Below are 57671 nucleotides of genomic sequence, written 5' to 3'. Positions count from 1 at the left end.
CCTGCGAGCTTCGCGTAGAAGCGCTGCCTCGCGTTGATGCGGATGAAGTTGAGGTCATACGGTCCCGCTTCGCCGAATACCGACTCGACCTGCTTGCCCTCATGTTTGCGCAAAAGGCCGTGATCGACAAAGACACAGGTGAGCTGCTTGCCGATCGCCTTTGCGAGGAGGACGGCAGCAACGGCCGAGTCGACACCGCCAGACAGCGCGCAGAGCGCCTTTCCCTTTCCTATCTTTTTCCGAAGTTCCTTGACGGACTTCTCGACAAACGAGCCCATCTGCCAGTCGCCCGTACAGCCGCAGACGTCATAAACGAAGTTATGCAGCATTTCCTTTCCTTGGACCGTGTGCATGACCTCCGGGTGGAACTGCGTCGCGTAGAGGGCTTTTCCTGCCTGTTCCATCGCAGCGACGGGACAAGCGGACGTCCTTGCCGTGACCTTAAAGCCGCGCGGTGCCTGCGCGATGAGATCGGTATGGCTCATCCAGCAGATCGTCTTCGCAGCGATGCCCGTAAAGAGTTTCGAACCCGCATCCGTGATCTCGACCTCCGTCTTGCCATACTCGCTCTTGTCGGCACGGACGACCGAGCCGCCTAAGAGGTGCGCCATGAGCTGCGAGCCGTAGCAGATGCCGAGCACGGGGATGCCGAGCGAAAAGAGCGCCGCATCGCACGTCACGGCATCGTCCGCGCAGACGCTGCCAGGGCCGCCCGTCAAAATGATGCCCTTCGGCGCCATCTTCCGAATCTCCTCCAGAGAGAACGTATGCGGGCGCACTTCGCAAAACACATGATTCTCCCGCACGCGGCGCGCGATGAGCTGGTTGTACTGTCCGCCGAAGTCCAGTACGAGAATTACTTCATTGGCTGGCTTTTTCAAAGTCGTTCCTCCCTAATCCGATAAATCCGTCATGGAACCAATCGCGCAATCGCTTCGATTCTATCTTGATTATAGCATACCAACCGATAGAAAAAAAGAAGGGATTGCCCCTTCCCGCTCTATACAAGAGCCGCAAAATCCCGTAGAATGGAATCGCAGGAATAGGATTCCATACGGAGGTTCAGCCGATATGCAGAAAAAAGTTTATGCCGTACGCCGCGGACGCACGACGGGCATCTTCACGGCTTGGGCGGCGTGCAGGAAGCAGGTAGACGGCTTCGCAGGCGCGCAGTACAAGGGGTTCACGGACATCGCCGATGCGCTGAAATGGCTCAGCGGCACGAATGAAGCGCCGCAGGCGCTGCCCGCACGATCTGCCGCTGCGCCGCGCGCGCGGCGCACCTTTTCTGCTGCCCCCGCCGCGCGCGCGGCGCGGGACTCCGCGCAGGACTATGTCATGTACACCGACGGCTCGTGCCTGCGCAATCCCGATGGTCCCGGCGGCTGGGCGTGTGTCATACGCGAAAATGCGACGGGGAAGGTCACGCAGCTGTCGGAGGGCGCGCCGCACACGACGAACAACCGCATGGAGCTTTCCGCCGCAATCGCCGCGCTCGCCTTTCCCGCTGCGCCTGCCAAGATCGCACTCTACACCGACAGCCAGTACCTGAAGAACGGCATCACGAAGTGGATGGCGAACTGGAAGTGGCGTGGATGGAAAAAGGCGGACGGCACGCCCGTGCTCAATCGAGATCTTTGGGCGCAGCTCGACGCGCTCTGCGCGCGCCACAACGTCACGTTCCACTGGGTCAAAGGGCACGTCGGCATCACGCTCAACGAGCGCTGTGACACGCTCGCGCGCACGGCGGCGGAGGCATACCTCTAAGCGAAACCGACAGTGCGATCGCCTTTTACACGCGATCCCCCTCCCATCGGCGAAAGAGGTCGTGCGCGATGCCGAGCTGATCGGCGATCTTGCCGACGAGCATGTCGACGAGATCGCCGATCGCCTGCGGGCGATGGTAGAAGCCGGGGCAGGCGGGCATGACCGTCGCGCCCGTCTGCGCGAGCTTCAGAAGATTTTCGAGGTGAATGGCGTGCATCGGCGTCTCGCGCGGCACGAGGATGAGCTTGCGCCCCTCCTTGAGCGCGACGTCCGCCGCACGCGTCAAAAGGCTTCCCGTCACGCCGCTCGCAAGGCTTCCGGCCGTATGCATGGAGCATGGCAGAACGATCACCGCGCCCGCGCGAAACGAGCCGCTCGCAATCGCCGCGCCGATATCGGCATCATCGTAAAGCACATCGACGCGCCGCGCGAAGTCCGCGCGCGTGACGCCGCATTCGTACGAGAGCACCTGCCAGCCGCTCTCGGTCACGACGGCGTGCACCGCATGCCCTGCGCCGCGCAGGACTTCGATGAGGCGAAGCGCGTAGCAGCTCCCGCTCGCCCCCGTGATTCCCACAACAAAATTCATAGGCTTCTCCTAAAAACAAAAACGTCCCGTCGTCCGCCAAAACGGACAGCGAGACGTTTCTCTTACCGAATGGTCTCGACCCCGCCCATATACGGAATGAGCGCCTTCGGCACGCGGACGCTTCCGTCTGCCTGCTGATAGTTTTCGAGGATCGCCGCAACGGTACGCCCGACGGCAAGGCCCGATCCGTTGAGCGTGTGCACGAACTCCGGCTTTGCCTTCGGCTCGCGGCGGAACTTGATGTTCGCGCGACGCGCCTGATAGTCGAGACAGTTCGAGCACGAGGATATCTCGCGGTACTTGTTCTGCGCGGGGAACCAGACCTCGATGTCGTACGTCTTCGCCGAGGTAAAGCTCATATCGCCCGTGCAGAGCTGGACGACGTGGTACGGGAGTTCCAGGATGCGGAGCACATCCTCCGCTGCATCGACCATGCTCTCAAGCTCGTCCCAGCTCGTCTCCGGCTTGACAAATTTGATGAGCTCGACCTTGTTGAACTGGTGCTGCCGGATGAGTCCGCGCGTGTCGCGCCCGGCACTGCCTGCCTCGGCGCGGAAGCACGCCGTGTAGCAGCTGTAATACTCGGGAAGCTGCCCTGCGGAGAGGATCTCGTCGCGGTGGTAGTTTGTCGTCGGCACTTCCGCCGTCGGCACGAGGTAGTAGTCGAGCCCTTCGAGCTTGAACATATCCTCGGCGAACTTCGGGAGCTGTCCCGTGCCGACCATGCTCGCCTCGTTCGCGATGTACGGCGCGAGCATTTCCGTGTAGCCGTGCTTTTCCGCGTGGAGATCCATCATGAAGTTGATGCAGGCGCGCTCGAGGCGCGCGCCGAGTCCCTTGTAGAAGGTGAAGCGCGCACCCGTGACCTTTGCCGCGCGGTCGGCATCGAGGATGTCGAGATCGGTGCCGATGTCCCAGTGCGCCTTTGGCGTAAAGCCGAGCTTCGTCGGCTCGCCCCACTTCCGGACTTCGGGGTTCTCCGTGTCGTCCTTGCCGATGGGGACGTCCGCTTTCGGCATGTTCGGAATGTGCAGGAGGATATCGCGCAGTCTATGCTCGACGTCCCTGAGCTCTGCGTCTAGCGCTGAAATCTTCTCGCCGACGGCACGCATCCCAAGGATCTTCGCCTCGGCGTCTTCCTTATTCTTCTTCATGGCGCTGATCTCTTTCGAGACGGCGTTGCGCTCACTCTTGAGTCCCTCAACTTCCTGCAGGAGGCCGCGGCGTTTCTTGTCAAGCCCCTCAAAGGCGTCGAGATTCAGCGGATTGCAGCGATTCTTGAGCATCTGACGAACCTCGTCCAAATGCTCGCGTACGAATTTCATGTCCAGCACTTTTGTCACACTCCATGTTTTACGAATCCATACATTCTAAAACCGTATTATATCAGCTTTCCAAGCTCGTTACAAACGCGGATTTTCCCCCTAGATGCGCACCTCGAAATGGCCGGGCTCTTCCTTCTTTTTCCGCTCGATCGGCTTCGCGATCTTGGACGCGAGCGGCATGGGCGGCGCGTTTTTTTCTTCCGCATGAAGCGGCGCGGCGCGCACCGTCTGTTTCGGCTTTGCGGCGGATCCGGACTGCTCTGCGTAAGCGCGAACACTCGCGCGCGGGCGCGGCGCCGGCACAGCGAGCTGCGCGAGCACTTCGTCTGGCCTCATGCCCATGTACTGCGTAAGGCTTTCTTCCTCCTTTTTCGAAAACGCGGCCTCTTCCCGCACAGGACGCGCCTCCTCTCTCCCCCGGCTGCGCCGATCCCATTTGTCCTGGAAATCCGCAAGCCCAAAGGCGCTTCTCTTCTTGCGCCGAAGCGCCTTTTGCATAAAGAATGCGCCTGCGACGAGCAAGAGTGCGGCTGCCGCGCCCCAAAAGAACGAGCCATGCGCGAACCAATTGCCTGCGGGCGGCGCGGGATTTGCCGCCGACTGTGCCTGCGCATTCTGCTGCTCCTTGTCGCCCTGTCCAAGGAGCGCAGCCGTATTCGGATCAAGCGAGCGGGTGCCGTCCTGCGTCGCCTTCCCATCCTGCGTTCCCTGCGCATTTTGGGCATTCTGCGCATTTGCCGTTCCCTGCTTCGCATCCCCGCCCTTATCGACCATCGTCCGCGTCGTCTTCGATAGGGGTCCGTCTCCTTGTGCGACGGCATTGCGGGCAGCCTGCTCCTGCTGCGCTTCGAGCGGCTGATTCGATACGTTCTGCGGCTGCGTATCCGCATGCGCCGAGCCGCCTCCGCCGAGCGTGACGGACGGTACGGTCGGTGGCGTCGGCGGCGTCGGCGGCGTCGGTGGCGTAGCTGCCATACGGCTTTCCCTCCCTGTTTCCCAAGTCATTTCCCAATGTATAAAGGAAGCGCTCCCCCTGTGCGATTCCCATTGCGCGCGAAACGCAGAACGTACAAAAGGGATTGTCCGACTCCTGCGGCAATCCCTTTTTCGTCTGCATGCATCAGTAGCGCGGGTGCTTTTTGACGTAATCGACGGGACGGCTCCAATCGACCTGCACCTGCGTCGCGCCCCAAAGGCGCGTGAGCGCGGTCTTCAGGCTCTCCTCGTCGGCGAGCGGATCAACCTCTTCGTGCGTAAAGTCCATGAGCGTCTCATGCGGCACGTTGATCACATGCGTCTTTCCGAGATAGTCCTCGACGCACTTCTTTCCCTTCTCATTCGCAAGGTGAACCTCTGCCCGCTTCGCCTCTGCATCGTAGTCAATCCAGCCGAGATCCCGCCCATAGCTGATTGCCACGCTATACGTTGCTGCCATGTATCTTTCCCCTTTTCGGATTTTCCCCGATCCTTTTCATTATATTCCCGATCCTTTTCATTATACTGGATATTTGACCTTTCGACAACCTGCCAAAAGGTGCCTTTTGTCAAGTCTTGCAAGGCTAAAAATTTTATGATATGATACGAGCAAAGCAGGGCAAGCCTGGGATGTGCGTGGGATCTATTGGTGTCTAACCTACATTTATCATAGGGAATCCGATTTGATTTTGGCAGATGTGCGCCTCGGCGATCGCAGAAACCAAACTTAGGGTACCCACCTGCTGTTAGCAGGTTTAGGCATTTAGAGCGAACGGCATTTTGGACCCCTACTTTGAAGGGAGGATGCTGCCTAGGCGGTATTCTCCCTTCCGTGGCTTAGCAGCTTAGATAAAAGGCGCGGCTTTCGCGCCCTGCATCACCGCGCGAAGAGTGCCCGAAGCTCTTCCTCGGTAAGTTTGGAAAGGAAGTTCTCTCCCGGCCGGATCATCTGGTCGATGAGGGACTTCTTTTTTTCCTGCAATTTGTATATCTTTTCTTCGACGGTGTCCTTCATGAGGAGCTTGACAACCTGTACGTTGTTCTTCTGCCCGAGGCGGTAGGCACGGTCAGTCGCCTGGTCCTCGACAGCGGGGTTCCACCACGGGTCGAAGTGAATGACCATGTCCGCCCCCGTAAGGTTGAGCCCCGTGCCCCCCGCCTTCAGCGAGATCAAAAAAACGGGCGTCGTGCCTTGGTTGAACGCCTTGACGAGCCGAACGCGCTCAAGCGCCTGCGTCGATCCGTCTAGGTAGAGGAACGCGATGCCCGTCTTCCTGAGGCGCGCGGCGATGTGCGAAAGCATCGTCGTGAACTGCGAGAAGATGAGCATGCGATGCCCGCTCTGCATCGCGTCGCTGACGACTTCTTCGAGCATGTCGAGCTTCCCAGATCCGCCCTCGTATTCCTCCAGGAAGAGCGCGGGGTCGCAGGCGATCTGGCGCAGGCGCGTGAGGATCGCGAGGATCTTGATGCGGCTCTCGCCGAAACCGTTCGCGGCGAGCTCTTTCGCAAATTCCTTCTGGCTCTTCAAGAACCACGCCTGATAGATCTTTTCCTGCTTCGGCGTCATCGTGCCGACGAGCTTGCGTTCGACCTTGTCCGGCAGCTCCTTCAGCACATCCTTCTTCATGCGGCGCAGGATAAACGGCATGACGCGTCGCTGCAGGGCGTGCATTGCCTTCTTGTCGTCGGCGCGGACGATCGGCGTCTCAAAGCGCTGCTTGAATTTTGCATGGCCGAAGAGATAGCCCGGCATGAGAAAATCGAAAATCGACCATAGCTCCGTCAGCGTATTCTCGATCGGCGTGCCCGTCAGCGCGAAGCAGCCCGCCATGTGCAGCCGTTTTACGGCGCGTGCGCTCTGCGTTGCGGGATTCTTGATATGCTGTGCCTCGTCGAGAAAGACGTATCGGAACTTCCGTTTCTCGTAGGCGGTGATATCGCGTTTCAGCGTGTTGTACGTCGTCACGAGAAGATCGCACGGCGAATCTTCCGCAAGGATTGCCTCACGCTCGCCTTTCGTCCCTGTCACGGCGCGCGCCGTGAGCTCAGGCGTGAATTTCTCGACTTCATCAATCCAGTTGTAGAGGAGCGAGGTCGGCGCAACGACGAGCGAGGGCGACGCGCCCGCCTCCTTTTGGGCAAGCAGGAATGCGATGACCTGCAGGGTCTTTCCGAGTCCCATGTCGTCGGCGAGAATGCCGCCGAGATGGTGCGCCGCGAGCGTCGTCATCCAGTTGAAGCCCGTGACCTGATAGTCGCGCAGGACGTGCTGCAGCGACTCCGGCACGGGGATATCGGCATCCTGTGGACTGCGGATATCGCGCACGATGCGGCGGAATTCCTTGCTGCGCGCGAGCTGCAATTCGTCGTCGCGCGCGAGTGAGTCGAGGTAGAGCGCATTGGCGAGCGGCATTTCAACGGTGCCGCCGCCCTTGGCCTTTCCGTTTTTGAGTCCCGTATCTTCGACGAGATCGGCGATTGTCGCGAGCTGCTGGTCGCCGAGCGTGATGAAGCTCTTGTCCTTCATGCGATGGTAGCGCCTTTTCTGCCGATATGAGTCGAGAATGGCGATGAGCTCCTGAAAGTCCATGCCCTTCACATCGAACGTGACTTCGAGGAGATCCATGTCGTTGATGCTGACACCCGCCGTGACGTTCGGCATCGGGCGCACGGGACGCCTCTCGAAGGAGTCTGCGTAGAATACCTCGACCCAATCGGGCATGGCAGGCAGCGCTTCCGTCAGAAAGTCGTAACTCTTCTCCTCGTCGGGCTGAACGAGCCGGTCACGCTCCTGCTCAAAACCATAGGCGAGGAACTGCGCGAGAAATCCCTTCTCCTGCCGCTCATTGCGGATGAGCATGCGGCCGCCTTCCACAGCAGGCGCCTTGGCTGCAAGCGGGTTGAATCGCGTCTCCCCGTAGGAAAAAACGGGACGCACGGCGATGCCGTCCTTCTCATAGTCGATGTAGAGCTCAGCAGCGAGCGGCATGAGCAAATACTGCGTGAGGAACGCGTCCGCAACCTCGACGTCGGCGATCTGCTCGATGCGCGGCATCGCCTCGGCGAAGAAACGTGCGAGGTCGCTTTTCCCGAGGCGGACGAACGAGGCGCGCGCAAATGCGCGCCAAAGCGGGACAAACGCCTTCGCAAAGTGTGCGTCCACGCGATAGAGGCGGTCGGTCTGATAGATGAGCCGTCCATCCTCCGTGAGCGGCATCATATCGTCTGCCTCCATCGCGACCGTTCCGCCGCCCTTGTACTCGCGAACGGACACGCGGATCGAGGGGTGCCCTTCCTCCACCTGCACGCAGATCGCCTCGCTGTCATTGACGAAGAGATCGAACGCCATGCCGCCCATGATTTCGAGGAATCGATCCAGCCCCTGCGGCGATAGGCGCAAGCGCTTGCCATCGAGGAATGTCTTCTGATACGGCACGTAGTAGTAGCGCGTCTCATTCTGGAACGTGTGCAGGAGCTTCTCGTCACGCGCCGCCTGCTCCAGAAGCTGCCACAACCCTTCAGAGACAGCATCTGCCCAGCGGATGCTCGCCGTCTCAATCATGCCGCTCTTGCCGAGCTGCCAAGGCGTTCCGGCGTGCACGGCGGAGACGAAATCGGCGACGCTGCGCACGACGTAAAGTTTTTCCATGCCGACGCGAAATTCGAGCCACGATAGGATCGAGCCGTCATGGAGGCTCTGCGAAAAGAGACGCGGCACGAGATAGACGGGATCCTGGCGCACGAAAACGCGGACGGGATCGTCCGCGCCGAAGAGCCGCAGGAGCTGCCTGCCGCCCTCATTCGTCCGCGCAGCCTGCGTTTTGCCCTTTCCCTTTTCCGACGCATCGAGCTTCTCCAAGCTCCACGAGCGATCCGCTGCAGCCTGCTGGTGCGCCTGCACGGCCTTGAGGACGGCGACGACGTGCTTGCAGGCGCCGAGGTAGCGTTCCGCCGCAGGGCAGGTGCAGTGATAGGACTCGACAGCGTTTCCCGTCTTGGAAAGGCGCACGTGTACGCGGTACATCCCCGTGCCGCTCGACGATTCGATGAGGGAATCGTACGCCCTTCCCGCATCATCGCAGGGCATGATTTCCTCGACCATTCCACGTTCGAATCCCTTGACGCCGCGATCGTACGATACATCCGTCGTAATCGATTGAATCTGAATGTCCTTGAGCAAAATACACCCTCCCCGTGGTTGAACCCGCGCACGTGCCTATGATACAATGAACCGGATGAAGAAGTTCCGATACAGCTTATCTTTTTATCATACCATATCCTGCCGCACACGGAAAGGAAATGCATGAACCGTTATGACAAACTTCCCAAAGGTGCGCGTGTCCTCATCGTCCGCCTCAGTGCGATCGGCGACGTGCTTCATGTGACGGCTGTCGCGCACAATCTGAAGCAGCAGCGTCCCGACTGCCATATCACATGGCTCGCAAGTCCGCCCGCGAGCACCCTGCTCACGCAAAATGACGACGTCGACCGGCTGCTCGTATGGGATCGCCGCCCATTCGATACAGCCGTATCAAACGGGCGTATTCCCGCTGCGCTCCGCATGCTTCGCGAGGCTGCGCATCTCCTGCGTGCCGAGCCGTTCGACGTCGCGCTCGACCTGCAAGGGCTATTCCTCACCGGCATCCTGACGCGCATGAGCCGTGCGCCTCGCCGCATCGGCATCCGTGAGCGCCACGAGGGAAACCCGCTCTTCATGACGGAAATGGCCCCCGATATCGAGGACGTGCACAAGGTGCGGCGCTACATGACGTCGCTCGCGCCGCTCGGTCTCGAATTCCTCCGCTTCACGCCCGGTCCTATCCTGCGCGCAGGCGAATCCGACGTCCCCTTCGCACGCGCATTCTACGCCGCGCACGGCATTGAGATGGGACGGCGCCTCCATCCCGTCGTCCTCGTCGCCGTGCGCACGACGTGGGCGGACAAACAGTGGAGCACAGCAAAGTTCGCTGCAGCGCTCGCCCCGCTTCCGCGTCGCATCCAGCTCGTCTTTATCGGGTCGAAAGGCGATGCGCCTTACATTGAAGAAGTGCGCCGCTCGCTGGATGGGCGAACGACGCACACCATCGCGGGCGAAACCGATCTCCTCCAGCTCGCCGCCCTCATGCGCTGCGCCGACCTCCTGCTGACGTGTGACACGGGGCCGCTCTACCTCGCCGAGGCCGTCCATCTCACGACGCTTTCGCTTTGGGGGCCGACGCTTCCGGCCATCTACGGGCCGCTGACAAGCGGGCATCACTTCATCCTGTCGCCGCACATCTGCCGCGCCTGCTGCCGGACGCGATGCCGGCATAAGACGAACGCCTGCATGGAAGCGATCCAGCCCGCCGTCGTCACGGAAAAGCTGCTCGCGATCTTAGCGGAAAAAGAAGCGGCCGCCGAAGGCAGCCGCTGAACCATTTTCAGGATCGCCTGCGATCAGGAGATTCCCGCTGCCTCGCGCATGGCTTTCGCATTTTCGAGTGCGCTTTTTTCGCCATCGAATGCGCGCATCGCCTTTGCCTGCTGCGCCTTGTCGCAGGCGAGCACGAGCTCGACGCGTTCGCCGAGGAGCCGCTTCGCTTGGCGAAGCACAAGGTGGAAGTCGCGGCTCCACGCAAGCAGCACGTAACGCTCCGCGAGGTCGCTGTGCGCCGCGCCGACGATCTCGCCGACGGACGGGCATGCCTCTTCACTGCCGCTGACGATGACGTTAACCCCGTCGTCCTGCAGTTCGCGTGCCTGCACGCGGTTCTCTGCGATGGCGAGCAGCGCGACCTTCATGAGTGCGCCGTGCGCACCGAGCACATGGCTCTCACTCATATTCGTCACGCGTACCTCGTGCAGAGGTCCCCAGCCGATCGCCTGATCGACGACCCTGCCCGGATGATCGGTGTGAAGGTGGACGAGGACGTCCTTGCCATGCGGCTCGACGAGGGCAAACGTCGAATTCTCCTCAAGCTGCTTCTTGAATGCCTCCATGTCGATTTTCGGATTGCGGATCGAAAGGCGCACGCAGTACGGGCGCACAAGATCCTCGCGCGGATCCTGCATCCCCTTCTGTCCGGAAACGAGTCCGAGCGAAAGGCTGATCGCCGGTGATACGAAGTTGCCGTCCAGCCCTTTAAGGCAGCCCGCAAAGAACGTGAACATGATGCGTGCGCCCGCATCCTCGCGGTCGACAAACTTCATCGAGTTCTCACCTGCCTGCAGCGCGGCGCCGAGGATTTCTGTGATCGGCAAGTCGGCGCGGACAGCGTGGTACGCGCCCTTCGCAACGGACTTTGCGATCGTGATGATCGGGCGCTCGGGCTCTTCGGGCACGATGCGCTGCGCGTAGAGGATGCCGTACTGAAACGCCTTGCCGAACTCCGAGCTCGTCGCCGTGTACTTGCCCGTAAGCCCCTTCGCAATGCCGCGGAAGAGTTGGGCGAGTACGACGCCGGCGGCGCCGCGTGCGCCGAAGACGGCAGCCGTCGCCATGCGCTGCGCGTAGCCGCCGATGCCCGCATCGCGCGCGTCCTCAAGTGCGAGCACCGCCGCCCCCATCGTCCGGAGGATATGCGTGCCCGAGGCGTGCCCTGCCCCCTTCATTTGATTGATGTGCTCGTACTCCAGCAAGAACTCGCTGTACGCGCCGCTCACCATTCGCTTGAAATCACTTCCCGTGATCACTTCTCGATTCCCTGCCATATCTTACACCTCAATTCCCGCATCACGCACTGCGCGGCCAAACGCCGTGCCGCACCCGATGGAATTTTTCATTTGTTTTCATTTGCAAACAGGATTCCTTTCTACTATTCGCGAAATAGACAAAAATAACCTTTTTAAATTCCCATGAAATTTCTATTCCCTATGAAAATTCAAAAAAGGAGTTTTCCATGCCTACTGTCAAGAAAGTTGCCATAAAGACCGCAGAACGGGCGGAAACGCCAAGCGCGCCGCAGCACGCCGCAAAGGATTCCGCCCAAGCGGATGCCAGATCTGCCGCAAAGCGCGTCGCCAAGCGAACGGCCCAAGCGAAAAAACCACCCGCCTCAAAGCGCGTCTCGCGGATAAAGCCAGAACCGATCGCGCCGAAGGAAGACCGCACGCGCATCTTTGCGCTCGACATCGGCACGCGCAGCGTCATCGGCATCGTCGCCGAGCAGGATGACCGCGGCACGATGCACATCATCGCGACGGAACGCCTCGAACACAAGACGCGCGCCATGCTCGACGGACAGATCCACGACGTCCTGCAGGTCGCCTCGATCATCCGCGACGTCAAGGCAGCGCTCGAAGAGAAGACGGGCCCACTTCACAACGCTGCCGTCGCTGCCGCAGGCCGCGCGCTCTACACGATGACGGCAGAGGCGGAGCTCGACGTGAACGGGCTTATCACCGCCGAGCAGCAGCGCGCGCTCGACTTCGCGGGCGTGCAGGCAGCACAGGCGAAGCTTGCGACGAGCAACACCGTCGAAGATCCGACGCGCTACTACTGCGTCGGCTACAGCACGATCCGCTACCTGCTCGACGACATCCAGCTCAAGTCGCTCATCGGGCAGCGCGGCAAGAAGGCGAAGTCCGTTGTCATCGCCACATTCCTGCCGCGCCAGGTCATCGACTCCATGCAGAGCGCGCTCCACCAGTGCGCGCTCGAAATGCGCGCGCTGACACTCGAGCCGATCGCCGCGATAAATGTGCTCATCCCGCCGACGATGCGCCACCTGAACCTTGTGCTCGTCGATATCGGCGCGGGCACGTCCGACGTCGCGATCACAAAGAACGGCTCCGTCATCGCCTACGGCATGGTGCCGCTCGCGGGCGACGAGATCACGGAAGCGATCTCCCAGCGCTTCCTGCTCGACTTCAACATCGCCGAGCAGATCAAGCGCAGGGCGTCAAACGGCGAGACGTCGAAGTTTACCGACATCCTCGGACAGACCTTTGAAATGACGGCAAAAGAGATCATCGAACCCGTCCTGCCGAACATTGAAAACCTCGCGAGCGCAATCTCGAAGACGATCTTAGAGCTCAATACAGACGTCCCGCAGGCAATCATGCTCGTCGGCGGCGGTGCGCTGACGCCGCATCTGCAGGAGCTCGTCGCCGAAACGATCGGCATGGCGCCTGGACGCGTCGCCGTACGCCATCCCGATGCTGTCGACGGCATCGCCGACATCCCCGACGAGCTCCACTTCCCGGACGCCGTCACGCCGCTCGGCATCCTGAAGATCGCCTCGCTCAACACGCTGCATTTCCTCTCTGTCTACGTCAATGACGAGGAATACAGCCTCTTCAACTTCCGTGAGCTCACCGTCAGCGATGCGCTCCTCAACGCGGGCATCAACCTCCGCAAGTACAACGGACGCCCCGGTCTCGGCCTCATGGTCAGCATCGGCAGCGAGACAAAGACGTTCCCGGGCACGCTCGGCACATTCGCGAAGATCCTTCTGAACGACGAAGAAGCCGATCTCGACACCGTCATTCGCGACGGCAGCCGCATCACCGTCATCCCCGGCGAAAACGGCACGACGCCGACGGTAAAGCTCGGCGATCTCGTGACGACGGGCGAGGAATTCATCCTCTACGTCAACGGGCGCGAGAAGCACATCCGCCAAAAGGTCACGGTAAACGGCGAAGAGGCGGACGCCGAACGCGTGCTAAAGGACGGCGATCACATCGAGAGCCGCGCGTTCAGCAGCATCGGCGAGGCATTGCTCGCCGCCGGCTACCCACCGACAGGGCGCAAGATCCACTACAAGCTGAACGGCGAGGAAACCGTCTACGCCTGCACACCCGAGATCCTCTTGGACGATGAGCCCGTCACACTCTCCATGCCCGTCCACGAGGGGGATCACATCGAGTACATCGCCGACGACTCGCCGAAACTCAGCGATATCCTGCATCTCGACGAGCTCGACACATCGCTTGTCATCTACTACGAGGGCGCGGAGGTGCGGATCCCCTCCGCGACGGTCTCGCTCACCGTCAACGGCAGGAACGCGAGTCCCGGCACGCTCGTCGACGACGGATTCGACATCACCTACAAGAGATCCGTGCACAGGACGACCAGCGTCAGCGATGCGCTGCTCGCCGTCGGATTCCAGCCGCCTGCCGCGACGAGCCACGTGAGCTTCGCGATCCTCGTCAACGGCGCGCCTGCCGACTTCACCGATCCCGTCAAGAACGGCGACACGCTCGAAGTCCAGCTCACCGACCTCTCCGCCTCCGCAGCGCCCGCTGCTGCGCCTGATGCCGATGCTGCCGCAGCAGGCATCGGCACGACAGGAATCGGCTCAGATGGAACCAGCATGCCGCAGGCGCCCACCGCACCGCGTACTTCCGCGCAGACGGCAAGCGGGCAGCGCGTTCCGACGCTCTCTGCGATCAATGCCGGCATGGGACTCGGCAACCGTCCGATCCAGCAGCGCCTCCCCAACCATAATATCCCCGGCATGCCGCCACCGCCCACGGGGAATGCGGCACCCGCACCCCAGGCTCAGGCCATGCAGCCTGCGCCCGCCCCCGCAGGCGCGCCTTTTCCTCCTACTGCGCCTATCCCGCAGGATACGCGCCCCGTGGCGCCCGCACCGGCAAAGCCCGTACGCCGCTCGATTTCCGACTTCATCCGTCGCGATTGACGGGAAACGGCCTGCAAGCGGAAAAAAGGCTTGCACGCACGCAAAAAAACTGATACTATATCCTAGTATGTCGGAAGACGAACATCCAAGTGAATCATCCATCAGCATCAACCGACCCTGCATGGATCTCACAAAACGCAAGATACGTGAATCTCGGAGGTGAAACCCATGGCAGTACCAAAGCGCAAAACCTCGAAGGCACGCCGCGACCGGCGTCGCGCGAACTGGAAGCTCGAAGCCCCCGGCTTCGTCTCCTGCCCGCAGTGCCACGAGCCGAAAATGCCGCACCACGTTTGTCCGGAATGCGGTTACTACAACGGCAAGGAAGTCGTCGCCGCAGCGGAGTAATCCCGCATAAAAAGGCGGCTGCATGAGAGCATCTCGCGCAGCCGCCTTTTTTATGCCTTGATTCCCTGCATGGATGATCCGCATTTATTCCATTTGCGAGCGGATGCTGTCCGTCGCATAGACCTCGCCCCTCTCATCGACAAAGAGTCCCTCGGTGCCCGTCTCGCCTGCGAGGAAATCCATGCCGCGCACGTATCCCATGATGAAAAGCGCTGTCGCCAATAAGTCGGAGCGAAGCCCCGCGTCCGGCTCGCCGCCATCGACGCGGACGGCGACGCCCGTCACGCCGCTTCGCGCGGGCGCACACGTCGCCGGATCCATGATATGGTGATAGCGCACGCCGTCCTGCTCGAAGAATCGCTCGTAGTCGCCCGACGAGGAGAGCGCCGCATCCTTTAGCGGCACGGCAGCGAGCATCGCCTTTGCATCTGCGCCGCGCGGATCGCGTATCCCCACGCGAAACGGCGTGCCATCTGGCTTTTCCCCGACGGCGTAAATCGAACTCGTGCCGAGGTTGATGAGCCCGCTCTTCACACGATGCGCTTCATAGATCTTTCGCACCGCGTCTGCCGCGTAGCCTTTCGCGATGCCGCCGAGATCAATCTTCATGCCTGCCTCCAAGAGCCTGGCAGAGCCGTCCTCCCGTAGCTCGAGCTTCTGCCAGCCCGTATGTGCGCGCGCCTCGATCCGTTCCGCCTCCGCCGGCACGTGCTCGCCCTTCCGCCCGATCGCCCACAGCGCCGTCGCTGCCCCTGTCGTCACATCCCACGCGCCGCCCGTCTTTTTGGAATACGCCTGCGATACGACGAGGATATGATAGACATCCGGCGACAGTTTCACCCACTCGCCCGTGCCTGCTGCAGCGGCAAGGCGCGCCGCATCGCTGTCCTCGCCTTCGCCCGCGACGCGGTCGATTTCATGCAGGCGGGCGAGCCCTTCCGCAACGGCTTCCTCCGCCTCCTCGCCCGTCGCCGAGAGCTGCACGACCGTATCCATGAGGATTTCACTCTTTTCCACGTGTTTTTCCTGCCCGCAGCCGGAAAGCATGAGGGCAAGCAAGAATGCCATTCCGAAATACAGCCCTTTCATCCGCATCTCCATTCTCCTCATAAAAGTCTCGAAATCCCGCAATCCCGGCAGAAAAAGATCCCTCTCACAAAACGAGAAGGATTCTTTCACCCGCTTGCAGAATAATTGAAGAATAGTTGAATCGTTGCTTCGAAGCGTTTCATCATGAGCCCAAAGGATCTGTCATGTTCCATAAACTCCATAAGCACCGCGAAAAACTCGCCTACGCACTCATTGCCGTTGCCGTCCTTCTCTTCCTTCGCGCGATCTTCCGCGCACACGCCATGCCGCTCGCAGAAGTTCTCTTGGACGCCTCCGTCGCGTCGTCTCTGCTCGCGCGCAACGTGCCGCGCGTCATCGACCTGCCGATGCAGTATGCCTACCCCGTACGCTGCATCGAACGCTTCACGTTCGGCGTCGCCATTGTCTGCTTCATCGCGCTCCTCCTGCGCCGGCTTTGGGCGTAAAAGCTCCCATGCCTTGCTTTTCCATGCCTTTTCCCGCCGCATCCCAGCCGACTCGAAGCGCTTTCATATTCGGCTCGACCGTATGCGGCGGCACGCGATTCGCGACGCTCGTCCGGACCGCCTCAAGCGGGACGAGCTGCGTCAAGCGCACAAGTGCGCCGAGCGCGACGATGTTCGCAAAGAGGGGTTTGCCGACTTCTTCCACCGCCAGCTTCGTAATCGGAATGCGAAAGGCACGGGCAAACTTCGGCGGTTTGGGCACGAGCTGCTCATCGAGCACGAGCAGGCCGTCTTCGCGCAAATCGATGAAATACTTGTCCGCCGCCTTCTGCGTCATCGCGAGCACGAGATTGGGATGTTCGACGTGCGGGTGATAGATCGGCTCGTCGCTCACGATAACTTCGGACTTCGACGCGCCGCCGCGCGCTTCAGGTCCGTACGACTGCGACTGCACGGCCTCCAGTCCGTCCGCGACGGCCGCCTCGGCAAAGATAATCGCCGCCGTGATGACGCCCTGTCCGCCGGAGCCTGATAGCCTAAGCTGCTGCTTCATTTCCCCGCACCTCCCGCGCGCTCCTTGACGACCTCGTAAGCCGTATCATAATCCACATCCTCGCTCTGATAGAGAAGTCCGATCGGAAATCTCCCCGCGCTCTTTTCTGTGTCCGGCAGCTTGTCAAACGCCGCTTTCATGACCGCATGATCGCGCATCCACTCCATCATCGCGGCAGGACTCGCCATCTTGTTCTTGCGCCCGTACGCCGTCGGGCACTGCACCATTGCCTCGATGAACGAGAATCCCTTGTTGTCGAATCCGCCCGCAATCATATCGGACAGATGCCTGACGTGAAAAGCCGTCGAGCGCGCGACATACGTCGCGCCCGATGCTTCAGCGAGCCGGCACGCATCGAACGGACGGTCAACCGAGCCGTAAGGCGCCGTCGTCGCCTTCGCGCCGAGCGGCGTCGTCGGCGATGCCTGCCCGCCCGTCATGCCATAGATGTTGTTGTTGAAGAGTACAACGGTGAGATCGATATTGCGCCTGCAGCCGTGGATGAAGTGATTGCCGCCAATCGCCGTGCAGTCGCCGTCGCCTGTGATGACGACGACGTTCAGCTTGGGATTTGCGAGCTTGATGCCCGTCGCGAATGGGATGGCGCGGCCATGCGCCGTATGGAGCGTATCGAAGTCCATGTAGCCAGACGCACGCGATGAGCAGCCGATGCCCGAGACGATGACCGTATCGTCCTGCGAAAGCCCTTTCTTTTCGATCGCCTGCACGATCGCCTTCATCGCAATGCCGTTGCCGCAGCCGGGGCACCAAAGATGCGGAAGGCGATTCGCGCGGAAATACCGCTCGAAGCTCCGCTCTGCTGTCTGCTCTGCACTCATTTCACATCGCCTCCCATCAGCTTCTCGATGCCCGCTACGATTTCCGCCGGCTCAAACGCCTTCATATTGTACTTCGCACAGAGCGCAACGGGACATGCGCCTGCCGCCGCGCGCCGCACTTCGTGGACGATCTGCCCGTAGCTGAGTTCCGCGACCAAAATGCCGCGCACCTGTTTCGCGAGACGCGCGATCACTGCGTCCGCAAACGGCCAGATCGTCATGAGGCGCAAAAGCCCGACCTTCCCGCCGCGTGCCCGCATCGTGCGCACCGCCTCGTAAGCCGTCCGCGCCGTGCCGCCGAACGCGACGACGGCCCACTTGGCGTCCTCCATGAAAGACGCTTCCGTATGCACGATTCCCTCGCCTGCGCGGGCAATTTTTTCCTGCATGCGGCGGATCGCTTCCGCCGTCACCGCAGGGCTCCCCGATGGGAATCCCGTCTCGTCGTGGATGAGTCCCGTCACGTGGATGTGATAGCCCGTGCCGAAGTCCGCGACGTTTGGCACGAGATCGTCATCCGGCGCGAACGGCTGATAGCCTTCCGCGCGCGTCTTCTTCGGCTTGCGGCGCGGATAAGTCTCCACGTGCTCAGGGAGCACGACGCGCTCGCGCAGATGCCCGACGATCTCGTCGAGGAGCAGGATGACCGGCATGCGGAAACGTTCCGCGTAGTTCACCGCCAGGACGGATGCGTCGAACGTCTCGCGAACGCTCCACGGCGAGAGCACGAGGATCGAATGATCGCCGTGCGTCCCCCACCGCGTCTGCATGACATCGCCCTGCGAAGGCGCCGTCGGCTGCCCGGTCGATGGACCGACGCGCTGCACGAGCGCAACCACGCACGGGATCTCCGCGCACGCCGCGTAGCCGATGAGCTCCTGCTTGAGCGAAAAGCCAGGTCCGCTCGTCGCATCCATGACCTTTGCGCCTGCAAGCGAGGCGCCGAGTATGGCGCCCATGCTCGCGATCTCGTCCTCCATCTGGACGAACGTGCCGCCGCGCTTCGGCAAAAGGCGCGCCATCGTCTCGGCGATCTCCGTAGACGGCGTGATCGGGTAGCCTGCGAAGAAATTGACGCCTGCCGCGAGCGCCCCCTCGGCACACGCCTCGTTTCCCTGCATCAGCCTTGCCTTCGTCATACTGCCGCCCCCTTCACCTTGTCCGCGAATATCGCGTAGTCGGGGCAGCGCAGCTCGCATTGCCCGCAGCCGATACACGCTTCTGCGTCGCGAATGAACACCTTGCTCAGGGCGTCGACTGCAAGAACATGCTTCGGGCAGAATGCCACGCAGATGCCGCAGCCCTTGCAGCGCAGCTTCTTGACCGTTATGGTGGCTTTCAAGTGCATGATGAGCCCTCCTCTTGATACACACAGCATATAAAATTTTATGCCCTTTTATCCGCTCCTTACTCTCCTCCCCAAATGTGTCCCATGATTTCCTCATAGGTATCTTCGAGATGCTGGACGATGACGCTCAGGATGAGCTGCACCATCTTGCTGTCGAATGTCTCATCGACAAACGGCAGGCAGACTTCCAAAAATACCGTGCCGTCGTCGCGCATGTAGTACTTAAAGATCTTGAACCGCAGGTTGAGTTCATTGAGGTACGCCTTGATGCGCGGCTGCCTGTCCGCAGGCAGTGCCGCGATGATCTGCGTCCGAATGATCGTGAAAATGCTCGTATCGATGAAAATGGCCATCGGGAGGATCTGCCCACACGCTTCGATGCGCGAACGGAAGATGACGGTCTGACGCGCATCATCCGTCGACTCCGTACTGAATACATCAATCTCGTTTTCCATCAGGAATTCCTGAAACTGCAGTGCCTTCGTGTTCGTCTCGACGCCTTTCTTTTCCTCTGCCATGCTTTACTCCTTGCCTAAAAAATACTGCTGCACGTTGTGGTAGCACACGTCCTGGACGATATGGCCGAGCGCCTCCTCATCCTCCGGGCAGACGCCAAGGTCGACGAGATGTGCAAGGAATGTGCAGAGGACGCGGCGATACTGCTCGTGACGCGTCCATGAAAAGGCACTTATCGCCTCACTCGCGGGTGCGATCGTCCTGCCCAAGACGCCGAGCGACGCAAGCTCTGTGAGCTGCGCGAAAAGCCCGCCTCGCGTCTGGGCTGCAACCCATGAAAGCCCCTGCTGCAGCTTCCCGGCACCGGCTGCCCCCCCGCTTTGAAATGCGCCGAGCACGGAGCCGATGACAACCTGCGCAGCGGGATTCATCGAGCTGACGACCATGCGCGGCAGCACTCCCCTGTGCGTCAGATTGTCCAGAAGGGCAGCGAGCCCGCTCCCATCCGTCGCCGCGCTGATGGAGTCAAAGCCTGCATCCCGTCCGAGCCGCGCCGCCATCGTGCGGTTCTGCCCGCGCAGTACGCCCATATGGATCTGCATGATCCAGCCGCGCGCCGCGCACATCTCTCCTGCGAACTTCAGGATCGCCGTCTGGCACTTCGCGATCTCCTCATGGCCCGGCGCGCCGCGCCCGTTCACGAGGCGCCCGACGATATCGTCGAGCTCGTACTCCGCCGCCTCACGCCAGCAAATGGTGGAAAGCGGCAGATCGGCTGTGCGGCAGCCGAGCGCTGCGAATGCGTCGAACCGCTTTTCCAATGCCTCGCGCAGATCGCGCATCGTCGTGATGTCGACATCTGCCAACTGCCCGATCCGATAGCGTATGTAATTGCCCCAATCGGGATGTCCGATTGCAAGCGACGCACCGAGATGGAGCGTCGGCAGGACGACAAGCCCTCCCGCCTCCTCTCCCGCATGCGTCTCGCGCAGGGCTTTATGATAGTTCAGCTCGTCTGCCGCGTCGTCGTTCGTGCAGACGAGCTCCACCCTGCCGCGCTGCAGGATCTCTTCCATGCCAAAGCGCGGTGTGGCGAGCCGCGCCCTGCAGTGCGCCCATACGGAACCCGCCGTCTTGGGCGAGAGCACGAGATCGCAGTCGAAGCAGCGACGCAGGACGAGGTGCGTCCAAAGATGGAGCGGGCTTCCCGCCGCCTGTACGAGCACGGCTGCAAAGTGATCAAAACGCTCACGCGGCGTCCCGATGCGTCCCGCGATGATTTCCTCAGGCACGCCTGCCGCCCGCATCGTCCGCTGTGAAAACGGCGTATCGCAAAAGACTGCGGCAGGATTTGGATCGCGGCGGTTCTCGGCGAGATCGCGCGCAGCGAGATGCGTGTGATAATCGATGATGGGCAGATTTTCTGCGTACACATGGTAGAGACGCTGTGCGAGTTCCGTATCGAGCAGAAAATCGTCATGCAAAAAAGCAGACATCATGCCACCCCCTTTTCCGTTTGATTCATTCATCCTATGTCGTATATGTATTTCGCGAAAAATGAAAAAATACCTTCTAAATCCCAAATCGCACGAAACCCAATCACGACGGCAGGAAAAAGCAAAAACCATATCAAAAAGGCTCTCCGCGCAGAAGAGCCTTTTCGAATGAATGCGATGGATACGCAAGAATCAAAGCTTATGCCTTTTTCAGCACCGTACTGCGTGCGAAGAGGATCAGGCAGAGGATCGCGAATACGATGCCGGCGGGGTACGTGATGCTCGTCGTGAGCTTGAATCCTTCCGGAGCCTGCAGGATGTACGTCGACGTGACAGCCGACATGAATACCGCGGGAACGGCAGGAATGATATAAGCGAGGCTGTCTTTCTTCGTACGGTAGAGATAGACCGCGCCCGTCCAAAGGACGATCATCGCGAGCGTCTGGTTCGTCCACGAGAAGTAACGCCAAACGATGTTGAAGTCCATCTGCGAAAGGATGCCGCCGATGGCGAGAAGCGGGACGGCGAACATCAGCCGCTTCATGCTCTGCTTCTGCTCGACGCCGAGCCAGTCGGCGAGCGTCAGGCGCGCGCTGCGGAATGCCGTATCGCCCGACGTGATCGGGCAGGCGATGACGCCGAGCATCGCGAGCGTCGCGCCGATGTAGCCCGTGAAGCTGCCCGAGCCGCCCATGAAGCCGACGCAGATATCGTAGACGACGGTACCGGGACCGCCGGCTGCGAGTGCAGCGCCAAGCCCGCCCGTGCCATCGTAGAACGTCACACCGGCTGCCGCCCAGATGAGGGCGATGATGCCTTCTGAGACCATTGCGCCGTAGAAGACCGGCCGGCCAAGGCGTTCATCCTTCAGGCAGCGCGCCATGATCGGCGACTGTGTCGAATGGAAGCCGGAGACCGCGCCGCAGGCGACCGTGATGAACATCAGCGGCCAAATCGGCATCGCATCCCCTTTCGGATGCAGGTTGGCAAGCTGCATATCCGGCATCGTATGGCCGCCGACGCCAAAGAGCATGCCGCCCATGATGCCGAGTGCCATGACGATGAGGCAGACGCCGAAGATTGGATAGAACCGCGCAATGATCGTGTCGATCGGGAGCAATGTCGCGAGGAAGTAGTAGATGAGCACGCACGGAAGGACGATCGTGACCGCAATGCCCGTGAGCTTTGCGATGAGGCCTGCCGGGCCCGTCATGAAGACCGTGCCGACGAGCACGAGCAGGACGACCGAGAAAATACGCATGACAAAGAGCATGACCGGTCCCATGTGATGCCCGACGACCTCCGAGATGCTCTTGCCGTCCTCGCGCAGCGAGATCATGCCCGAAAGGTAATCGTGCACGCCGCCGGCGAAAATCGTACCGAAGACGATCCAAAAGTAGACCGACGGCCCCCAAAGCGCGCCGCCGAGCGCACCGAAGATCGGTCCGAGCCCTGCGATATTCAAGAGCTGGATCATGAAGACCTTCCACGTCGGCAGCGGTATGTAGTCAACGCCGTCGTTGTGGACGAGTGCGGGGGTCGGCTTGTCCGTCGGGCCAAAGACATGCTCGACGATCTTGCCGTAGACGAAATAGCCGATGATGAGTGTCGCAAGCGCCCCTAAGAATGTAACCATAATCAATCACCTCATTCAATAATGCCGAAAATGGGTCTTCCCACCGTTCCTGCCCTCCTTTCTTTTGTAATTTACTGAAAATTACTTAATTATAATATCATAATATGAATAAATTGTCTAGGTTATTTTATTCACATGTTCCGAATTTATGTTATAATGATCCCAATCCATCAGCAAGACAAAAGAAAGAAGGCTTCCCCCATGGACATCGTTTTATTCCTGCTCCTCGGGCTCTTCGTCGGCACGTTCGGCACGCTCGTCGGCATCGGCGGCGGTCTCATCTGCGTGCCGATTTTTATCCTGTTGCTCTCCGATGGCGGCGTCTACCCATTCTTCCACAGCGCCGCGCAGATCACGGGCACGTCGCTCGTCGTCGTATTCGCCAATGCGGCATCTGGCACGCTCGCCTACATCCGCCAGAAGCGCGTCTTCTTCCATGCCGCCGTTCCTTTTGCGCTCGCCACGCTGCCTGGCGCATGGCTCGGCTCGTCCATCGTCGACAAGTTCAACATGGAAAAGCTCGATTTCTACTACGGCCTCTTCCTGCTCTTCATGGCGTGCGTCATGTATTGGAACGCGACGCATCGCCCGTCTGTGGAGCTCACGGAAATCCCGCAGGGATTCCGGTACAGCCGCGCGCTCGGCATCATCGCGAGCTTCGGCGTCGGGTTCATCTCCAGCATCTTCGGCATCGGCGGCGGCGTCATTCACGTGCCGCTCATGATCTACCTGCTCGGATTCCCCGTTCACGTCGCGACGGCGACGAGCCACTTCGTGCTCGCGTGCTCGTCGGCATTCGGCGTCATCAGCCACTTCCTGCTCGATCATATCGTATGGGTTCCCGCAATCGCGATTTCCGTCGGCGCGGCAATCGGCGCGCAGATCGGTGCGAAGATCTCCAAGAAGACCAAGAGCAAGGTCATCCTGGCCCTGCTCTCGCTTGCCATGTTCGCACTCGGCCTTCGCCTCGTCCTGCTCGGCAGCCCGAAATAATCACGCGTCCTTCGGCACGAGCGCAAAGTAAGCGATCTCCGGCGGGCAGCCGAAGCGAAACGGGAACCAGCTCCCGTTGCCCGTATGCACATAGCCGTAGCTGCCGCCGATACGCACCATGCCGCGCGTGTACTTGAATACGGGGAAAAGCGGCATGCCGAACAGGCCGAACTGACTGCCGTGCGTGTGTCCCGTAAGCGTCAGCGCGATATTCCGCTTTGCCGCATCGTCGATGAACTCGGGATGGTGCGCGAGCAGGACTGCCGGCACGCCTTTTGGAACCGCGCCGAGCGCCTTTTCCGCATACGCCCGTTTCTGCTGCGCGAAGTGCGGCCGATCCATTGGATAGTCGGTTCCCGCAATCCACAGGGCGCGTCCCGCGACCCGCTCCGCCGCATTGACGAGCACGTGTACCTGCGTCGCTTTGAGCATCGATAGGATCTTCGGCGCACCGCGGAAATGCTCGTGGTTGCCAAGAACGTACCAGATGCCGTCAGGAAAGTCGCTTGCGTGTGCGCCGAGCACGCGCACCGCTTCGGGATTCATTTCCTCATCATCGAAAAGATCGCCCGTCACCGCAAGGAGGTCGGGCTTTTTGTCGTGCCCGGCGATGCGCGTCAGCAGCGTTTCAAGATCGGCAGGCGAGAAGAAATTGCCGAGATGCACGTCACTGATCTGCGCGATCATGACTGCGTCCTCTGCCGCAAGCCCATCGACGGGAATCGTAAAAAAGCGATCGACCGTCGCCTTGCTCTCAACGAGCCCGCCGTACAGCCCGACGCCTGCTGCAAGGGCGGGATAGACGGCGCAGCGCGCGAGCATGCGCCGCCTGCCTGCGTCCGCCGGTACTGCCATCATATGTCGCCACGCGCCGCGTACAAGCGCAGCGATGAGCAGGAATGCCATGAGGAAAAGCTGCGCGACGAACACGATCACGATGGCGCGTGCGACGGCGGAGGGACCGCCGATGCGATGAAAGCGCATCGCGCTCACGACGAACCAGCCGAGTGCCAGCACATCAAATGCCACGGTCGCGATGCGCAGGCGGCGCAGGAAGCGTCCCGCCGCGAGGTAGCGCAGGGAAAACAGCGTCCCTGCGATGAGCGTCGAAAGCGCAGCGAACACGATGAGCAAAACCATATTTCCTTCCTCCCCTTTGCCGCGATTCGTATGCTCATAGTCTAACACCCCTTGTACAAAATACCATGAAAATCTTATAATATTTTTTCTCAGAAAAGTAAAAAAAAACGCGCGATTCTGCTTTTCATAACGGAATTTGCAGTGTATAATATAGGGCGGGTTGTATATGTAAGAAGAAAGGACTGATACCCATGGATTCTGCCGTTTTGACGCTCATCGTGCTCGGCGTTTCGAGCATTCTCTTCGCAACCGAGGTCATCCCGCTCGCCGTCACGGCGATGGGCGCCGCCATCTCGCTCGGACTCCTCGGCGTACTCACACCGAAGGAAGTCTTCTCCGGACTCTCCAACTCAACCGTCGTGCTCTTTGCGGGCATGTTCGTCATCGGCGCTGCCATGTTTCAAACGGGGCTTGCGCAGAAGATCGGCGTCACCGTCGTAAAGCGCGCGGGCACGAGCGAAAAGCGCCTCATGGTCTCGCTCATGATCATCACGGCAGTCCTCTCCTCCGTCTCGTCGAATACGGCGACGGTCGCCTGCCTGCTGCCCGTCATCGTCCAAATCTGCGTCGCGGCGGATATCCCGGTCTCCTTCCCGCTCATGTCGCTCGCCGTCGCCGCCAATGTCGGCGGCACGATCACGATGATCGGCACGCCGCCGAACATCCTCATGAGCGCGACGCTGCAGGCAACCGGGCTCACGCCGTTCGGCTTCTTTGAGTTCGCCTACATCGGCATTCCCCTCACGATCGTCGGCATCCTCTATATGGTGACAATCGGATCGCGGCTCTGTCCGCATCGCAAAGCAGATGTAACGAATACGACTGGACAGGAATCCGACGCAGCTCACAGCACGCGCAAGATGGCAATCTGCGCCGTCATCCTCATCGCCGTCGTGCTCGCCATGGTGCTCGAAGACACGATCGGCGTGCCCATGCAGATCACGGCAATCATCGGTGCGCTCGCCTGCGTCCTCACGGGCTGCCTCACCGAAAAGCAAGCCTACGCGGGCATCGACTGGGTCACGATCTTCCTCTTTGCAGGCATGCTCCCGCTCGCGAGCGCGATGGACAAGAGCGGCGCAGGCAAGCTCATCGCCGACTACGTCGTCGCCTTCATTGGAAACGATCCTTCCCCCATGATGATTCTCGCCGCGATGTTCATCCTCTCCTGCGGTCTCACGCAGTTCATGTCGAACACAGCGGCTGCCGCGCTCCTCGCCCCGATCGGCATCTCGATCGCGAATTCGATCGGTGCCTCGCCCTTCCCCGTGCTCATGACGATCGGCATCGCCGCATCATGCGCCTTTACGACGCCGGTCGCAACTCCGCCGAATACGCTCATACTGGGTCCCGGCCGCTTCCGCTTCATGGACTACGTAAAGGTCGGCCTGCCGCTCGTCATCGTCTCCTTCATCGTCTGCCTCATCGTCATCCCGATCGTATGGCCGTTCTATCCCTGAGAAACATACGCTGAACTATACGCTATAGAAAGGTGGCTTTCCCTTGAATCGTGATCGTATCATACAAAACATCGAGGCGCTCGACGCCGAACTCTTCTCCATATTTCGCAGCGAGTTTCGAAAGCAGCGATACTCGCTCTCGCTCCTGCCGCAGGACAACGCCTCACCGCTCGTGACCTACCTCCTCGGCAGCTCGCTGAGCAATCTGCACCTCGACTACCATGACGCGCAGAAGCACGATGCCCTTGAGGTGCTCGCCGCCGACCGCGCCGCCTCACTCTTCGGTGCGGACGAAGCCATCGTGCGCCTTGCCTCCGTGCAGGTTGCCTCGCGCATGGTGCTCCTCACCTTTCTCAAGCGCGGCGATCCCATCCTCTCCTTCCACCTGCGCAAGCGGGAATACTGCGATGGTGACCGACTCGCCTACCAGTTTGAAAACTACAGCATCGATCCCGAAACGCATGAACTGAACTACGATGCCATCGCAAAAAAGGCGAAGGAGTTCCGCCCCAAGCTCCTCATCTTCTCCCCCGTCAGCTACCCGCGCGAGGTCGACTACGAACGCCTCGCGAAGGCTTCGCACGATGCGGGCGCGCTGTTTTGGGTCGACATGGGACATCTCGCTGGACTCATCGCGGCAAAGGCGATCGCATCCCCCGTGCCCTGCGCAGACGTCGTCACCTGTTCCGCCCACGACGCCTTGCACGGGCCGCAGAGCGCGCTCATCCTGACGCAGAAAAAACACAGTGCCAGCCTGCACGAGACCCTCGAGCGCACGGCACATGCGAGCATTCGCTGGAACACGTTCGCCGCGCTCGCCTTTGCGCTCAAGGAAGCGGCGACAAGTCGCTTCATCACCTACGAGACGCAGGTCCTAAAGAACGCGAAAGCGCTTGAAGAAGGCCTGCGTGCCGGCGGCGCCGAGATCCTCTTCGGCGGCACGGACACGCATCTCATCATGGTGCGTTCCAATGGGATGGAAGGATCTGCGCTCAAACGTCTCCTGCGCAAGGCAGGTTTTCTCGTAAAGCCCGACCTCATCCTGACGCTCCCCAAGCCGACCGATGCGCTCCGCCTCTCCTCGATGATGCCGACCATGCGCGGCATGAAAGAGGACGAGCTCCGCGCCGTCGGCGGTCTCCTCGCCTCCTTCCTGACCGGCGAGCACGGTGAAGCGGACACCGATACCGTGCACAATGAAGTCGCACACCTCGTCTTCGACCGCCCGCTCTACTCCGAAGAATGGCTGCCCGTCAAGGACGATTTGATCGATACGTCCATGGAGGACGTGGACACCGTGCGCGAGTTCTCCTCGCATACCAAGAAAGAGCTTCTCAGCCGCATGCTATCCAATCTCTTCAAGTAAATCAAAAATAGCGAGGTCTTGCCGCAGGCATCGGCAAGACCTCGTTTTTATTCCAAGGATTGTTTTTTCTACGCCACTACTTCTTGGCGCGCGTCTGCTCTTCCTCGTATTTCTGCAAGTCGTACACAAGCCCTTCAAGCGCACGCCGTGCGACGAACACGGGGCAGTCCGATGAGCAGGTCGCGCAATGCCCGCAGCAATCCTTCACTGCCTCAATGGCACGCGCAACTCTCTCGCTTTGCAGCATGGCTCCCCTCCTATGATGGGTATCGCTCAGGCGAACCATTCGCCCTCGGCGATGCGCCCCAGTGTGTCCTTCGACGGAATGAAGAAAAGCTGTCCTTTCTGTGCAGTCGAATATTCGAGCAGGCGGTCGTCCTGCGTGAACATGTTGGTGACCATCTGGCGCGTCACATCCCAATGTCGCGCATACCCGATGAAATAGGTGCCGCGTTCGCCCTCGCCAGGGTTTGCGAAGACGACGTTCATCCGCACGATCTTGTGCTCCTCCCCATCGCGATTGTCCTGCGCGATTCGGTTATGTGCACGCGGGTCTTTTTCCTCGTCAGGCAGCTCGAGGTCACTGTATTTCTTGCGCCCGATGTAGGCTTCCTGCATCTCGGTCGGAAGCGCACGCCACGCATCGAGGTCATGGACGTACTTCTGCGCGAACGCATAGGAGCCGTTGATGAACTCCGGATCCTCCTCCCCGATGATGGCCCATTCCTTCGCCTCTTCGCCCACGGGGTTTTCCGTGCCGTCGATGAAGTCAATGATCGCACGCCCTTCCAGATAGTGAAAGCCGTGCGTCTCGTCCACGACGTTCACGATGGGGCGCAGGAATCCCATGATCTGATCGACGACGAGGTAGGTCGTCGCAGCCTGCGCGGCGCGCACGTGGAGGAACAGATCGGCTGGCGTCGCGGGCGCAACGTGATGCTCCCCGTTCACCCCCTTGAAATCCTCTAGCTCCTTCGGCTTGTTCGCCTTAGGAAAGAGGTATTCCCAGGCGCGATTGCTGAATCCAAACGAAAGATTCACCTTCTCCGGCGCCACGCGAATCTGCATCGAGCGCTGGATAGCTCCGATCCGATCCGCCATGTCGGCGATGATTTCCTGCTCCTTCCCCTTGTCCTCGCGCTTGAGCGAGAGCATGACAAAAAGGACGCTCTCCCCTGCATCCTTGAACACGTCCTGTGCAAGATTGGCATTGACTTCCATTTTCCCCTCCTATGCATTTTCTATAGACCCTGTTTTATTATATCTTATGTATCGGCAGCGTGCAAATACCGTCAGCACATGACCGGCAGGTTGCAAGCGTAATTGCCGCATGGTTCCGCCCAACCATGCGGACAAGGCTGCAGCGGAACAATCAAGAGGACAGCTTCATATGGCGGCGCAGCAGATAGAGGAAGTACGGCGTGCCGATAAACGCCGTCATGATGCCCACGCGGATCTCCATGCCTTGAATCAGGATGCGCCCCAAGGAGTCACAGGCGACGAGGAATACGCCGCCGGCCATGAGGCTTGCAGGCAGAAGCTTCCGATGGTCAGGGCCGATCAGGAGCCGCATCATATGCGGCACAACGAGTCCGACGAAGCCGATGTTGCCGCTGATGCAGACGCCCGCAGCCGTCGTCAGGGACGCGAGCGACAGAAACAGCAAGCGGAAGAAGGTCACGGGCATGCCCGCGGCACGCGCCTCGACCTCGCCGAACGCGAGGAGGTTCAGATGGCGTGAGAGAAGCAGCATGAAAAAGCTGCCGCTAGCGATGGGCACGATTCCCAAAAGGACGTGATCCCAGCGACGATAGTCGAGTCCGCCGATCGTCCAAAAAAGGTACTGCTGCATCTTCTGCTCGTTCATGACCGTGAGAATCGCCGCCGTGCACGCACTGAGAAACATGCCGACGACGACGCCCGATAGCAGGAGCGTCATGACGGGGATGCGTCCGTGGCGCATGGAAAGCGACACCGTAAGCCCCACGGCGAGCATGGCGCCTGCGAAGGCGAAAGCAGGCAGCGAAAAGACATTGACGGCGGAGACACCGAGGGCGATGGCGAGCACCGCGCCGACGGAAGCGCCGCTCGAGACGCCGATGATGCCGGGATCGGCGAGCGGGTTGCTGAAGATGCCCTGCAGCACTGCGCCGGAGATGCCCAGCCCCGCCCCCACCATGAGGCCGACGAGCGTGCGCGGCAGACGGATGTGCCAGAGCACCGCCTGCTGCTCTGGCGTAACCGTGACGTCGGAAAAGAACGGCAGCCCCGCCGCATGGGAGAAGGCCGCGAGCACGCACTCCACCGAGGTGTCGTACTGCCCTGAGCGCATCGACAGGGCGACGGCGAGAACGACGAGGCACGGCAGAAGAATCCAAAGGAAGAAGGTTCTCTTCTCATAAAAATTTTTCATGACGCCGCCTCCTCCCTTCCCAAGATGACCTGCAGGAGATGCGATTTCCTGCCTGTGCCCTTTTCCGCCTCCGTGAAGACCTCCACATGATTCGTCAGCGGATTCTCCACGACCTGGACGGGTGCACCATAGGCACCTGTCAAGCGCTCTGCCGTCAGCACCTCACGCGGCAGTCCATCGGCGAGAAGCGCACCGCGCCCGATGAGCAGGAGGCGCGAGCAGAAACGTGCGGCGAGGGAGAGCTCATGTGCGACGAGCACGACGGTCTTTCCCGCTGCACAAAGCTCGCGGCAGAAGCGGAAGATCTCCTCCTGGTAGATGATATCCAGCCCCGTTGCCGGCTCATCGAGAAAGAGCACGGGCGTCTGCTGTGCGAGCACCTTGGCGAGCAGCACGCGCTGGCGTTGTCCGCCCGACATGGCCTGAAGCGGCTTCTCTGCCAGTTCTGCGACGCCCGTGTACGCCATGCACGCCTCGGCGATCGCGATATCCTGCGCCCGTTCCTGCCGCCACCACGAGAGATACGGATAGCGCCCCGAGAGCACGACCTCACGCGCCGAGTACCCGAACGTCATCTCTAGATGCTGCTGCAGATAGGCGGCGCGCTTCGCAAACTCCTTCGCCGGCAAATCGCCGATTCTCTGTCCCATGACAGAGATCTCGCCCGCGAGCGGCGCCAGGATGCCGCGCATCGTCTTCAAAAGCGTGCTCTTGCCCGCGCCGTTCGGCCCGATGAGTCCAACCATCTCGCCCGCTGCAACGCCGAACGAAACGTTCTCCAAGATCACCTGCCGCTCATAGCCCGCATAAAGGCCTGCAACCCGTATCATTTCCTGCAAATTCCACCGCTCCCCTGCTCGGAAAGCACGGATAGATCCGATTTCCCGTCCCGTCTTCACGCATTTGGGCGGCTTGATTTATCCGTGCTTCCCTTATGCCATCTATAACATCCACTGTCGGCGCAGAATATGTCCGTTCCAAAGCTGCTCCTCGATGAAGCGCGAGCCGCGCAGTCCCATGAACGGCGCATCCGTCAAATGAATGCGGTCGAGCACGGGATAGGCGACGGGCAGGAACTGCGCGTGCTGCGGCGCGACCTGCGCCGCTTCGCTGCTGCTCGCGAGCAGCAGCCCGTTCTTCATGGAAGCGAGAAACTGCGCCAGCTCCGCCGTACGCGCTTCAGGAAAGACCGCGTCGGCGATCCCGGCGGCATCTGCCGCGTCCTCTTCCTCCGCCGCCACGGCGAGACGGCGTACATCCGCCCACTCTGTACGCAAGGCTTTTGCCAAGCCCCAGGCCATGGAGGAAGGTGCACGCACGAGCGCCTCGTCGAACCAAAGTTCGCCCCACATGCTCTTGATTTCGTTCAGGCGCAGGAAATCCTCCCTTTCCATACGGGAATGTTCTTCCTGCGCCTCCTTTTCGTGCGGCGCGGGCAAAGCGCATGCAATCGCTTCGAGCCAACGCCGCGTGCCCGCCCTGCCGTAAGGCGGCAGCGGTGCGACAAAGGGCGTGCCGCTGCGCTCCGAAAGCATCTCTGCCGGAGCGAGGCCCAGCTCCCTGTGCACGACGATATTGAGCGCGGCGGCGGGCAGATCCTGCACCTCCTCCGCCGTCTCGCCGCAGCCGAGGACGGCGTTCACCTCATAGCCCGCCAGATGCAAAAGGCGCACGAGTTCTCGCACATCGTTCGCCCCATTGCAGTAGCCCGCCGTCATGCCGAGAAGGTTCACGCCATGCGGCTTCTCCTCCTTCTTTTCGGGCAGAAGCGCTTCCATTGCCGCACATGCGGCCTTGCTCCAGCCTGCGGCGAAGCTGCCCGCAAGGCCGCTGCTGCCGACTGCGATGACGGGCGCTGCAATGCCCGCCGACCGCGCGATGGCGGCTACATCGTCGCCGATCAGTCCTGCGGCGCAGCTGCTGACGATGGCCAAAAGGCGCGGCGGCTCGGCGATATAGGGCTGCAGGGCTTCCAGCAGATAATCCTCCGCGCCGAAGACGATAGCGTCGTTGTCGAGCTGCGTGCAGCCCGTGCGGCGCGCGGCATCGCTCACGCCATGCTCGACGCAGCGCAGTGCAAAGTAATAGCACCACATGGGGCCGTTGACGATGACGACGGCGTCTTGCCAAGCGGCAAAAAACGCCATCGCACCCGCGAGCGCACAGCTGTCCGTCCAAGCGCAGACGTCATCGAAACGCTTCTCCTGCTCAGCCATAGATCAGACCTCCCCGGCTTTCGTGACGACAGACGATATGCACCATATCGCGCAGGAGCTTCTTTTCCATCGACCAGCCGACGGACGGCATGAGCGCGAGGAAGATCTGCCGCAGCCTTGCGTCGGTAAGCTCGTGCGTCGTCAGGACGAAATCCGCCGTTTTGAAAAGCTCCTCCGCCTCGCGGCTGCCCTCATAGGAGATCGGCGCATCCGTCAGGCGCACGACCTCTTCTTCCATGACCTCGCGCCGCCCGGGCAGGAATGAATCAAGGAGGACAACGCCCGCCAGTTCGACACCCGCCTTCTTTAACAGGCGCATGATGATCTTCGGCTGAAACCAGTCGAGGTCGCGCCCGATGGCGAATGTCACGCGCCTTTCTGCGAGCGTCGGCCGCACCTCGTCCACGGCGCGTTGAAACGCCGATTCTTCCGCGCGAATCGCTTCTTCCGCTTCCCATTCCCTGCCGCAAAGCCTGCCGACCGCACGCAGCCACTCCTTCGTTTCCTCCGAGCCGACCGCATAGACGTCGGCGAGGTACGGCGTGCCGAAACGCTCCTGAATGTGCCGCGCCAAGTCGACGAGAAGCGCCTGCTTCTCGTCGCTGCGCTGCCCAAGCACGATGAGAAGCTCCGCCGCCGGCACGACATCCATCTCAGACAGGGCGAGATACGACGGGAACTGACCCGCGACGCGCAGGGGGAGAAGCCCGAGCAAGCGGCACAGTTCCTCCACGTACGCGCCATGGAAGCCGCCGCAGTCACCGAGCAGCACGACACTTCCCGCACAGCGCTCTGCCGGCTTCATGAAGCGATCGACGAGCACGCGTGCAGCGTCAAGGTAGCCTGCATAATACGCGCCGTCGAGAAAGCCGTGCGCCGAGACGGCGCAGACGGGAAGGCCGAGCTCTTGCTCCATCTCCTCAGCCACGGCGCACGTATCGTCGCCGATGACGCCGCTCACGCAGGAATTGGCGATGAAGATGGCCTGCGGCCGATACTTTTCTGCGGCGAAACGTATGCACTCGCGCAGACGATCCTCACCGCCGAAAATCGCCTCTGCATCCGACAAGGAGCTTGTCAGAAGCGGCACGGGCGAAAGGCGCACCTTCGCCCCCGCCGCACGCAGGCGGTGGAAGCTTCCCACGTCCATGCCGTGGGCGATGTGCGCGCACGGACGCGGACTGTGGAAGATGACGAGAGCGCCGCGCACGAAGGAAAGCGCACGCCAGACGCCCGGCATGCTGCAGCTGCAATTCATGCGGCGCATCATCACGCGTTTCGCTTCAGTTCCCATAGCTCTCCACCAGATCTTCCAACTCTTCAAACGCCATCGGCTTGGGGATGACGAGGTTTGTATTTCCCTCGATCGCCGCCGCAAGTTCTTCGTAAACCTTCGCCTGTACGGAATCCGGCGCATAGGCGATGAGCGTCTGCCGATGGATCTCCGCCTCGTGTACGGCGGCAGAGCGCGGGATGTAGGCAATGAGATTTGTGCCTAGGCACACGGCGAAGGTTTCCAAAAGCTCCTTCTCCCGCGCGACATCGCGCCCGTTGCCGATGATGCCGCCGAGCTTCACAACGCCCCGCGCAGCGAAGCGGCGCACCCCCTTGGCGATGTTGTTCGCCGCATAGAGCGACATGAGTTCTCCCGAAGAAACGATGTAGATTTCCTCGGCATAGCCCTCTCGTATCGGCACGGCGAAACCGCCGCAGACGACGTCGCCGAGCACATCATAGATGGCGACGTCCACATCATCAAACGCATGGAGCGCCTTGAGCCTTTCGAGCGCCACGATGATGCCGCGCCCCGCACAGCCGACGCCCGGCTCAGGGCCGCCCGCCTCGATGCAGCGCACGCCGCCGTATCCCTCATGCGCGATTTCCGCAAGGGAGAGCGCCGCTCCCTTCTTCCTGCGCTCCGCATCGAGCACGGTGAGCGGCGCGATGCGCCCCAGGAGAAGCCGCGTCGAATCGTTCTTCGGGTCGCAGCCGATCTGACAGACCTTCTTTCCCCCGCGCGAAAACGCCGCCGATACGTTGGCAGCAGTCGTCGACTTGCCGATGCCTCCCTTGCCGTAAAACGCAATCTTCTTCAACCTTGCAGCCCCCTTTCTTTGCATTCTTACTCCACCGCCGTAAGAAATTCCTGCCGCGACTGGCGAAAGGTGTCTCCGTAGAGAATCCATGCCGTTTCCTGCACGCCGAAAACGATGTCCTGTGACAGGTTATAGACGTAACGCGCCCAAGGATGGCCGATCTGCTTTTCGCGAACGGCTGTAATTTGCTGAAGAAAGGAATCTTCCATGTACTGTCTGCCGTAATTCTCTTCGCGCGTCTCTGCATCCTCGTAACTCGGCAGGAAGATGTAGTCGGGATTCGCTGCGACGAGCTGCTCCTTCGTCATCTCCTGTCCCATGCGGTTGCCCGCAGCGGCCTTAGCGTTGATGGAGCCCGTAAAGCGGCAAAGTTCATCGAACGTGCAGCCGGCGCCGCCGTAATTGGGCATGATGGAGATGAGCGCGATGCTCTTGTGCTTCTTCTCCTCGGGAACGTCCCGTATCTTCGCTTCGATCTCCGCGAGCTTTTCCTCCATCTTCGCAATCAATCGTTCGCCGCGCTCCTTTTCATCGACGGCTGCTGCAAAGAGGCGGATATTGGCATGGATATCCTCCATCGTCGCCGCTGCACGGCAGACGACGACCGGCACGCCCAGCTCGCGCATGGCGTCGGCGTTTTCGCGCGAGAGCCACGGCGTGACGATGATGAGGTCGGGCGAGAGCGCGGCGACCTGCTCGACAGAGGGGCTGCGCGGGATGACCGTGGGGATTTTCTCGCGCACCCACGGCACATTCGTATGCTTTTCATCCGCGAGCGAATCGTTGACCGCCGCCATGCGCTCCGGCTCGACAAGGCCGAGCATCATTTCGTCCGTGCCCGCGCTGATCGTCAAGATGCGCCGAGGCTTATGCGGGATCTCGACGACCGTTCCCTCCGCATCGGTCACACGGTACGCGCTCGGCTCCTCCTCCCTTTCGCCCATGCAGCCCGTCAGAAGGAGCGAAAAAAGGAGCCCAGCGCATGCGATGGCTGCGGCAAATCGCGGATATTTTTTGGCCTTATACATTCTGTTCCGCCCTCTCTTCCAAATCGCCCTCGATGGAGAGGAACAGCTCGCGCAATTCCTCCTTCGTCTCCTCACGCGCGTTCCACAAGCCGCGCTGCTCCGCCTCTAGGAGCGTTTCCGCCATGCGGTGCAGCGCCCAAGGGTTGACCTCCTGCAGCCACTCCTGCATCGACGCGTCGAGCACGTACTTGCGCGCATATCCTTCGTACATCCAATCCTCTAGGACGGCGCTCGTCGCATCCCATTGATAGCTGTGCGCGAGATAATTCGCAAGGTCAGAAGCTCCCTTGTAGCCATGTTCTTTCATGCCCTCGATAAATTTCGGATTCATCGCCTCGCCGCGGAACAGCCGCTCGGCTTCTGCGGCGACGGTACGCACGACGACGCGCTGACGGTCGCTCGTATCGCCGCTGTAGGAGCGCGGCGCCCTGCCCGTGAGTGCACGCACGGTGGCGATCATGCCGCCGTGGTAGGCGTTGTAATCGTCCGAGCTGAACATGTGCGTCTCGCGCGTGTCCTCGTTCTTGACCGTGGCGTCAAGTTCCTTCATGCGCCGCTGGAAAAGTGCGGGATCGTAGCCGCGCGCCATGCCGTCCGCACCGTACGCCGTGCCCGAAAAGCGCGTGTAGACGGCCGCGAGATCGTCGAGCGTCTGCCACGCCTTCGACTCCAGGAGGTCGCCGATGCCCGCGCCGTAAGCACCCGGCGGGTCGCCGAAGATACGGCACGAAGCGCGTTCCCAAGCGGAAGCATGCGCTTCGCCCTGCTCTTCGAGCCATGCCGTATCCGCGAGGACGTGCTTGCGCACGAAGTTTTCATCTGCGCTCTCCTCCTGCGCTGCTGCAAGCCTCACCGCCTCGTCGACCCAGCGGATGGCGTTCGGCACGGCATCGCGGAAAAGACCGCTGATGCGCGCCGTCACGTCGATGCGCGGCCGCTTGAGGTCTGCGAGGGAGATGATCTCAAGCCCGACGACGCGCTGCGACGGCCTCTGCCAAACGGGGCGCACGCCCATGAGGTAGAACAGCTCGGCGATGCACTGTCCATGACTGCGCATATTCGAGCCTGCCCAAAAGACGATGCCGACCGCCTCCGGGTAGCGTCCCTCCTCGCTGATATACTGCTCGACGAGCGCATCGCCCAGTTCCTTGCCGTACTCCCACGCTGCAGGCGTCGGCAGGCAGCGCGGATCGAGTCCGTAGAAGTTGCGTCCCGTCGGCAGGACGTCTGCGCCGTTCGTCGTCGGCGCTCCCGCCGGTCCCGGCTCGATGTAGCCGCCCGAAAGGGCGCGGAGCGTGCCCGTCAGCTCCTCTTCCGTGCGCAGGAGGCGCGGCACGATCTTCTCCGTCACTTCGCCGAGCGCCGCCAAAAGTCCTTCCCTGCCCGCTGCACTGTACGAGGCGAACGGTTCCAAAGCCAACACTTCTCTCACCGCCTGCGGCATATAGGCGCGCGCGGCGAGGCGCACGAGAAGCAGGCGCATGGCATCTTCCATCGCATCGAGCTTCCGGCCGTACGTCATGCCGTCCTCCGTCATGCGTTCGCTGTGCTCCAAAAGCTCTTCGTAATCGTAGCCCTCTTCCTTGGCGATGAGGCGCAGAAGCGACGGCTCGCCGCCATGCTCGACGCGCACGAGCGCGAGCACGAGATCCAAGCGTTTTTCAGCTTCCGGAACTTGCCCGAGGATATGGAGTCCCGTGCGGATCTGCATGTTCTTGATGTCCGTCACATAATTGTGCAGAGCAGCGACATAGGCGTCGAAGTTCTCGCCTTCCTCGATGGAATCCTCGAAATGGCAGAGCGCCGCCTTCTCGCGCACGATTTCCTGTACCGCTGCCAAATTGTCGGGCTGCGCCGCACGGAAATGAACGTACTCATCGAGCGCCTGCTCAAGCTCCTGCAGCTCGTCGAAAGCGCCCGCAAGCTGCATCGGCGGCGAAAGATGGCTGATGAGGCACGCTGCGCCGCGCCTTTTTGCCTGTATGCCCTCGCCGACAATCGTGATCCAGTAGGGATATACGTTGGGCAGATCGCCGAGCGAGACGTCGGGATAGCATGCGGCGGAGAGTGCCGTGCTCTTGCCCGGCAGCCACTCCAACGAGCCGTGCGTGCCGACGTGGACGACGGCGTCCGCCTGCCACAGATCGCGCAGCCAGTGATAAAAGCCGATGTAGTGATGCGTGGGCGCGGCGTCGGGTGAATGCAGCAGCTTGCCCGGATCCTCGCCGAAGCCGCGCGGCGGCTGCACCGTGAGAAAGATATTGCCGTTGAGCGTGCCGGGCACGAGCAGCGTGCCGTCGTAGTTGAACACCTCGCCCGGCGCTTCGCCCCAATCCTTCCTCAGATGTTTCTTGACCTTTTGCGGCAACGCCTTGAAGAATCTTTCATACTGCGCGGCCGTAAGCTGTCCGTCGGCATTCTTTGCCTGCTCCTCACTCATGAAGCGGCGGTCATTCGTCGCGTGATGCGTAAGAATATCCATGAGCTCTTGGCTGCTCTCCGGCACGAAATCGACGCGATAGCCCGCCTCGCGCATCCTCGCGAGCAAGCGGCGCACGCTCTCGGGCGAGTCAAGCCCCGCCGCACTGCCGATGTTCGCATTCGTCGGCGGATAGTTGTGAAAGACGATGGCGATCTTCTTCTCCTCGTTCGCCTTATGGCGCAGATTTGCCCATTTCTTCGCCTTCCTCGCCAGACGCTCCATGCGCTCCTCAAGCGGCGCATAGCGAGGCGTTCCCGTCTCATCGAGCACCTTCGCCGCAATCGGCACAGCATGAATGACGCCGTCGAACTCCGGCATACAGACGCTGAAGGACACCTCCATCGGGTCGAGGCCCGCAGGCGACCTTTCCCATTCTTCCTTGGGCGCAAGCACCGTATACGCTTCAAGAAGAGGCACGCCGAGCGCATAGAGATCTTCGATGCGCGTGCCGCCCGCCTTGATGGAAAACTTCATCGTCGTGATAATGGCGTCAACGACGGTCTTCCCCTCGCAGCAGAAGTATCGCTTCATGGCGTCAAAGAGCGTCGGCGACGCCACGCGCTCGTCGCGATAGGAATTGGAGAAGACCGCGATGGCATTGAGTCCCTGCGCCTCGATCGCACGAATCAATGCTCTGTGATACGTAAAGTCCCCCGCGATCCACTCCGAACGATAGAAGATGACGCCGATCGTCCGCCGGCCGTCACGGCAATACGCGGCACGATAGCCCTCAATGTCCTGGCAATCGCCGTGCCAATCGGGGTGGTATATACCGTGCCAAGGCAGCGCGCGCGGCGGCTCCGGCTCAGCGGAAAGTCCGAACTTTTTGGCAAGATGCAGCAGGAAGTTCTTCATATTCTCCTCGCCGTCGCAGCGGAAATACTGCCAAGCGAGAGCGATTTCCTCTGCCGAGAAGCCATAGCTGACCTTGTCATGCTCGGCATTGTCCACGAGAATCAAATGCGGCGCACGGCTCTTCTGCAAAGTGCGCGACGCCTGCTGCAGGAAGGGATTGTCCAGCCCTGTGCCCATCCACAGGAACAGGGTGGCATCGGCCTTCTCCTGCGCCTCGCGCCACGAATCCATGCCATCCGCCAGGCGAACGGCAATCGCCAGCGAGGGAACTGCCGACATGCACGTTTCCTGCACGCGACGGCCGAGTGCAAAGACGCGCTGGATGTTCGTATAGACTGCGATCTTCATTTTGCTGCACCTCTCGTCTTCCCTGCTTCATGCATCATCTGCATCTGTTGCCTCCGAAACTGGCCGAGCCGCACGCTCGACGACGGCACGCACGAGAAGTCTCACAAGGGAGTCCATATAGTCTTCCTGCATGAGCACGCCCTCCTGCGTCTTCAGGCGAAGCGCTGTTGCCATCTCTTTCAGCAGCTTTTCGGCTGCCGCCCAAGTCTCCCCTTTTTCCAACAGTCCCCAGAGATGCTCATCATAAAGATGGATGAAGAGCACGCCCAAGGGGAAGAGCGCCGGCACAGCGGTCATTTTTTCCAAGGCTGCGATGAATTGCGCCTTAATCAAGGCATCGGCGCCCGCTTCTTCCTGATATTGCTGCCACAGCGCTTCTTCCGTGACGCCGAAGCGGCGCAGGCGGCGCAAGAGATCGTGCTGGCGCGCTGGCGTAAGCCCAGACTGCTTTTTGAGTGCTTCCTTGACCGCCGCCATGACGGCAAGTCCGATGAGCTCGCCGAGCTTGGAATGTTTGCCCGCGTCCTCGAAGAAGAGCGGCGACTCGCTGTTGGCGACGATGATCGTCTGATCCGTGCCCGACCCCGTGGCGAGTCCCGTGGAATAGCGGCTCGGCACCATGAGTTCCTGCAGTGCAGCCGCCTTCGCCTCCGTGCAGGTCACGAGGGCACGCGCAAGAATGCCGGGCGGCAAATCGGCATCGATGACGAGCATGATGTTGATCGTGCCGCATTTCTTCTCCGCCGTCTTGTAGTAAGATGCAGGATCGCCGACGCGTCCGCCGTTCGTTTCCACGCCGCCCGTTACGATCGCCGTCACGGTCAGTTCCTTGTAGCTTCGCGACACGACGGAGGCGTTTTCCATATGCGCCGCCGTCCCCATGCCAGATGTCCATTCCGGCGCAAGGCCAAGCCGCTTGGCCACGATCTTCATGCTCTCGACGTACGTCGGTGCAAAGGACTCGCAGGGCATTCCCGATCCCTGCGTCATATCGCGGTTGAACACCGCCTCGAAATCCTCATGGTAGCCGCCGTTGTAAAGCGAAGTGCTGAGCACCTTGCGCCGCCCGCTGAAAGCCAAAACGATGCTCTTGTCATAGCGATAGGCGACGTCTCCCGTCGTCAGTCTTGCCAATTCCATCCGCCGTTGCCCCTCCATCACACACCATCGTTCTTACATCATGCGCTGCCGTTCCCTAAGGCACGAAAACGCCGCACGGCTTCCAATACGCCTTCGGCACAAAGGCGCTCCAGTGTGGCATATCCCGCATGCATGCGCTGCGCGATCTCAGGCGCCAGTCCCACCTTCGGAAAGTTCTTCTCCGTATCGAGCACGATGCAGTGCGCGTCTCTTCGCGCGATCTCCTCCGCTGCGCGCAGCGCCTCCTCCTTCGCCTTCCCTGCCGCAGGAACATTCGTCCTGCCGTCTGTCACGAGCACGAGCACCGTTTCCGCGCCTTCCTTGCGAGCAAGCTCATCCATCATCTTGAGCGCAGCGGCAAGTCCTTCCGCGAGCGGCGTCTTGCCGCCCGTCGGCAAAGAGCGCAGTTCCTTTTCCGCCAGCTCCACGCTCCGTGTCATCGGCAAGAGCGTCTCGGCGCTCGTGCGGCGAAAGGCGATCAGTCCCACGCGATCACGCTTTTGGTACGCTTCACGCAGGAGGGCGAGCACCGCGCCCTTCACCATCTTCATGCGTTCCTTCGCGCCCATGGAGCCGCTCGCATCGACGAGGAAGAGGATGTTCGCGGCGGCACGACGCGCCCGAATCCACACGCGCAGATCCTCGGCGCGTATGACGATGGCCTGATCTCCATGCCGCTGGCGCTGATAGGGCGCCGCCGCGCGAAGCGTAGCGGCAAAGGCGAGGTCGATGCGCCGTCCGCTGCGCGGCAGCGATGTGCGCCAAGGACGTCCCGCCGGCACGTCAAGCTGCACGATTGCGCGTCTGCCGCTCTTGCCCTTCCTCCCGCACACCGCCTTGCGCAGGAGAGAAAGCCGCGCCATAACCGTTTCTATGGAGTGCGTCTCATCTCTATCTTCGCTGCCCGAATCGCCATCTGCAGGCGACGTTCGCTCCTCGTCGGTCTGCGCCGCTTCTTCCTGCGCTTCTCCTGTATCGGCTTCCTGCTCTTTCGATTCTCCGCCCATCGCATCTCTCGTCAAATTATCGTCCGGGCGCTCATCCTCCGCCGCATCATTCGCCTCATCTTCCGACTCTTCCTGCGACTCAGCTTGCGGTTCCTGTGGCTCTCTCTGCCGTCTGCTGCTCTCTTCGCACTGTTCCTTTTTTCGGCTCATGCGATGCGCGAGCACAAAGAGAGCAGCCTCCTCGATGTCCTGCGGCATCACATAGATGCGCCCGGCGAGCGCTGCCAAGGCGCGTGCCGCTTCCACGAGATAGATTTCGGCGCGATTTCCCACGCAAAGGGCGCGTGCGGCGTACTGCGCAGCGAGATGCAGGATGGCATGGGAAACCTCCACAGCAGGAAGCATCTCTCGCGCTCGTGCCGCCTTCTGCTGCAGCTCGGTTTCCTGCAGCGCATACGCGCGGCAGAAAGCTTCCGGCGCACGCTCAAAAGCGAGCACGCGCCGCGCGATCTCAGCACGCTGCTCCGTCTCTTCCACATCATCCATCGCCGCGAACATGCCGAAGCTGTCGAGCAGCGCGGGCGAGAGCACGCCTTCTGCGGGATCCATCGTCCCGACAGGGATGCAGCTTATCTCCTCAACCGCCGATACGCCGTCGCGCTCCAAGGAAAACATCCCCGCCGACGCGCTCTCTAAGACAGACTTCAAGACCTCCTCGCGCAGGAGATTCACCTCGTCCATGTAAAGGAGCGTATGCGCCGCGCGATGCAGGAGACCATGGCGCAGACGACGCTCGCCGTCCCGCAGTGCCGCATCCACATCGAGGCTGCCGAAAACCATGTCGTCCGTCGCGCCGAGCGGCAGTTCGACGAGACTCCCTGTCGGCGTGAACGGCGCTGCTGCACGCACAAGGACGGACTTCGCCGTGCCGCGTTTGCCTGAAATTAGCAAGCCGCCCATGCGCGGATTCACGAGCGCGAGAAGAAGCGCCTTCTTTGCCTGCTCCTGACCGACGACAGCGGCAAACGGATAGCGCGGATATTTCATGCCCATCTCCTCAAGCCAGTACATCATCCACGGCAGACCAGTCGACCTCGCCCTCCTCGAAGGGGCGGCGGCGTAGGCGATGCGCGAGCACGAGGCGGCTGACGGCCTTCATATCTTCCTTTGCGACCTCCGTGCGCCCCGAGAAGGCGGCATTCGCCATCGCCGCCTTGATGAGCGTAATGTCGGCGCGATGCCCATCGACGCCGAGCGCGAGCGAGATGTGCGCCGCCTTTTCCAGTATTCTATCTGCCACAGCGACACTTTTGAGGAGAGAGCGCGCCCTTTCGATTCGCTCGCGCAATGCCTCCTGCTGCTCCTCGTAGGACGCTGCAAAGTCCTCCGCATCCTGCTCATAAGCGATGCGCCTCTTCACCACCTCGATGCGATCCTTCGCCTCGCGCTCGCCCGTCACCGTCACCGAAAGGGCGAACCGGTCGAGCAGCTGCGGGCGTATGTCGCCCTCCTCGGGATTCATCGTGCCCACGAGCACGAAACGCGCCGGATGCGCATAGGAAATGCCCTCTCGCTCCACTGTATTGACGCCCATCGCTGCCGAATCGAGCAGGATGTCGACGATGTGATCGTCGAGCAAATTGATTTCATCGACATAGAGAATGCTGCGGTTCGCCTCCGCGAGAATGCCCGCCTCAAACTCCTTTCTGCCATGCCGGATCGCCGCCTCGATATCGAGCGTGCCCACGACGCGATCCTCCGTCGCACTGACGGGGAGCTCCACGACGCGCATGGGGACGCTCTCCTCCTCCATGCGTGCGCCCGCTGCAGCCTTCCTGCGGCAATCGTCGCAAAAAAACTCTGGCGCCGCAGGGTCACAGCGGCACGCACAGCCTGCCACTGCCCGCATGGCGGGCAGCAGCTCGGCAGCGGCGCGCACGGTGGTCGATTTCGCCGTCCCCTTCTCGCCCTGGATCAGCACGCCGCCCAAGGACGGCATGACGATATTGAGCAAAAGCGCCTTCTTCATCTCTTCCTGCCCCACGATGGCAGAAAAGGGGTATGTCTTTTTCACCATGAATTCTGTTCCTTCGTCGCAATCTCAGAAGCTGTGCTCCACACCCACGAGGAAGCTGCGTCCCGGAGCGCACCACCATTCATCAGGATTTCCTCCCCAATTGCCTCGTGCATTGGACTGTTCGGCATAGAACTGGTCAAAAAGGTTGTTTACCTTGAGGTATACCTTCGTCTGCGCAGCGACCTTGTAATTCAACGCGAGGTCAAAAACCCAGTAGGAATCTTCCGGGAAGAAATTGCCCAGGACATCGGCAGCCTGCGGTCCCGGTCGGTCGATCATGCCGCGTGCCAGCAAGGAAGCATCGAATTGACGATTCTTGTAATCCACGCCGAGCGTGACCTGCCCCTTCGGAATGTAGCCATCGATATTTGCCGCACGCTGATCCGTCTTGCCGACATTCGTATGCGTATAGCCGACGTGCGCGCGCACATGCGAGTCAAAGCGCTTGGCGAGCTGCACGTCCCAGCCATGCGCCTTCTCATCGCCGACATTCGCATACCTGCCCGTCACGAAGCTGTAGCCGATCCGATTTTCTGAACTGCGCTTGAAGTAATGCGCTGCAAGGTCGAATCCCGAGCCGAAATCATGCGTGATTCCGACCTCTCTCGTATCGCCCGTCTCCGGCTTGAGGTTCGGATTGCCGTACCAGCTGCTGTAAAGATTGCTGGGCGTCGGCGTCAAGAAATATTCGCTATAAGAGACATACGCGTGAGTCTTCGGCGTGATATCGTAGCCGAGGCTGACGCTCGGGCTCGTGTGGCTGCCAAAGGCGGAATTGCTGTCGTAGCGGACGCCTGCAATAAGCTTGAGTTCAGGCACGATGCTCCATTGATCCTGCAGATAGAAGGAACGGTTCAGGAGATCTCGATTCGTCAACTGCGTGCCATCCGTCCTATCCTTCGTAAACTCAAATCCAGCCGTCAGAAGATGGTCGTCGATCTTTTTATCAAACTGATCGCTGAACTTCCAGCTCCAAACTTTAAGCCCGTAGCCGCCTGCTGTATAATCATACTTGCTGCGTGCCAAAACCATCTGGTTCTTCGCCGTATCATCGATCGTCCAATTCCAAATCATATTGCCCGCTGCATAATCGTAGTCACCGGCTTTCGGCTGCAGCCCATTCTTCTTCTCATAGAGTGCCTGGTAGCGATCGTTGTCCCGATAAGAATGCAGATTGAATGCAACGTATGAAGACTTGTCCAGTTGTCTGCCCAAATGAAAATGGATCGAATTGGCATCGAGTTCGGATGGCGTCGTCTCGCCATTGCCATCCTTGAAGTCGCCGCTCTTATCCTTTTGGTACTTCATGCGCCAGTCCCATCCGTCTGCCGAATCCTCGTGAGCCACGCTGTAAAGCTGTCTGCCGAAACTGCCGTAGGCGGCCTCAAGCGTCGTTTTTTGTCCCTTGATCTTCTTCGTGATGATGTTGATGACACCGCCCTTTGCGTCCGAGCCGTAAAGCGTGGAAGCCGAACCGTGCAGCACCTCGATGCGCTCAATGCCGCTGAGATCTTTCATCGTTGCGGCCAAAGATGCCGCCGACCCTCCTGCATAATTCTGCCTGACGCCATCGACGAGGATTACAACGTCACTTGAGCCGTTGATATAGATGGCGTCGGTGTTGTTGTATCCCGCCGGTGCGTACTGATTGACAATCACGCCGGGAACATCGCGCAAGACCTGTTTGAGATCCGTATAATGCCGCCGTTCCAAATCCTTTCCCGTAATCACCGTGACATTCGCGTTCGCCTTCCGATCCTCTACGGGCGTGCGCGTCGCCGTAATGACGGTTTCATCCAGCACATGCTCCTGCGTTGCCTTGTCCGCCTCATCAGATGGAGCGGCGAATGCATGTCCTCCACCCACAGACATAAAGGAAAAGGCAACCCCTGCCAAAACGGCATGAATTAATTTTTGATTCGAACACGTTCTTTTCATTTTCCCGAATCTCCTTTAAAAACCAATGATTTCTTCACTCATCAACCGCTGAAATATGCGCATCGTCAGGCAGATAAAACGCGTCGCCGTAGACCCTGTAGGCGATTTCCTGCACGCCGTAGACAAAATCCTGCGAGCAGTTGTAGATAAAAGACGAGCGAGGCTTCACGAGACTATGATTTCGGATCGCCTTGAGCGTCTGAAGCGCCGGATCTTCCGTATAGCTGCGAATGAACTCGTCGAGCCATGCCTGCCCTTTCCATGGATAATCCGGCAAAAACAATATGTCGGGATTGATCGATAGAATCACCTCCTTCGTCACTTTCTGCCCATTGCGCAGTCCGTAAGCGGAAACGCCGTTGATGACGCCCGCATAGTGGCAGGCATCGTCGAAGCTAGAGCCCTTGCCTCCGTATGCGGGCATGAGCGAAAGGAACACGACGCTCTTCCTCTCCTCCTGCGGAATGGCATCCACCTTCGCCTGGATCTCCGCCAGCTTTTCATCCATCTTCTCGAGCAGGATCTCACCTCTTCGCTTCTCCCCGATCGTTTCCGTCGCAAGCGCGACGAGATCCTTGACCTCCGCAAGATCATGCGGTCCCCTGCCGATGACGACCTTGAGTCCTGCGTCGCGCAGCGGGTCGGCAAGCTCCAGATACTCCCAATCCGCAACAAGAACCACATCGGGATGAAGGGAAACGATGTATTCCACGCTCGGCTGGTGTATCGTCTCCGGTATTTGCGAAGCGAGATCCACCATATTGGAATTGACGGGTTCCTTCATGCTCGAATGAACGGCGACAAGCCTTTCGGGCGGCACGACGCTGAGAACGATCTGATCCAATGTCGCTGACAAAGTGACGATGCGCTGCGGCGGGGCGTCGAACTGTATCGTGCGCCCCGTGATGTCCGTCACCGAATACGATGTCGGAGAGTTTGCAGACTGCTCCTCCGCATTCTTCCCGCCGCATGATGCTGTCAGAAAAAGCAGCGAAACGACGACGACGAGCAACGATTGCATGAAGACCTTACTCCGCACGGTACCCTTCCTTTCCGAAAACTGCCGATACTGCAGCCCTCTTCAACGCACATTCCGCCGCGCACGGCTCTTCTTGTTCCATTCCCAGCCAGCGTGCGAAGCAGCCGCCTCCGCAGGCGGCAAAATCGGGGCATCGCCGGCAAAAATCCATACTCCGCTGCATCTTGGCAGATACTTCCTGCTGACGACGCAAATTCACGCCCTGCATAACAACGCCTAGAAAGAAGCGTTCATCGCCAACGAAAGAGGAGCAAGCGTAGATGCCGCCATCGACGTCGACGTGGATGCCTTCGCCGTTCATCGCATGGCAGTGGGAAAAGTTTCTCCCGCCGCACCCTGCGATGTCTCTCGCCTGCTCTTCCTGCGATATGGCGAGGCGGCGTCCCGTCAAGCGATAAAGCGCATCGCGCCGAGCGAAAACTTCGCGCATCGCCGCCGCCATATCGCTTTCTCGCGGCAAAGCAGCGTTCATGCCGCGTCCCTGCGCACGCAGGAGGTCGAAACCGACGCGATGTACGTTGCCGAAGTAATACGCCATATCGACGACATCGGTCAGGCGATGGACATTCTCCGCCGTCACAACGCACGTCAGTCCGATGCCGACGCCGCGACGCGCAAGCCGCTCGATGCCCGCCGCCACGTCAGCGGCAGAACCTCTGCCGTCCGAATATTGCCTTTGGCGATCATGCAGCGCAGGTCTGCCGTCGAGGCTCACGCCAATGCCAATATTGGAATCGCATAGGATGTTCACCGCCTCTTCCGTCAGCAACGTGCCGTTCGTCTGAACAGCCATGCGCGCCTCGATGCGATGCTCGCGCACATAGGCGGCGATATGCGCAAGGAGCGGCAATGCAAGCAAAGGCTCGCCGCCCGAAAACTGCAGTAGAAACGGCTCTCCGCCGGTGGCAGACAGATCGACAGCCCGCCGCGCCGTTTCCCATGCCATCGCGCGTCTCACCTGACCACCTGCATAGCAATAGCGACAAGCGAGGTTGCAGTCTCCCGTCAGGCTCAGCACCAGCATCTTCAGCCCCATCGCTCACCCCTTTCCGGCACGTTTGCACATCAAGCATCAATTTCCTGCACGCGCGCCGTCTTCATCGGCAAAACGCTCGGGATAGACGGTCTTTGCCAGCACATAAACGGCCTCGACGGCATTTTGCGAAGCGCTGTAGCGATACGTATCGGGCACGCAGTAGAGGCGGTTCTCACGCACCGCCTTTACCTGCTTGAACAACGGGTCATTGCGCAGCTTCTCGCGGAAATCTTCCGTCTTTTCCCCTTCGGCGCTCCACGACGGCAACAGGAACACGTCGGGATCGAGCGCGACGACCTGCTCCATGGAGATGCTGTTGTCCTTCGTGAGCCCCGCCATCGCCGCGCCGTTTCTGAGCGCGGCATGGCGGCACATATCGTCGAAGAGATCGTCGCGCCGCCCGAAGACGCCGCTAAAGGCGAAGGCGACGACGATCGGCCTCTCGTCTTCGGGAATGTCTTTCGTGCGCCGCGTCACATCCGCCAAGCGCTCATGCAGCCTTCCATTCAAGGCCGCCGCTTCCTTTTCCCTGCCGATCACCTTGCCGATGGACTCGATGCGCGGAAAGACGGCCTCGATGCGCTTTGGCGTTTGGGAAACAAAGACCGTCAGGCCAAGATCGCGCATGCTCGCCACGAACTCCTTCGGCACGCTGTCCGTCGTGAGCACAAGGTCGGGATGCTGTGCGAGCACGCGTTCGGGGTTCTTATCGTGCAGCTTGACGGGTACGGCTTTCGCCGCCTCTGCCATGCACGAAAGCCCTGCATCGTCCACATAGGAGGAAAGCGCCGCAATTTGTTCGGGCGGCGCGAGCGCGAGCAGGATTTCATCCGTGCCGAGATTGAGCGACACGATGCGCTGCGGTTTCTCATGCAGCACGATCTCCGTCCCCATATCATCGATGCCGCGGAAAAACTCGCCTTCTTCCCCCTCTGTCGCCGTTCCTCCTCGCGCACAGGCGCATAGGAGAAACACGGCGGCAAGAAGCAGTGTCAGCGCGCCGCTGCACCGCACTGCGTCAGAATGCATGCGCATAGGTCAGGCGGAAGTTCAGCGGCAGATCGAGGTTGCCGTAGCGGTTCGAGTAGTTTTCCCTGTCCAACAGGTTGTAAACGCCGAGTGTCACGGTGTCGTTCTTGCCCGCCGTATAGATGAGATTCAGATTGAGCTGCAGTTTGTCGGGTATATCCTGCGCGGTTCCAGACGACGGTTTGTAATACTCACGATCGCCAAGGTACTTGAGATTCAGATTGCCCTGCCATTTGTCCTTTTGATAATCGATGCGGACAAGGCCCTCGATGCGTCCCGCATCCTGCACCCAATCCCGCTTCCTGCCGCTAGGATCCTGCACTTGGGGATTGGAATAGCCCGCTCCAACCGTGACGCTCCACGTATCGTTAAAGCGCTTCATGTATTCCGCTTCAAATCCCGTATTGCGGAAATTTCCTTTATTGGTTGCGTAGTATTCGTGCGTCACCGCATCCTGCGCCCAGCCGAGTTTGTTTTTCATATCCATGTGATAGACAGCCGCTTTCCATGTATCGTTGCCATGGCGATGCTTGATGCCTGTCTCGTACGTCCAACCGTTTTCCGGCTTCAATCCTTGCGGATTCATATTCCTGTAACGGAACATGTCATCCACGGCAGGCATCTGAAACGCTTTGCCGACATTGATATACCAAGCCGTATCCTTGTCAAGCTTGTAGTCTGTCTGGAACTGCGGCATAAAAACGCTTTGATCCTTTTCGGGATCGTTGATCCACTCGCCGCGCAGGCCGAGCGTGAAGTTAAAACGCGGCGTGAACTGTCTGCTGTAGGAAGCGTAAAGGGCATTGCCCGTGCGCGTCGCACTCTCCTTTTTCTTGGTGAGATCTACGGCCTCGCGCTTATAGGAATACCCCAAAATCAAGGAATCGGCTCCCATCTTCCAAGTTTTCTGCACATCGAAGATCTCACCGTCCAGCACAGCATTGGAATCAACCTTTGCACGCTCGACATAATCATAGCCGTCAACCTTGCGATAGTTATAGCCAAGGACTGCATGGATGCCGTTTTTCTTGCCCTGATAAACGAGATTCGCCGTATGCCGATAATCTTCGAAGCGATAGTCATATTTTGTCGCCGTCTTCACAAGATGATTCCCGGTCTTTTTGTACTTGATGCCACCACGCGTAATATTGCCTTCCATATAATTATAATTCAAGGACAGCTCATCCGTGAGCGCAACACTTGCCCCGAATCGATTCTTCTGTCCCTTGCCGACCCACCAATCGATCCATGAAACCTTATCCAGACCGAACGCATTGGAATGCGAGATATCCTTTGACCACTCCCTGCTCACATCGAGCATGAAACGGTCCCCTTGGAAAAATACTTCTGTCTTCTTAAAGTAGTTCCCCGCCGTCACACTCGCCTTGACAGCTTCCTCACCCGCCTTCGGTTTCTTCAAAATAATGTTGATGACGCCTCCCATCGCCTCGCTGCCATAGAGCGTCGACGCCGCGCCCTTGACGATCTCGATGCGGTCGATCATCGCGGCGGGTATATTTTCCGTACTCGGATAGTTCTTGAGATTCATCGGCACGCCGTTGACCATGACGAGCGTGCCCCTGTCGTAACCGCGCAATGTGATGCGCCCGGCGCTGAAGCCGAAATCCTGCCCCGCCTCGCCATAGGACGTGCTCGTCGAGCCGATCTGCTGGTCAATCGCTTCAAATGCGTTGCGGTAGCCTGCCTTTTCGATGTCCTTCGCGGTGATGATCGTCGTCGTCGCTGGCGTGTCAAGGTCGCTCTTCCGCCTGCGCTGCGCCGTCACGAGCGTATCGGGCAAATCATGGTCACCGCTTTCCGTTTCCACATTTTGCTCCTGCGCTTGCGCCGTTTTCGCTGCTGCCTTTTCCGCTGCCACGCTGTCCGCCGCATACGCCTCACCCGCAAAGCCCATGCCCGCAATCGCTGCAAGCACAGCCCACGTCAGATGTCTCTTCCCCTTCATCTGCATCACCCTTCCCAAAATAAAGCGCCCTTCCTGCCAAGCAGAAAGGGTGCATAAGGACGGCGCAAAAAAATCCCGGCCATTTCGCCGGGAGGATTGCGTTCATGCAGCCGAAGAAACGCCAATCAGCGCTTCCATAATCCCCTTCCCATCACTCGCAGGTCAAATGGCGATTGTCCATCAGGCAGTTCTCCTGGCTCCAGTTCATCGTTTCCCTGCGCCTTCCCAAGGCATTCGCCCCAGTGACTGAGGAATCACGTGCAACGTGATCCCTTATTGCAGGGTTGCTCGCTGTTACAGTGGCGGGACCGCTCCGGCTCTCTCCGGATTCCCTATTACGTCTTGCGACACCTGATCCAACGATATAGCGAAAGCACGGATAAACGCAGCGCCGCCATCATAGTGCCTCTTTTCTGCCCTCTCGGTACGATACACCCTCTGCATAGCCCTGTTATGCCTCTAGGTGATCTCCTGGACCGGTCAAAAACTTGCACGAATCCAATAGACTGCATTTTGTCAGTGCTTCCTAAATTTTCGATAAAAGAATAGCATTAATCCTCTCTTATGTCAAGCATAGAAACGCGATCAAAATCATGGGCTGAACGCCATATCAAATCAGACCATTGCCTGAATATCGTACCGCGTTTCAACTTCGCATAAGACGTAAAGCGGGCGATGCCAAGGGTTTGGGCGATTTTCGTTTTGGGCACGCCCGTCCCCAAAGACGCCTGTATTGCAACGCTTTGAAACAGTCCCTACAAGCGCTTCTTTGCGATCACCGTTCGCATCTTCTGGAGATTGCAGCGGTATTCCTTTGGCATTCGCATCGCCACGAGCACGTAGAGTGCGTCGGTAATCGCCATATGGATGAGGCGCGAGGAGACCGCTTCGGAACTGTAATGTACTTCGCGTCCCATGCCGTGCAGCACGACATCGCCGAGTTTTGCGAGCGGCGAGCGCGCATGGCTCGTAATGACGATGACGGCAGCGCCCGCCTGACGCGCCGTGCGCACCGTATCGAGAAGCTCCAGTGTCGCCCCGGTATGCGAGACCGCGATGACGGCATCCTTTGCCGTGAGGAGCGCAGCCGATGTCGCTTGCTGATGGGCGTCGCTGTATGCCTGTACGACCATGCCGAAGCGCAAAAAGCGCGTCTCGATATCGCGACAGACCGTCGCGGAGTTGCCGAATCCATAGACGGCAATGTGCCGTGCCGCACGGAGAAGGTTGGCCGCACGCTCGAGTGCCGCATAGTCGAGCAGTTTCAGCGTGTCGGAAAGACCGTCGGCAATGTTGTGAAAGACCTTCTGTACGACGATCTCACTCGTGTCCGCCGCATCGATGTCCTGATAGACCATATCCGTCTGTGTATGAAGCTCCGCCGCGAGCGCGATCTTGAAGCTCTGCAAGCCGCTGAATCCAAGTTTTTTGCAAAAGCGTGAAATCGTGATCTCAGAACTGCCGACCGCCGCCGCTAGCTCCGAAATCGTCTGCTCCATCACGGTGTCCATGTTCGCGGACACATAGTCTGCAATGCGTTTCTCCGTCCGCGTCATATGCGCGTAGCTGCCGCGCATCACCAATAGCGGCAAATGCTCCGCCGTCATCCTGTCACGCTCCCTCCGATGCTATGTCCCTAACATTATAGCAAAGATCATCGTAAAAAACACCTCCCACAAAATCCTTGCAGGAGGTGTTACGGGACGCACGGATAAGTTTCGCGCCGATCCGACGGCTTGGAGAACACGAATGGATCTCGGACGGATTCCTTTTCTCAAAGCTTTCCGGGCTTTTCGGAATCCATGTTTACGTAAAGCGGATGACATCGCCCACCATAAAGCGCGGAATGCCATCGCCCTTCACCATGATCTGCCCTGGCTGCTCGACGGTGTCCTTGCCTGCAAAGACGATGGTGCAGTGCCCGTTCTCACGCAGGGTCTGCATCGCCTCATCGCCTACTGCCGTCACCGTATAGCTGCGATCCGCAAGAGATACCGTATCCCCAGGCACGATATCCGCTGCCAATTCCGCTTTCGTGTGAGCGACCACCATGTTCTCGTACTCGTACGGCACATCCTTATTGAAGAGGATGACCGATTCGCGCGTCTGCATGAAAGGGAGCACAAAGTCCCCGATCGCTGTCACTGTCACTTCATATTTCACCACAGATTCCCCCGTTTCCAAACGCATGATGTCTTCATGCAAGGATTGCTTCCAAAATCAGAACACCCGCGAGCCCCATGACCGAGATGATGGTCTCAAGCGTGCACCATGTACGAACCGTTTCTTTGACCGTGAGGCCAAAGAACTCCTTGAAGAGCCAGAAACCCGGATCGTTCGGCGGCGAGATGATGAGGCTTCCCGACCCCGTCGCAATGACCATGAGCTCGGGGCTGACCCCCGTCAAAGCGACCACGGGGGCCGCGATGCCGCCTGCCGTGAGCGCCGCGACGGTCGCGCTGCCACAGGCGATCCGGATAACCGCCGCAATCGACCAAGCAAGCACGAGCGGCGAAAGATTGGAGTTCATGAGCATTTCACCAATATAGTTGCCGACGCCACTGTCGATGAGAATCTGCTTGAGTGCGCCACCGCCGCCCACGATGAGGAGGATCATCGCGATTGCAAGAATCGCGGCCTCGGCGGTCTTCATGATCTCGGAAATGCTCTTGCCGCGCGCGATTCCGAACGTATAGAACGCGATGAAGATGGAAATCGTGAGTGCCATATCCGGCGAGCCGAGAAAAGTGAGGACGGCGCGCAGATGCGAATCCTGTGCCAGCGTGAGTTTGCTGATGGCGGATGCCGCCATGAGGACGACCGGCACGAGCGCAGTAAATACGCTGACACCGAAGCTCGGCATTTCCTCATCCGTGAATACCTTCGGATTGTAAAGGCCCTCGGGAATCGCGGGATTGAGATCCTTGACGAGGTTGTAGAAAAGCGGTCCTGCGACGATCGCCGTCGGGACGGCAAGGATGGCGCCATAGACGAGGGTCAGGCCGATGTCCGCATTATAGATGACGGAGATCGCCGTGGGACCGGGATGCGGCGGCAGGAAGCCATGCGTGACCGAGAGTGCTGCCGCCATCGGTAGGCCGACCTCAAGGAGACGAATCTTCGCTGAGGCCGCGATCGTGAAGACGAGCGGAATGAGCAGGACGAAGCCGATCTCATAGAAGAGTGCGATGCCGACGATGAAGCCCGTGAGGCAGACTGCCCACTTGACCTTCTCGCGTCCGAACATGTGGATGAGGGTCATCGCGATGCGCTGCGCACCGCCGCTCTCCGCCATCAGCTTGCCGAGGATCGCACCGAACGATACGACGATGGCAAGACCGCCAAGCGTCCCGCCCAGCCCTTTCTGTATCACGGGAATGATTTGTCCGACGGGCAGCCCCTCGGCGTAGCCGATCAGCCCGGCAACGATGAGCAAGGAGATGAAACTGTTCAGCTTCACCCGTACGATGAGAAAGAACAGCAGCAAGATACCCACAGCTAGAATAATCAGCGGCATAGAATTTCTCTCCTTTCATTACAGTCGATCCACATGGACATGTTGAAAAAAACATCGATATATTCAGCGCCGTCATTTATCCGCATTCCTTTATTTTTCGTAGTGCTCCTGCCATGTATGGTGGAATGATCCCGCCTGATCCATGCGCTCGAAGGTGTGCGCCCCGAAGTAGTCGCGCTGCGCCTGAATGAGGTTCGCCCCGAGCTGTGGGCTGCGGAAAGCGTCGATGTACTGCATGGCAGCGGAGAAGGCAGGAATGGGCACCCCGTGCTGCACGCCGAGCTGCACGATACGGCGCAGGCTTCCCTCGTTTCGATTGATGGAGGAAAGGAAGAACGCATCGAACATGAGATTCTTAAGATTCGGTTCGCGCTCGTAAGCGTCCGTAATGCGCTGCAGGAAGTCCGCCTGAATGATGCAGCCTGCGCGGAAAATAGATGCAATCTTTCCGAAATCGAGCGACCAGCCGAACGCCTCCTTTGCCGCACGATAGAGCGAGAATCCCTGTGCGTAAGCGACGATCTTCGCCGTATAGAGACTGCGGCGCACCGCCTCGATAAAGTCTTCGTCCACCGTCTCTTCGGATGCCGCAGGCGCTGCCATGACGGTGCCTGCGTGGGCGCGCTCCTCTGTGAGATTGGATAGCACGCGCGCGTTGCACGCCGCCGAAATCATGGAGAGATCGACACCGCGCGTGAGCGCTTCGATGCTTGTCCACCGTCCCGTCCCCTTCTGACCGGCGCGATCGACGATGATATCGACAAATGCCTTTCCTGTCTTTTCATCCTCTTCGGCAAAGATGTCCGCCGTGATGCCAATGAGGTAACTATGAAGCTCCCCACCGTTCCATTCGTGAAAAATCTCACTGATGCATTTGTTCGAGAGTCTGCCGACATGCTTGAGGATGAGATAGGTTTCCGCAATCAACTGCATGTCTGCATACTCAATGCCGTTGTGCACCATCTTGACATAATGCCCCGCGCCGTCCTCGCCGATGTATGTGCAGCACGGCTCACCACCTGCGCGCGCCGCAATCCCTTCAAGGATGGGCCGCACGGATTCGTAAGCGTCACGGTCGCCGCCCGGCATGATGGCAGGTCCTTTTCGTGCGCCTTTCTCACCGCCCGAGACACCCACGCCGAAGTAGCAGATGCCCTTTTTCGCGAGCATGTCATGGCGGCGGCGCGTATCCCCGTAGAATGAGTTCCCGCCGTCGAGGATGATGTCGCCCTTATGGAGGAGCGGCACGAGCGTATCGATTGCCCAGTCCACGGGCGCCCCCGCCGCAATCATCACGAATACGCGGCGCGGCTTCTTGAGCGAGCCGATGAACTTCTCCAAGTCATAGAATGCGTGAAAATTCGCCGGCGGATTGCGTTTCTCCGCCGCCTCTGTCATATCGTTGGTGCGGTTCCACCCAGCCACTTGAAAGCCATGCTCCGCCATATTGAATGCGAGATTGCTCCCCATGACGCCCATACCGATGACGCCGATATCCATCGAACCGTTTTCCATCATGATCTTCCTCTCTCAATGTCCTGCCTGATACGCCGCAATCTCTGCAAATTCCTTTTGCAGATTGTGATAGAGCCTGTCGCTGATGTCTGCCAACTGCGCATAAATCTTCGTATTTGCCGGATCGGGCGCGTAGATCTTCTTCGGGGGAACGAGGTTCGCCGTATCCGAAATCCCCACCAGTTCGCCGCCCGAGATGAATCCCAGCACCGCCGCACCATACGCCGCCCCCTCGCTGTTTTCGGGCAGGACGAGCGGCTCTCCGAGCACGTCCGCAAGAATCTGCATCCAAAGCGGTGATTTCGTGAAGCTGCCGCTCGCACGGATGTCGCGTACCTCGCCAAACTCGCGCAACGCTTCAAAGACGCTGCACATGCTGTAGCAGACGCCCTCCATGACAGCGCGAATCATATGCGAACGGCTGTGATTCAGCGACAGCCCGAAGAGAAGTCCGCGCAGATCGGAATTCCAATACGGCGCACGCTCGCCGGTAAAGAACGGCAGGAGGATCAGTCCGTCCGAACCTGCGGGGATCTTGGACGCCTTCATCGTCATGAGATCGTATCCATCCACATCCAGCGTCGCCATCTGCTCCTTGCTGAAATGGCAGATGTTATCGCGCATCCAGCGCAAAATCATGCCGCCATTGTTGATCGCGCCGCCCGCGACCCACAGACCGTCCACGAGGTTGTAGCACCATGTGCGCATCGCCTCATCCGTGCGTGGCTCACCGACGAGCATGCGCACGGCGCCGCTCGTGCCGATGGTAGCACTCAACTGCCCCGCCGATACCGCGCCGATCCCGACGTTGACGAGCACGCCGTCTGTCGCACCGATGACGACGGGCAGTCCTGCCGTGAGGTGCATGCGCTTTGCCGCTGCTGCCGCCATCGGGCGCGTCTCCGTCGTCGAGACGACAGGCGGCAGCATATCCTCTGCAATCCCGATGAAGTGCAGGATCTCCACATCCCATGCAAGCCCATGTGCGTTGTAGAGCGCTGTCGTGCTTGCCGTCGAACGATCGATGAGAAACTCGCCCGTAAAGGCATGGAAGAGCTGGTCCTTGATCGAGCCGACGAACTTCATGCGCATGAAGAGTGCAGGCCGATTCCGCTTCAGCCATAGGATCTTCGCGAGCGGATAGCAGGCGTGCATGGGGCAGCCCGTACGCTCGTAAAATGCGCGACAGAGTGCCGGCTCCTCCTCCTTCAACGTACGCACAATGTCTGCACTGCGGCTGTCCGCCCATGTCTGCATATCGGTGAGCGGCTGCTTCTCCGCATCAAGCGGGATGAGACTGTGCATCACCGTGCTCAGCGCGATTCCCGAAGGCGTCCGCCCCTGATAGCGCAGCGCATCCGCCACTCCGCGCACGACCTGTTCCGTCGCCTCAAGGATTTCGGACGGACGTTCCTCTGCCCAGTCCGGGTGTGGTGTGCGCAGCGGATAGAATGCCTCCGACGTCGCTCGATTCACCCCCGACGCCTCGTATGCGATTGCGCGGACTCCCGTTGTCCCGACATCCACGCCGATCCAAATGCTCCGTTCTTTCACAATGCCCATCGTGCCGCCACCTTTCCATGACCAAAGAACAACGTCTATCGGATGAATTTTCTACATTGTAGCATGTCTTCTTTTAAAAAGCAAGATATATATCATATATAATTTCTAAAAATGATATATATATATCATTTTTAGAAATGGCACGAAAGACGGCATGATGAACTTGCACACGTAACATCGATAGCAAGAATCCCTTGCGATAAAATGAAGGATAAAACGAAGATAGAGGGACTCCTCGTCCCGGCACTTGCGAAGATCACGTTCTTCGTTCTTCAGCGTATCGAAACTTCGACAACGTCTCTCGCGTAACCACGAAGAACGCGCAGATGTCCACCGTAGAGTTTTCTAGTGCTCGATGCCATATTCCAGAAGCTGCTTCTAGGACCGCGTTTCGTCGTGCTCAGAACCTTTATGGAACAGAAAAAGGCTTCCGGGCAAAAGCCCCGGAAGCCTTGATTTTACTGGCAGAGAGGGTGGGATTCGAACCCACGGTGGCTCATCACCACACTTGATTTCGAGTCAAGCACCTTCGACCACTCGGACACCTCTCCATTGGTCTTAATATCCAAGCTCTGCGCTCAGAACAGTACCTAGTATAGCATACAGAAAATCGTTTTGTAAAGCGTTATTTCCGCCAAACTATACCGCTTTGTGTAGGTTTACAATACATGTGTTACAAAATCGTCATGAAAAGAGGTCGCACCTTGTGGTATGCTTTTAAGGAACAAAATCAAAAAAGCAAAGGAGTGGCCTCTCAAGAACAGAATAGGTCCGCACCACCATCCAAACCAGCACACAAAGGCCGAGGATGCGCTCATCCGAAACATGCGCCGACGAAGGCCCCATGACGGGCTGGTCGTGTTTTGGGTCAGGCTGCGGCTTTGCCAGTATACCGCGATCGACGAATACACGCGGCTGCGCTACTTGGGCGCGTTCGAGGAACAGAACACCTTTTCCTCCGCACAATTCTTGCAGCAGCTCATGGATGCATTTCCCTTTCCCATCCGCAAGGTG

The 57671-nt window shown here is 59.8% G+C and carries 47 protein-coding genes, 1 tRNA gene, 1 other RNA gene and 1 riboswitch (1 of these 50 running past the window's edge); of the genes, 9 read left to right on the top strand and 40 right to left on the bottom strand.

Features of this window, described 5'->3' with window-relative positions; genetic code table 11:
• On the bottom strand, positions 1-881 hold the 5' portion of the coding sequence (gene guaA, locus HMPREF1985_RS00810) for a glutamine-hydrolyzing GMP synthase (protein ID WP_021770510.1). It extends 673 nt beyond the left edge of the window; the window shows 881 of its 1554 coding nt (coding positions 1-881); the start codon lies at positions 879-881; the stop codon falls past the left edge of the window.
• Positions 882-1071: 190 nt separating this feature from the next.
• Between guaA and rnhA the strand changes: the two genes are divergently transcribed.
• Positions 1072-1767 carry a ribonuclease HI gene (gene rnhA / locus HMPREF1985_RS00805; protein WP_021770508.1) on the top strand — a complete coding sequence of 232 codons (696 nt, stop codon included), beginning with the start codon at positions 1072-1074 and terminating at the stop codon, positions 1765-1767.
• A 25-nt stretch (positions 1768-1792) separates the two neighbouring features.
• Here rnhA and HMPREF1985_RS00800 read toward each other — a convergent pair whose 3' ends face one another.
• The 4 genes from HMPREF1985_RS00800 to HMPREF1985_RS00785 form a co-directional block, all read right to left on the bottom strand.
• The gene (locus HMPREF1985_RS00800) at positions 1793-2356 is read right to left on the bottom strand and encodes a UbiX family flavin prenyltransferase (protein ID WP_021770507.1); all 564 of its coding nucleotides are present in this window, start codon (positions 2354-2356) and stop codon (positions 1793-1795) included.
• Positions 2357-2418: 62 nt separating this feature from the next.
• Complete coding sequence (gene serS, locus HMPREF1985_RS00795) at positions 2419-3690, bottom strand: serine--tRNA ligase (RefSeq protein WP_040636626.1); 1272 nt, start codon at positions 3688-3690, stop codon at positions 2419-2421.
• Between the two features lie 90 nt (positions 3691-3780).
• On the bottom strand, positions 3781-4656 hold the full coding sequence (locus HMPREF1985_RS10730) for a hypothetical protein (RefSeq protein WP_021770505.1): 876 nt from the start codon (positions 4654-4656) through the stop codon (positions 3781-3783).
• A 145-nt stretch (positions 4657-4801) separates the two neighbouring features.
• Positions 4802-5116: a hypothetical protein gene (locus HMPREF1985_RS00785; protein ID WP_021770504.1), complete on the bottom strand. Its 315-nt coding sequence runs from the start codon at positions 5114-5116 to the stop codon at positions 4802-4804.
• 159 nt (positions 5117-5275) lie between these two features.
• Between HMPREF1985_RS00785 and ssrS the strand changes: the two genes are divergently transcribed.
• A non-coding RNA gene (ssrS, locus tag HMPREF1985_RS10925) (6S RNA) lies at positions 5276-5447 on the top strand.
• A gap of 86 nt (positions 5448-5533) precedes the next feature.
• Here ssrS and HMPREF1985_RS00780 read toward each other — a convergent pair.
• Positions 5534-8839: a DEAD/DEAH box helicase gene (locus HMPREF1985_RS00780; RefSeq protein WP_021770503.1), complete on the bottom strand. Its 3306-nt coding sequence runs from the start codon at positions 8837-8839 to the stop codon at positions 5534-5536.
• A 123-nt stretch (positions 8840-8962) separates the two neighbouring features.
• Here HMPREF1985_RS00780 and HMPREF1985_RS00775 point away from each other — a divergent pair, with 123 nt between their 5' ends.
• Complete coding sequence (locus tag HMPREF1985_RS00775) at positions 8963-10072, top strand: glycosyltransferase family 9 protein (protein WP_021770502.1); 1110 nt, start codon at positions 8963-8965, stop codon at positions 10070-10072.
• Positions 10073-10095: 23 nt separating this feature from the next.
• On the opposite strand, the gene HMPREF1985_RS00770 is transcribed toward HMPREF1985_RS00775, so the two are convergent.
• Positions 10096-11349: a DAK2 domain-containing protein gene (locus HMPREF1985_RS00770; RefSeq protein ID WP_021770501.1), complete on the bottom strand. Its 1254-nt coding sequence runs from the start codon at positions 11347-11349 to the stop codon at positions 10096-10098.
• Positions 11350-11537: 188 nt separating this feature from the next.
• On the opposite strand from HMPREF1985_RS00770, the gene HMPREF1985_RS00765 reads away from it, so the two are divergent.
• Both HMPREF1985_RS00765 and rpmF read left to right on the top strand, forming a co-directional pair.
• On the top strand, positions 11538-14282 hold the full coding sequence (locus tag HMPREF1985_RS00765) for a cell division protein FtsA (RefSeq protein WP_021770499.1): 2745 nt from the start codon (positions 11538-11540) through the stop codon (positions 14280-14282).
• Between the two features lie 168 nt (positions 14283-14450).
• Positions 14451-14630, top strand: a complete 180-nt coding sequence (gene rpmF, locus HMPREF1985_RS00760; protein ID WP_021770498.1) for a 50S ribosomal protein L32 — start codon at positions 14451-14453, stop codon at positions 14628-14630.
• A gap of 84 nt (positions 14631-14714) precedes the next feature.
• Here the strand turns inward: rpmF and HMPREF1985_RS00755 are convergent, their stop codons facing one another.
• Positions 14715-15725 carry an FAD:protein FMN transferase gene (locus HMPREF1985_RS00755; protein ID WP_051349022.1) on the bottom strand — a complete coding sequence of 337 codons (1011 nt, stop codon included), beginning with the start codon at positions 15723-15725 and terminating at the stop codon, positions 14715-14717.
• Between the two features lie 158 nt (positions 15726-15883).
• On the opposite strand from HMPREF1985_RS00755, the gene HMPREF1985_RS00750 reads away from it, so the two are divergent.
• The gene (locus HMPREF1985_RS00750; RefSeq protein ID WP_021770496.1) at positions 15884-16165 is read left to right on the top strand and encodes a hypothetical protein; all 282 of its coding nucleotides are present in this window, start codon (positions 15884-15886) and stop codon (positions 16163-16165) included.
• On the opposite strand, the gene HMPREF1985_RS00745 is transcribed toward HMPREF1985_RS00750, so the two are convergent.
• From HMPREF1985_RS00745 to HMPREF1985_RS00715, 7 genes are all read right to left on the bottom strand, one after another.
• Positions 16131-16718, bottom strand: coding sequence for a 2-oxoacid:acceptor oxidoreductase family protein (locus HMPREF1985_RS00745; RefSeq protein WP_021770495.1), 588 nt, complete (start codon positions 16716-16718; stop codon positions 16131-16133). The two genes, HMPREF1985_RS00750 and HMPREF1985_RS00745, sit on opposite strands and share 35 nt — an antisense overlap.
• A complete protein-coding gene (locus HMPREF1985_RS00740) occupies positions 16715-17557 on the bottom strand; it encodes a 2-oxoacid:ferredoxin oxidoreductase subunit beta (RefSeq protein WP_021770494.1) in 843 nt (280 codons plus the stop codon). Before HMPREF1985_RS00740 ends, HMPREF1985_RS00745 begins: the two co-directional genes overlap by 4 nt.
• On the bottom strand, positions 17554-18696 hold the full coding sequence (locus HMPREF1985_RS00735) for a 2-oxoacid:acceptor oxidoreductase subunit alpha (protein WP_021770493.1): 1143 nt from the start codon (positions 18694-18696) through the stop codon (positions 17554-17556). The genes HMPREF1985_RS00740 and HMPREF1985_RS00735 overlap by 4 nt, the downstream gene beginning before the upstream one ends.
• Positions 18693-18899, bottom strand: coding sequence for a 4Fe-4S binding protein (locus HMPREF1985_RS00730; protein WP_040636721.1), 207 nt, complete (start codon positions 18897-18899; stop codon positions 18693-18695). Before HMPREF1985_RS00730 ends, HMPREF1985_RS00735 begins: the two co-directional genes overlap by 4 nt.
• Positions 18900-18964: 65 nt before the next feature.
• Complete coding sequence (locus HMPREF1985_RS00725) at positions 18965-19423, bottom strand: YbjN domain-containing protein (protein ID WP_021770491.1); 459 nt, start codon at positions 19421-19423, stop codon at positions 18965-18967.
• Positions 19424-19426: 3 nt separating this feature from the next.
• Positions 19427-20857: a glucuronate isomerase gene (locus HMPREF1985_RS00720; RefSeq protein WP_040636622.1), complete on the bottom strand. Its 1431-nt coding sequence runs from the start codon at positions 20855-20857 to the stop codon at positions 19427-19429.
• Between the two features lie 199 nt (positions 20858-21056).
• On the bottom strand, positions 21057-22493 hold the full coding sequence (locus HMPREF1985_RS00715; RefSeq protein ID WP_021770489.1) for a carbon starvation CstA family protein: 1437 nt from the start codon (positions 22491-22493) through the stop codon (positions 21057-21059).
• A gap of 201 nt (positions 22494-22694) precedes the next feature.
• On the opposite strand from HMPREF1985_RS00715, the gene HMPREF1985_RS00710 reads away from it, so the two are divergent.
• Entirely contained in the window at positions 22695-23486 is a 792-nt protein-coding gene (locus HMPREF1985_RS00710) for a sulfite exporter TauE/SafE family protein (protein WP_040636620.1), read from the top strand.
• On the opposite strand, the gene HMPREF1985_RS00705 is transcribed toward HMPREF1985_RS00710, so the two are convergent.
• Positions 23487-24626, bottom strand: a complete 1140-nt coding sequence (locus HMPREF1985_RS00705; protein WP_040636619.1) for a metallophosphoesterase — start codon at positions 24624-24626, stop codon at positions 23487-23489.
• 191 nt (positions 24627-24817) lie between these two features.
• Between HMPREF1985_RS00705 and HMPREF1985_RS00700 the strand changes: the two genes are divergently transcribed.
• The gene (locus HMPREF1985_RS00700) at positions 24818-26086 is read left to right on the top strand and encodes an SLC13 family permease (protein ID WP_021770486.1); all 1269 of its coding nucleotides are present in this window, start codon (positions 24818-24820) and stop codon (positions 26084-26086) included.
• A 43-nt stretch (positions 26087-26129) separates the two neighbouring features.
• On the top strand, positions 26130-27452 hold the full coding sequence (locus tag HMPREF1985_RS00695) for a glycine hydroxymethyltransferase (RefSeq protein WP_021770485.1): 1323 nt from the start codon (positions 26130-26132) through the stop codon (positions 27450-27452).
• Positions 27453-27528: 76 nt separating this feature from the next.
• Here the strand turns inward: HMPREF1985_RS00695 and HMPREF1985_RS11395 are convergent, their stop codons facing one another.
• From HMPREF1985_RS11395 to HMPREF1985_RS11390, 24 genes are all read right to left on the bottom strand, one after another.
• Positions 27529-27699: a hypothetical protein gene (locus HMPREF1985_RS11395; protein ID WP_040636618.1), complete on the bottom strand. Its 171-nt coding sequence runs from the start codon at positions 27697-27699 to the stop codon at positions 27529-27531.
• A 26-nt stretch (positions 27700-27725) separates the two neighbouring features.
• Positions 27726-28673: a Dyp-type peroxidase gene (locus HMPREF1985_RS00685; protein ID WP_021770483.1), complete on the bottom strand. Its 948-nt coding sequence runs from the start codon at positions 28671-28673 to the stop codon at positions 27726-27728.
• A gap of 151 nt (positions 28674-28824) precedes the next feature.
• Positions 28825-29865 carry a FecCD family ABC transporter permease gene (locus HMPREF1985_RS00680; RefSeq protein WP_021770482.1) on the bottom strand — a complete coding sequence of 347 codons (1041 nt, stop codon included), beginning with the start codon at positions 29863-29865 and terminating at the stop codon, positions 28825-28827.
• Positions 29862-30695: an ABC transporter ATP-binding protein gene (locus tag HMPREF1985_RS00675; protein ID WP_021770481.1), complete on the bottom strand. Its 834-nt coding sequence runs from the start codon at positions 30693-30695 to the stop codon at positions 29862-29864. The genes HMPREF1985_RS00680 and HMPREF1985_RS00675 overlap by 4 nt, the downstream gene beginning before the upstream one ends.
• A gap of 111 nt (positions 30696-30806) precedes the next feature.
• Entirely contained in the window at positions 30807-32081 is a 1275-nt protein-coding gene (locus HMPREF1985_RS00670; protein ID WP_021770480.1) for a nitrogenase component 1, read from the bottom strand.
• Positions 32074-33375: a nitrogenase component 1 gene (locus HMPREF1985_RS00665; protein WP_021770479.1), complete on the bottom strand. Its 1302-nt coding sequence runs from the start codon at positions 33373-33375 to the stop codon at positions 32074-32076. Before HMPREF1985_RS00665 ends, HMPREF1985_RS00670 begins: the two co-directional genes overlap by 8 nt.
• The gene (locus HMPREF1985_RS00660) at positions 33365-34177 is read right to left on the bottom strand and encodes a nucleotide-binding protein (RefSeq protein WP_040636613.1); all 813 of its coding nucleotides are present in this window, start codon (positions 34175-34177) and stop codon (positions 33365-33367) included. Before HMPREF1985_RS00660 ends, HMPREF1985_RS00665 begins: the two co-directional genes overlap by 11 nt.
• A gap of 26 nt (positions 34178-34203) precedes the next feature.
• Complete coding sequence (locus tag HMPREF1985_RS00655; RefSeq protein WP_021770477.1) at positions 34204-35205, bottom strand: ABC transporter substrate-binding protein; 1002 nt, start codon at positions 35203-35205, stop codon at positions 34204-34206.
• The gene (gene cobN / locus HMPREF1985_RS00650; protein ID WP_021770476.1) at positions 35198-38890 is read right to left on the bottom strand and encodes a cobaltochelatase subunit CobN; all 3693 of its coding nucleotides are present in this window, start codon (positions 38888-38890) and stop codon (positions 35198-35200) included. Before cobN ends, HMPREF1985_RS00655 begins: the two co-directional genes overlap by 8 nt.
• Before the next feature lie 27 nt (positions 38891-38917).
• Positions 38918-40030, bottom strand: coding sequence for an adenosylcobinamide amidohydrolase (locus tag HMPREF1985_RS00645; protein WP_040636612.1), 1113 nt, complete (start codon positions 40028-40030; stop codon positions 38918-38920).
• A gap of 38 nt (positions 40031-40068) precedes the next feature.
• Positions 40069-42024 carry a VWA domain-containing protein gene (locus HMPREF1985_RS00640; RefSeq protein ID WP_040636719.1) on the bottom strand — a complete coding sequence of 652 codons (1956 nt, stop codon included), beginning with the start codon at positions 42022-42024 and terminating at the stop codon, positions 40069-40071.
• Between the two features lie 10 nt (positions 42025-42034).
• Positions 42035-43054, bottom strand: coding sequence for an ATP-binding protein (locus HMPREF1985_RS00635; RefSeq protein ID WP_021770473.1), 1020 nt, complete (start codon positions 43052-43054; stop codon positions 42035-42037).
• A 24-nt stretch (positions 43055-43078) separates the two neighbouring features.
• On the bottom strand, positions 43079-44992 hold the full coding sequence (locus HMPREF1985_RS00630; protein ID WP_040636611.1) for a TonB-dependent receptor plug domain-containing protein: 1914 nt from the start codon (positions 44990-44992) through the stop codon (positions 43079-43081).
• Positions 44993-45026: 34 nt separating this feature from the next.
• Entirely contained in the window at positions 45027-46031 is a 1005-nt protein-coding gene (locus tag HMPREF1985_RS00625) for an ABC transporter substrate-binding protein (RefSeq protein ID WP_021770471.1), read from the bottom strand.
• On the bottom strand, positions 46021-47067 hold the full coding sequence (locus HMPREF1985_RS00620) for a radical SAM/SPASM domain-containing protein (protein WP_021770470.1): 1047 nt from the start codon (positions 47065-47067) through the stop codon (positions 46021-46023). The genes HMPREF1985_RS00625 and HMPREF1985_RS00620 overlap by 11 nt, the downstream gene beginning before the upstream one ends.
• Before the next feature lie 36 nt (positions 47068-47103).
• Entirely contained in the window at positions 47104-48102 is a 999-nt protein-coding gene (locus HMPREF1985_RS00615; RefSeq protein ID WP_021770469.1) for an ABC transporter substrate-binding protein, read from the bottom strand.
• Positions 48086-50062, bottom strand: coding sequence for a TonB-dependent receptor plug domain-containing protein (locus HMPREF1985_RS00610; protein ID WP_040636715.1), 1977 nt, complete (start codon positions 50060-50062; stop codon positions 48086-48088). The genes HMPREF1985_RS00615 and HMPREF1985_RS00610 overlap by 17 nt, the downstream gene beginning before the upstream one ends.
• A gap of 165 nt (positions 50063-50227) precedes the next feature.
• Positions 50228-50432, bottom strand: a riboswitch (cobalamin riboswitch).
• A 385-nt stretch (positions 50433-50817) separates the two neighbouring features.
• A complete protein-coding gene (locus tag HMPREF1985_RS00605; protein WP_021770465.1) occupies positions 50818-51669 on the bottom strand; it encodes a MurR/RpiR family transcriptional regulator in 852 nt (283 codons plus the stop codon).
• A gap of 199 nt (positions 51670-51868) precedes the next feature.
• Positions 51869-52225 (bottom strand): PTS glucitol/sorbitol transporter subunit IIA, encoded by a 357-nt coding sequence (locus HMPREF1985_RS00600; protein WP_040636713.1) that lies wholly within the window; start codon positions 52223-52225, stop codon positions 51869-51871.
• A gap of 34 nt (positions 52226-52259) precedes the next feature.
• Positions 52260-53579, bottom strand: a complete 1320-nt coding sequence (locus HMPREF1985_RS00595; protein ID WP_021770463.1) for a gluconate:H+ symporter — start codon at positions 53577-53579, stop codon at positions 52260-52262.
• A gap of 90 nt (positions 53580-53669) precedes the next feature.
• Positions 53670-55094, bottom strand: coding sequence for an NADP-dependent phosphogluconate dehydrogenase (gndA, locus tag HMPREF1985_RS00590; protein WP_040636609.1), 1425 nt, complete (start codon positions 55092-55094; stop codon positions 53670-53672).
• Positions 55095-55109: 15 nt separating this feature from the next.
• Entirely contained in the window at positions 55110-56657 is a 1548-nt protein-coding gene (locus HMPREF1985_RS00585) for a gluconokinase (RefSeq protein WP_021770461.1), read from the bottom strand.
• Positions 56658-57119: 462 nt separating this feature from the next.
• Positions 57120-57208 (bottom strand) — tRNA-Ser (locus tag HMPREF1985_RS00580).
• A 166-nt stretch (positions 57209-57374) separates the two neighbouring features.
• A partial coding sequence (locus tag HMPREF1985_RS11390) for a hypothetical protein (protein WP_196805291.1) occupies positions 57375-57671 on the bottom strand: 297 nt, incomplete at its 5' end.

Source organism: Mitsuokella sp. oral taxon 131 str. W9106, assembly GCF_000469545.1.
Classification (GTDB): domain Bacteria; phylum Bacillota; class Negativicutes; order Selenomonadales; family Selenomonadaceae; genus AWVT01.
This window is presented reverse-complemented; position numbering and strand designations above follow the sequence as displayed.

Coding starts and splice junctions, on each gene's coding strand:
- rnhA (WP_021770508.1), top strand. CDS start 1,072: ATGCAGAAAAAAGTTTATGCCGTACGCCGCGGACGCACGACGGGCATC.
- HMPREF1985_RS00800 (WP_021770507.1), bottom strand. CDS start 2,356: ATGAATTTTGTTGTGGGAATCACGGGGGCGAGCGGGAGCTGCTACGCG.
- HMPREF1985_RS10730 (WP_021770505.1), bottom strand. CDS start 4,656: ATGGCAGCTACGCCACCGACGCCGCCGACGCCGCCGACGCCACCGACC.
- HMPREF1985_RS00785 (WP_021770504.1), bottom strand. CDS start 5,116: ATGGCAGCAACGTATAGCGTGGCAATCAGCTATGGGCGGGATCTCGGC.
- HMPREF1985_RS00775 (WP_021770502.1), top strand. CDS start 8,963: ATGAACCGTTATGACAAACTTCCCAAAGGTGCGCGTGTCCTCATCGTC.
- HMPREF1985_RS00770 (WP_021770501.1), bottom strand. CDS start 11,349: ATGGCAGGGAATCGAGAAGTGATCACGGGAAGTGATTTCAAGCGAATG.
- HMPREF1985_RS00765 (WP_021770499.1), top strand. CDS start 11,538: ATGCCTACTGTCAAGAAAGTTGCCATAAAGACCGCAGAACGGGCGGAA.
- rpmF (WP_021770498.1), top strand. CDS start 14,451: ATGGCAGTACCAAAGCGCAAAACCTCGAAGGCACGCCGCGACCGGCGT.
- HMPREF1985_RS00755 (WP_051349022.1), bottom strand. CDS start 15,725: ATGCGGATGAAAGGGCTGTATTTCGGAATGGCATTCTTGCTTGCCCTC.
- HMPREF1985_RS00750 (WP_021770496.1), top strand. CDS start 15,884: ATGTTCCATAAACTCCATAAGCACCGCGAAAAACTCGCCTACGCACTC.
- HMPREF1985_RS00745 (WP_021770495.1), bottom strand. CDS start 16,718: ATGAAGCAGCAGCTTAGGCTATCAGGCTCCGGCGGACAGGGCGTCATC.
- HMPREF1985_RS00740 (WP_021770494.1), bottom strand. CDS start 17,557: ATGAGTGCAGAGCAGACAGCAGAGCGGAGCTTCGAGCGGTATTTCCGC.
- HMPREF1985_RS00735 (WP_021770493.1), bottom strand. CDS start 18,696: ATGACGAAGGCAAGGCTGATGCAGGGAAACGAGGCGTGTGCCGAGGGG.
- HMPREF1985_RS00725 (WP_021770491.1), bottom strand. CDS start 19,423: ATGGCAGAGGAAAAGAAAGGCGTCGAGACGAACACGAAGGCACTGCAG.
- HMPREF1985_RS00720 (WP_040636622.1), bottom strand. CDS start 20,857: ATGTCTGCTTTTTTGCATGACGATTTTCTGCTCGATACGGAACTCGCA.
- HMPREF1985_RS00715 (WP_021770489.1), bottom strand. CDS start 22,493: ATGGTTACATTCTTAGGGGCGCTTGCGACACTCATCATCGGCTATTTC.
- HMPREF1985_RS00710 (WP_040636620.1), top strand. CDS start 22,695: ATGGACATCGTTTTATTCCTGCTCCTCGGGCTCTTCGTCGGCACGTTC.
- HMPREF1985_RS00705 (WP_040636619.1), bottom strand. CDS start 24,626: ATGGTTTTGCTCATCGTGTTCGCTGCGCTTTCGACGCTCATCGCAGGG.
- HMPREF1985_RS00700 (WP_021770486.1), top strand. CDS start 24,818: ATGGATTCTGCCGTTTTGACGCTCATCGTGCTCGGCGTTTCGAGCATT.
- HMPREF1985_RS11395 (WP_040636618.1), bottom strand. CDS start 27,699: ATGCTGCAAAGCGAGAGAGTTGCGCGTGCCATTGAGGCAGTGAAGGAT.
- HMPREF1985_RS00685 (WP_021770483.1), bottom strand. CDS start 28,673: ATGGAAGTCAATGCCAATCTTGCACAGGACGTGTTCAAGGATGCAGGG.
- HMPREF1985_RS00680 (WP_021770482.1), bottom strand. CDS start 29,865: ATGAAAAATTTTTATGAGAAGAGAACCTTCTTCCTTTGGATTCTTCTG.
- HMPREF1985_RS00675 (WP_021770481.1), bottom strand. CDS start 30,695: ATGATACGGGTTGCAGGCCTTTATGCGGGCTATGAGCGGCAGGTGATC.
- HMPREF1985_RS00670 (WP_021770480.1), bottom strand. CDS start 32,081: ATGGCTGAGCAGGAGAAGCGTTTCGATGACGTCTGCGCTTGGACGGAC.
- HMPREF1985_RS00665 (WP_021770479.1), bottom strand. CDS start 33,375: ATGGGAACTGAAGCGAAACGCGTGATGATGCGCCGCATGAATTGCAGC.
- HMPREF1985_RS00655 (WP_021770477.1), bottom strand. CDS start 35,205: ATGTATAAGGCCAAAAAATATCCGCGATTTGCCGCAGCCATCGCATGC.
- cobN (WP_021770476.1), bottom strand. CDS start 38,890: ATGAAGATCGCAGTCTATACGAACATCCAGCGCGTCTTTGCACTCGGC.
- HMPREF1985_RS00645 (WP_040636612.1), bottom strand. CDS start 40,030: ATGGAATTGGCAAGACTGACGACGGGAGACGTCGCCTATCGCTATGAC.
- HMPREF1985_RS00640 (WP_040636719.1), bottom strand. CDS start 42,024: ATGAAATATCCGCGCTATCCGTTTGCCGCTGTCGTCGGTCAGGAGCAG.
- HMPREF1985_RS00635 (WP_021770473.1), bottom strand. CDS start 43,054: ATGGTGAAAAAGACATACCCCTTTTCTGCCATCGTGGGGCAGGAAGAG.
- HMPREF1985_RS00630 (WP_040636611.1), bottom strand. CDS start 44,992: ATGAAAAGAACGTGTTCGAATCAAAAATTAATTCATGCCGTTTTGGCA.
- HMPREF1985_RS00620 (WP_021770470.1), bottom strand. CDS start 47,067: ATGGGGCTGAAGATGCTGGTGCTGAGCCTGACGGGAGACTGCAACCTC.
- HMPREF1985_RS00615 (WP_021770469.1), bottom strand. CDS start 48,102: ATGCGCATGCATTCTGACGCAGTGCGGTGCAGCGGCGCGCTGACACTG.
- HMPREF1985_RS00610 (WP_040636715.1), bottom strand. CDS start 50,062: ATGAAGGGGAAGAGACATCTGACGTGGGCTGTGCTTGCAGCGATTGCG.
- HMPREF1985_RS00605 (WP_021770465.1), bottom strand. CDS start 51,669: ATGACGGCGGAGCATTTGCCGCTATTGGTGATGCGCGGCAGCTACGCG.
- HMPREF1985_RS00595 (WP_021770463.1), bottom strand. CDS start 53,579: ATGCCGCTGATTATTCTAGCTGTGGGTATCTTGCTGCTGTTCTTTCTC.
- gndA (WP_040636609.1), bottom strand. CDS start 55,094: ATGGAAAACGGTTCGATGGATATCGGCGTCATCGGTATGGGCGTCATG.
- HMPREF1985_RS00585 (WP_021770461.1), bottom strand. CDS start 56,657: ATGGGCATTGTGAAAGAACGGAGCATTTGGATCGGCGTGGATGTCGGG.